The sequence below is a fragment of the Pseudomonas sp. RGM2987 genome (genome assembly GCF_022952855.1).
GTDB lineage: Bacteria > Pseudomonadota > Gammaproteobacteria > Pseudomonadales > Pseudomonadaceae > Aquipseudomonas.
Genome location: NZ_JALJDX010000184.1, coordinates 1 through 46,132 on the forward strand (window position 1 = coordinate 1; position 46,132 = coordinate 46,132).

Annotated in this window: 43 protein-coding genes, 1 other RNA gene and 1 pseudogene; 25 read left to right on the forward strand and 20 right to left on the reverse strand. The window is 61.6% G+C overall.

All coding sequences use genetic code 11. The features are described 5' to 3' along the window. Nucleotides 1–66: 66 nt before the first annotated feature. On the reverse strand, nt 67–735 hold the full coding sequence (gene elbB, locus RGM2987_RS11560; RefSeq protein WP_245141001.1) for an isoprenoid biosynthesis glyoxalase ElbB: 669 nt from the start codon (nt 733–735) through the stop codon (nt 67–69). Between the two features lie 113 nt (nt 736–848). On the opposite strand from elbB, the pseudogene RGM2987_RS11565 reads away from it, so the two are divergent. Continuing rightward, nucleotides 849–2,083 (forward strand): annotated as a pseudogene (locus RGM2987_RS11565) (sterol desaturase family protein). On the opposite strand, the gene RGM2987_RS11570 reads toward RGM2987_RS11565, so the two are convergent. After that, complete coding sequence (locus RGM2987_RS11570) at nt 2,064–2,687, reverse strand: DedA family protein (protein ID WP_245141003.1); 624 nt, start codon at nt 2,685–2,687, stop codon at nt 2,064–2,066. The pseudogene RGM2987_RS11565 and the gene RGM2987_RS11570 sit on opposite strands and share 20 nt — an antisense overlap. 206 nt (nt 2,688–2,893) lie before the next feature. Here RGM2987_RS11570 and hemB point away from each other — a divergent pair, with 206 nt between their 5' ends. Beyond that, complete coding sequence (gene hemB, locus RGM2987_RS11575; protein ID WP_245141008.1) at nt 2,894–3,907, forward strand: porphobilinogen synthase; 1,014 nt, start codon at nt 2,894–2,896, stop codon at nt 3,905–3,907. Nucleotides 3,908–3,924: 17 nt separating this feature from the next. After that, on the forward strand, nt 3,925–6,141 hold the full coding sequence (gene ppk1, locus RGM2987_RS11580) for a polyphosphate kinase 1 (RefSeq protein WP_245141011.1): 2,217 nt from the start codon (nt 3,925–3,927) through the stop codon (nt 6,139–6,141). A gap of 137 nt (nt 6,142–6,278) precedes the next feature. Here ppk1 and ppx read toward each other — a convergent pair whose 3' ends face one another. The 5 genes from ppx to RGM2987_RS11605 all read right to left on the reverse strand — a co-directional run bounded on the left by ppx (nt 6,279) and on the right by RGM2987_RS11605 (nt 10,858). Next, nucleotides 6,279–7,781 carry an exopolyphosphatase gene (gene ppx, locus RGM2987_RS11585; protein ID WP_245141014.1) on the reverse strand — a complete coding sequence of 501 codons (1,503 nt, stop codon included), beginning with the start codon at nt 7,779–7,781 and terminating at the stop codon, nt 6,279–6,281. Nucleotides 7,782–8,011: 230 nt separating this feature from the next. Beyond that, nucleotides 8,012–8,749 (reverse strand): amino acid ABC transporter ATP-binding protein, encoded by a 738-nt coding sequence (locus RGM2987_RS11590; RefSeq protein ID WP_245141016.1) that lies wholly within the window; start codon nt 8,747–8,749, stop codon nt 8,012–8,014. After that, nucleotides 8,736–9,386 carry an amino acid ABC transporter permease gene (locus RGM2987_RS11595; RefSeq protein WP_245141018.1) on the reverse strand — a complete coding sequence of 217 codons (651 nt, stop codon included), beginning with the start codon at nt 9,384–9,386 and terminating at the stop codon, nt 8,736–8,738. Before RGM2987_RS11595 ends, RGM2987_RS11590 begins: the two co-directional genes overlap by 14 nt. Further along, nucleotides 9,383–10,051, reverse strand: a complete 669-nt coding sequence (locus RGM2987_RS11600) for an amino acid ABC transporter permease (protein WP_245141020.1) — start codon at nt 10,049–10,051, stop codon at nt 9,383–9,385. The genes RGM2987_RS11595 and RGM2987_RS11600 overlap by 4 nt, the downstream gene beginning before the upstream one ends. A gap of 21 nt (nt 10,052–10,072) precedes the next feature. Further along, nucleotides 10,073–10,858, reverse strand: a complete 786-nt coding sequence (locus RGM2987_RS11605; protein WP_245141022.1) for a transporter substrate-binding domain-containing protein — start codon at nt 10,856–10,858, stop codon at nt 10,073–10,075. 254 nt (nt 10,859–11,112) lie between these two features. On the opposite strand from RGM2987_RS11605, the gene RGM2987_RS11610 reads away from it, so the two are divergent. The 7 genes from RGM2987_RS11610 to RGM2987_RS11640 all read left to right on the forward strand — a co-directional run bounded on the left by RGM2987_RS11610 (nt 11,113) and on the right by RGM2987_RS11640 (nt 19,328). After that, complete coding sequence (locus RGM2987_RS11610) at nt 11,113–11,820, forward strand: FadR/GntR family transcriptional regulator (RefSeq protein ID WP_245141024.1); 708 nt, start codon at nt 11,113–11,115, stop codon at nt 11,818–11,820. Nucleotides 11,821–11,941: 121 nt separating this feature from the next. Next, entirely contained in the window at nt 11,942–12,271 is a 330-nt protein-coding gene (gene trxA, locus RGM2987_RS11615; protein WP_003206727.1) for a thioredoxin TrxA, read from the forward strand. A 241-nt stretch (nt 12,272–12,512) separates the two neighbouring features. Then, entirely contained in the window at nt 12,513–13,772 is a 1,260-nt protein-coding gene (gene rho / locus RGM2987_RS11620) for a transcription termination factor Rho (RefSeq protein WP_245141026.1), read from the forward strand. 137 nt (nt 13,773–13,909) lie between these two features. Next, nucleotides 13,910–15,865: an acyltransferase family protein gene (locus RGM2987_RS11625; RefSeq protein ID WP_245141028.1), complete on the forward strand. Its 1,956-nt coding sequence runs from the start codon at nt 13,910–13,912 to the stop codon at nt 15,863–15,865. A gap of 79 nt (nt 15,866–15,944) precedes the next feature. Then, complete coding sequence (gene ubiD, locus RGM2987_RS11630; RefSeq protein WP_245141030.1) at nt 15,945–17,411, forward strand: 4-hydroxy-3-polyprenylbenzoate decarboxylase; 1,467 nt, start codon at nt 15,945–15,947, stop codon at nt 17,409–17,411. Further along, nucleotides 17,411–18,379, forward strand: coding sequence for a CDP-6-deoxy-delta-3,4-glucoseen reductase (locus RGM2987_RS11635; RefSeq protein WP_245141032.1), 969 nt, complete (start codon nt 17,411–17,413; stop codon nt 18,377–18,379). The genes ubiD and RGM2987_RS11635 overlap by 1 nt, the downstream gene beginning before the upstream one ends. Before the next feature lie 280 nt (nt 18,380–18,659). Further along, nucleotides 18,660–19,328 carry a gamma-glutamylcyclotransferase gene (locus RGM2987_RS11640; RefSeq protein ID WP_245141036.1) on the forward strand — a complete coding sequence of 223 codons (669 nt, stop codon included), beginning with the start codon at nt 18,660–18,662 and terminating at the stop codon, nt 19,326–19,328. Here the strand turns inward: RGM2987_RS11640 and glpT are convergent. Then, nucleotides 19,304–20,653: a glycerol-3-phosphate transporter gene (glpT, locus tag RGM2987_RS11645; RefSeq protein ID WP_245141038.1), complete on the reverse strand. Its 1,350-nt coding sequence runs from the start codon at nt 20,651–20,653 to the stop codon at nt 19,304–19,306. The two genes, RGM2987_RS11640 and glpT, sit on opposite strands and share 25 nt — an antisense overlap. A gap of 277 nt (nt 20,654–20,930) precedes the next feature. After that, the gene (locus RGM2987_RS11650) at nt 20,931–21,908 is read right to left on the reverse strand and encodes an NADPH:quinone oxidoreductase family protein (protein WP_245141040.1); all 978 of its coding nucleotides are present in this window, start codon (nt 21,906–21,908) and stop codon (nt 20,931–20,933) included. Nucleotides 21,909–22,058: 150 nt separating this feature from the next. On the opposite strand from RGM2987_RS11650, the gene RGM2987_RS11655 reads away from it, so the two are divergent. Continuing rightward, nucleotides 22,059–22,475, forward strand: coding sequence for a flagellar basal body-associated protein FliL (locus tag RGM2987_RS11655; protein ID WP_245141042.1), 417 nt, complete (start codon nt 22,059–22,061; stop codon nt 22,473–22,475). A 126-nt stretch (nt 22,476–22,601) separates the two neighbouring features. Here the strand turns inward: RGM2987_RS11655 and RGM2987_RS11660 are convergent, their stop codons facing one another. Beyond that, nucleotides 22,602–23,054, reverse strand: coding sequence for an EVE domain-containing protein (locus RGM2987_RS11660; RefSeq protein ID WP_245141044.1), 453 nt, complete (start codon nt 23,052–23,054; stop codon nt 22,602–22,604). A gap of 195 nt (nt 23,055–23,249) precedes the next feature. On the opposite strand from RGM2987_RS11660, the gene RGM2987_RS11665 reads away from it, so the two are divergent. Further along, nucleotides 23,250–23,396 carry a hypothetical protein gene (locus RGM2987_RS11665; RefSeq protein WP_245141047.1) on the forward strand — a complete coding sequence of 49 codons (147 nt, stop codon included), beginning with the start codon at nt 23,250–23,252 and terminating at the stop codon, nt 23,394–23,396. Between the two features lie 35 nt (nt 23,397–23,431). Here RGM2987_RS11665 and RGM2987_RS11670 read toward each other — a convergent pair whose 3' ends face one another. From RGM2987_RS11670 to RGM2987_RS11685, 4 genes are all read right to left on the reverse strand, one after another. Then, on the reverse strand, nt 23,432–24,037 hold the full coding sequence (locus RGM2987_RS11670; RefSeq protein WP_245141050.1) for a 5-formyltetrahydrofolate cyclo-ligase: 606 nt from the start codon (nt 24,035–24,037) through the stop codon (nt 23,432–23,434). A gap of 115 nt (nt 24,038–24,152) precedes the next feature. Further along, nucleotides 24,153–24,332, reverse strand: a non-coding RNA gene (gene ssrS / locus RGM2987_RS11675) — 6S RNA. 30 nt (nt 24,333–24,362) lie between these two features. Further along, the gene (locus tag RGM2987_RS11680; protein WP_030138126.1) at nt 24,363–24,680 is read right to left on the reverse strand and encodes a cell division protein ZapA; all 318 of its coding nucleotides are present in this window, start codon (nt 24,678–24,680) and stop codon (nt 24,363–24,365) included. After that, a complete protein-coding gene (locus tag RGM2987_RS11685; protein ID WP_025216048.1) occupies nt 24,677–24,886 on the reverse strand; it encodes a TIGR02449 family protein in 210 nt (69 codons plus the stop codon). Before RGM2987_RS11685 ends, RGM2987_RS11680 begins: the two co-directional genes overlap by 4 nt. A 129-nt stretch (nt 24,887–25,015) precedes the next feature. Here RGM2987_RS11685 and RGM2987_RS11690 point away from each other — a divergent pair, with 129 nt between their 5' ends. From RGM2987_RS11690 to gcvH, 8 genes are all read left to right on the forward strand, one after another. Further along, on the forward strand, nt 25,016–25,570 hold the full coding sequence (locus tag RGM2987_RS11690; RefSeq protein WP_245141052.1) for a YecA family protein: 555 nt from the start codon (nt 25,016–25,018) through the stop codon (nt 25,568–25,570). A 27-nt stretch (nt 25,571–25,597) separates the two neighbouring features. Further along, nucleotides 25,598–26,932 (forward strand): Xaa-Pro aminopeptidase, encoded by a 1,335-nt coding sequence (gene pepP, locus RGM2987_RS11695; RefSeq protein WP_245141054.1) that lies wholly within the window; start codon nt 25,598–25,600, stop codon nt 26,930–26,932. After that, nucleotides 26,929–28,116: a 2-octaprenyl-6-methoxyphenyl hydroxylase gene (gene ubiH, locus RGM2987_RS11700; RefSeq protein ID WP_245141057.1), complete on the forward strand. Its 1,188-nt coding sequence runs from the start codon at nt 26,929–26,931 to the stop codon at nt 28,114–28,116. The genes pepP and ubiH overlap by 4 nt, the downstream gene beginning before the upstream one ends. Nucleotides 28,117–28,183: 67 nt before the next feature. Continuing rightward, nucleotides 28,184–29,401 (forward strand): 2-octaprenyl-3-methyl-6-methoxy-1,4-benzoquinol hydroxylase, encoded by a 1,218-nt coding sequence (locus RGM2987_RS11705; protein ID WP_245141094.1) that lies wholly within the window; start codon nt 28,184–28,186, stop codon nt 29,399–29,401. A gap of 247 nt (nt 29,402–29,648) precedes the next feature. Beyond that, nucleotides 29,649–30,653 carry an extracellular solute-binding protein gene (locus tag RGM2987_RS11710; RefSeq protein ID WP_245141059.1) on the forward strand — a complete coding sequence of 335 codons (1,005 nt, stop codon included), beginning with the start codon at nt 29,649–29,651 and terminating at the stop codon, nt 30,651–30,653. A 217-nt stretch (nt 30,654–30,870) separates the two neighbouring features. Continuing rightward, nucleotides 30,871–32,487, forward strand: coding sequence for an iron ABC transporter permease (locus RGM2987_RS11715; RefSeq protein ID WP_245141062.1), 1,617 nt, complete (start codon nt 30,871–30,873; stop codon nt 32,485–32,487). A gap of 96 nt (nt 32,488–32,583) precedes the next feature. Beyond that, the gene (gene gcvT / locus RGM2987_RS11720) at nt 32,584–33,666 is read left to right on the forward strand and encodes a glycine cleavage system aminomethyltransferase GcvT (protein WP_245141064.1); all 1,083 of its coding nucleotides are present in this window, start codon (nt 32,584–32,586) and stop codon (nt 33,664–33,666) included. A gap of 54 nt (nt 33,667–33,720) precedes the next feature. Continuing rightward, complete coding sequence (gene gcvH / locus RGM2987_RS11725; protein ID WP_245141066.1) at nt 33,721–34,104, forward strand: glycine cleavage system protein GcvH; 384 nt, start codon at nt 33,721–33,723, stop codon at nt 34,102–34,104. 174 nt (nt 34,105–34,278) lie between these two features. Here the strand turns inward: gcvH and RGM2987_RS11730 are convergent, their stop codons facing one another. The 5 genes from RGM2987_RS11730 to RGM2987_RS11750 form a co-directional block, all read right to left on the reverse strand. Then, nucleotides 34,279–34,599 carry a DUF2388 domain-containing protein gene (locus tag RGM2987_RS11730; RefSeq protein WP_170846005.1) on the reverse strand — a complete coding sequence of 107 codons (321 nt, stop codon included), beginning with the start codon at nt 34,597–34,599 and terminating at the stop codon, nt 34,279–34,281. Between the two features lie 65 nt (nt 34,600–34,664). Then, nucleotides 34,665–35,114, reverse strand: a complete 450-nt coding sequence (locus RGM2987_RS11735) for an NfeD family protein (protein WP_245141068.1) — start codon at nt 35,112–35,114, stop codon at nt 34,665–34,667. A 9-nt stretch (nt 35,115–35,123) separates the two neighbouring features. Then, entirely contained in the window at nt 35,124–36,044 is a 921-nt protein-coding gene (locus RGM2987_RS11740) for an SPFH domain-containing protein (protein ID WP_245141071.1), read from the reverse strand. 123 nt (nt 36,045–36,167) lie between these two features. Further along, the gene (locus RGM2987_RS11745) at nt 36,168–37,955 is read right to left on the reverse strand and encodes a type II/IV secretion system protein (protein WP_245141074.1); all 1,788 of its coding nucleotides are present in this window, start codon (nt 37,953–37,955) and stop codon (nt 36,168–36,170) included. Between the two features lie 144 nt (nt 37,956–38,099). Beyond that, the gene (locus RGM2987_RS11750; RefSeq protein WP_245141076.1) at nt 38,100–38,432 is read right to left on the reverse strand and encodes a hypothetical protein; all 333 of its coding nucleotides are present in this window, start codon (nt 38,430–38,432) and stop codon (nt 38,100–38,102) included. A gap of 125 nt (nt 38,433–38,557) precedes the next feature. Here RGM2987_RS11750 and RGM2987_RS11755 point away from each other — a divergent pair, with 125 nt between their 5' ends. Then, a complete protein-coding gene (locus RGM2987_RS11755) occupies nt 38,558–39,028 on the forward strand; it encodes an Lrp/AsnC family transcriptional regulator (RefSeq protein WP_245141078.1) in 471 nt (156 codons plus the stop codon). A gap of 154 nt (nt 39,029–39,182) precedes the next feature. Here RGM2987_RS11755 and RGM2987_RS11760 read toward each other — a convergent pair whose 3' ends face one another. Then, nucleotides 39,183–40,550 (reverse strand): CYTH domain-containing protein, encoded by a 1,368-nt coding sequence (locus tag RGM2987_RS11760; RefSeq protein WP_245141081.1) that lies wholly within the window; start codon nt 40,548–40,550, stop codon nt 39,183–39,185. A gap of 158 nt (nt 40,551–40,708) precedes the next feature. Here RGM2987_RS11760 and argE point away from each other — a divergent pair, with 158 nt between their 5' ends. From argE to RGM2987_RS11780, 4 genes are all read left to right on the forward strand, one after another. Beyond that, entirely contained in the window at nt 40,709–41,866 is a 1,158-nt protein-coding gene (gene argE, locus RGM2987_RS11765; protein WP_245141084.1) for an acetylornithine deacetylase, read from the forward strand. Nucleotides 41,867–41,998: 132 nt separating this feature from the next. Then, a complete protein-coding gene (gene argA, locus RGM2987_RS11770) occupies nt 41,999–43,297 on the forward strand; it encodes an amino-acid N-acetyltransferase (protein ID WP_245141086.1) in 1,299 nt (432 codons plus the stop codon). 473 nt (nt 43,298–43,770) lie between these two features. Further along, the gene (locus RGM2987_RS11775; protein WP_245141089.1) at nt 43,771–45,117 is read left to right on the forward strand and encodes an OprD family porin; all 1,347 of its coding nucleotides are present in this window, start codon (nt 43,771–43,773) and stop codon (nt 45,115–45,117) included. A gap of 289 nt (nt 45,118–45,406) precedes the next feature. Further along, complete coding sequence (locus RGM2987_RS11780; RefSeq protein ID WP_245141092.1) at nt 45,407–46,045, forward strand: peroxiredoxin; 639 nt, start codon at nt 45,407–45,409, stop codon at nt 46,043–46,045. Nucleotides 46,046–46,132: the final 87 nt, after the last annotated feature.

Genomic DNA, 46,132 nt, shown 5'->3' on the forward strand with positions numbered 1-46,132 from the left:
GCATATCTGTTAGCTGACAGACCGCATTCGCGAGCAAGCCCGCTCCCACATTGAGAGTGGCGGTGCTCAGGCATCGTTCTCGTGCGTCAATTCCAGCACCCGATCCACCAGCTTGTTGATCCCCGAAGCCGCTTCGCTGATGTTCTTGGCCAGCATGTAGGCCGGGGTCGTGACCAGTTTGCGTGCGGTGTCTTCGACGATGTCGGTGACGGCGCAGTCTTCGTGAGTGCCGCCCATTTTGGTCACTGCGGCTGCCGTGTCAGCATCCGTGCCGACGGTGCAGACCACCCCAGGGCCATAGATTTTCGCCGCCAGGGCCGGGGAGATGCAGATCAGGCCCACCGGTTTGCCGGCCTCGGCGAAGGCTTCGGCCAATGCCAGGACCTCTGGCTGGACCGTGCAGCCGGCGCCTTCAACGGCAAAGTTGGAAAGGTTTTTCGCCGAACCGAAACCGCCCGGCACGATCAGCGCGTCGAAGTCCTCGGCCCGGGCGTCGCGCAGGTCCTTGACGTCACCCCGGGCGATGCGCGCCGATTCCACCAGCACGTTGCGGCTTTCAGGCATTTCTTCGCCGGTCAGATGATTGATCACATGCAATTGGGTGATATTCGGGGCGAAGCACTGGACTTGCGCCCCACGTTGGTCGAGGCGCAGCAAGGTGATCACGCTTTCGTGGATCTCGGCGCCGTCGTACACGCCACAGCCGGAAAGGATCACTGCAATTTTTTTGCTCATGGGTTGTTCTCCAGATTCATGGCGTTAAATGTCCACTAATTTGTCACTCGTTGCCATAGGGATATCCAGCGGCTACACCTAATCTGCGGGTTCCTCCATGCTCGGGTCGCGTCATGAATTTCATTCTGTATGCCGTGCCGTTCTTCTTCGTGCTGATTGCCGTCGAGTTGCTGGCCGATCGCTGGCGTGGGGTGAGCCACTACCGCCTGGCGGACGCGGTCAACAGCCTGAGCACCGGGGTGCTGTCGACCACCACCGGCCTGCTGACCAAGGGCGTGGGGCTGGTGACCTACGCCTTTGCATTGAAGCATCTGGCGGTGCTCCAGCTGCCGGCCGACAAGGCCTGGACCTGGGTGTTTGCCTTTGTGCTCTACGATTTCTGCTACTACTGGCTGCACCGCATGGGCCACGAGCGCAACATTCTCTGGGCGGCCCATTCGGTGCATCACCAGAGCGAGGACTACAACCTGTCCACCGCGCTGCGCCAGACCAGCACCGGGTTTCTGTTGAGCTGGATTTTCTACGTCCCGCTCGCCGTAGCGGGCGTGCCGCTGATGGTGTTCGTCAGCGTCGCGGCATTGAACCTGTTGTATCAATTCTGGGTGCACACCCAGCACATTCCCAAGCTTGGCTGGCTGGAATGGTGCTTCGTCACGCCGTCCAATCATCGTGCCCACCATGCACAGAACCCTCTCTACATGGATCGCAACTACGGCGGGGTGTTCATTATTTGGGACCGTCTGTTCGGCAGCTTCCAGGAGGAAGACGACAACGAGCCGGTGATTTTCGGCGTAACCACACCGCTGGCGAGCTGGAATCCGCTGTGGGCCAACCTGCAGTTCTACGCCCAGCTCTGGGCCGATGCGCGGCGGGCCGGGCGCTGGTGGGACAAGCTGCGGATCTGGTTCATGCCCACCGGCTGGCGGCCGGCGGATGTGGCTGCGAGGTACCCGTTGGACAAACCGGACCTGAGCCGCTTTCGCAAATTCGAAGTCCCGCTGGACGGGCGCCAGCAGTGGTACGTGGCGCTGCAATTCTGCATCTACATCGCCTTGGGCAGCTACCTGATGAACCTGGAGCACAGCCTGCCGGTGGCCGCCCTGATACTGGGTTGGGGCGCGGTGGCGTTCGGCTTGTTCGTGTTGGGCATGGCCCTGGAGAATCGCCCGTGGGCGCCTAGGCTGGAGCTGTTGCGGCTGGCCTCGGGGCTGCTACTGGTGTGGCTGGCGCCGCTGGCCGGGTTGTGGCCGGCCAGCCCATCGCCTGGGTCGGGTTGCTCAGTTACAGCCTGCTCAGTGGCATCGGGCTGTATTGCTGCCGCAACCGGGTTACTCGGTTGGCGTCGTAGGTTCGCCGTTGCGGGCCTGTTCCAGGCGCTCGGCTTCGAGCACCTTCCTGGCCAGCCGCGCATTCTTGATGCGTCGGCGCAGCCACAATCCGAAACCCAGCACCAGCAGGCTGCCGAGCACCCACAGTTCATACTTCTTGATGCTGGGCAGGATGGTTTCGAGCGCGGCGCCAAAGTGGTACGCCGCAGCGGCCAACGCCGTGGCCCAGACTGCCGCGCCGATGCCGTTGAGCAATAGGTAGCGGCCGGGCGGATAGCCGGACAGGCCGATCGCCACCGGCATCACCGTACGCAAGCCGTAGACGAAGCGGAAGCTCAGGACCCAGATGTCCGGGTGCCGGCGAATATGTTCCAGCGCGCGATCGCCCATCAATTGCCAGCGTGGCTTGCGCGCCAGCAGCTTGCGCCCGTGCCGCCGACCGAGGAAATACCATAGCTGGTCGCCTGCGTAGCTGCCGCAGAACGCCACGACCACCACCAGGTTGATGTCCATATAGCCACGGAACGCCAGGAAGCCTGCGAGCACGAGGATGGTTTCGCCTTCGAAGAACGTCCCGATAAAGAGGGCCAAGTAGCCGAAGTCATGTAGAAATTGCTGGAGCATTGTCTGGGTGCTGGCGAAATGAACGCGCAGCCTAACCCTTCGGGCACATTCAGGAAAGTATCGAAATGTGTCTCGACGTGAACATTTCCTACAACCACAATAACTGCGACAGCCCGTCACAGGCGCAACACTTCTGTAATGTGTTCGTCATAATGAGCGCTTATAACTGTCACGCTCGCCCGCCAGCGCGGGCTCAGGAGTCTGCCGTGAGCTTTACCCCCGCCAATCGTCTGTTCCCTGCCACCCGCCTGCGTCGCAATCGTCGTGACGAGTTTTCGCGTCGGCTGGTGCGTGAAAACGTACTGACCACCGATGACCTGATTCTGCCGGTGTTCGTGCTGGAGGGTGAGAACCGTCGCGAAGCGGTGGCGTCGATGCCTGGGGTAGAGCGCCTTACCATCGACCTGCTGCTCGAAGAAGCCGCGAACTGGGTCGAGCTGGGCATCCCGGCCCTGGCGCTGTTCCCGGTGACGCCACCGGCGCTCAAATCCCTGGACGCTGCGCAAGCCTGGAACCCTGAGGGCATTGCCCAGCGCGCGACCCGTGCCCTGCGCGCGCGTTTCCCGGAGCTGGGGGTGATCACCGACGTAGCGCTGGACCCGTTCACCACCCACGGCCAGGACGGCATCATTGATGAAGATGGCTACGTGCAGAACGACATCACCGTCGATGCACTGGTCCGGCAGGCGCTGTCCCACGCCGAGGCCGGTGCCCAAGTGGTGGCGCCGTCGGACATGATGGACGGGCGCATCCAGGCGATCCGCGAAGCCCTCGAAGTGGCCGGTCACGTCAATGTGCGGATCATGGCCTATTCGGCCAAGTACGCCAGCGCCTACTACGGCCCGTTCCGTGACGCGGTCGGCTCGGCCCTGAACCTGGGCAAGGCCAACAAGGCCTCTTATCAGATGGACCCGTCCAACAGCGACGAGGCCTTGCACGAAGTGGCGGCCGACTTGTCAGAAGGCGCAGACATGGTCATGGTCAAGCCGGGCATGCCTTACCTCGACATTCTTTGCCGGGTCAAAGACGAATTCAAAGTGCCGACCCTCGTTTATCAGGTCAGCGGCGAGTACGCCATGCACATGGCGGCCATCCAGAACGGCTGGTTGAGCGAAGGGGTGATCCTCGAATCCTTGACCGCATTTAAACGCGCAGGGGCGGACGGCATCCTGACCTACTTCGCCGTGCGCGCCGCCCAATTGTTACGAGAGCAGAAATAGCCTCCCAGGAACTTGCGATGAATACCGAAGGACTCTCTGAAGTTGCCGTAAAAGACGCTCAACCCGTGGTCGAGCAGATCGCCGAAACGCCGCCGGAAATGGAGCCCGCTCCCCCGGCGGTCACCGAGCCCGCCCCGGCCCCGGCGATTGCGATTCCCAACCTGGATGACAGCAGCCTGTACATCCACCGCGAGCTGTCGCAACTGCAGTTCAACATCCGCGTGCTGGAGCAGGCGCTGGATGAGTCCTATCCGTTGCTGGAGCGGCTGAAGTTCCTGCTGATCTTTTCCAGCAACCTGGATGAGTTCTTCGAAATCCGCGTCGCCGGCCTGAAAAAGCAGATCACGTTCGCCCGTGAGCAGGCCGGTGCCGACGGCTTGCAGCCACACCAGGCCCTGGCGCGCATCAGCGAGCTGGTCCACGGCCATGTGGATCGCCAATACGCGATCCTCAACGATATCCTGTTGCCGGAGCTGGAAAAACATCAGGTCCGCTTCATCCGTCGTCGTAACTGGAACACCAAGATCAAGACCTGGGTGCGCCGTTACTTCCGCGATGAAATCGCACCGATCATCACCCCGATCGGCCTCGACCCGACGCACCCGTTCCCGCTGCTGGTGAACAAGAGCCTGAACTTCATCGTCGAACTGGAAGGCATCGACGCCTTCGGTCGCGATTCCGGCCTGGCGATCATTCCCGCGCCGCGCCTGCTGCCACGCATCATCCGGGTGCCGGAAGACGTCGGCGGCCCTGGCGACAATTATGTGTTCCTGTCGTCGATGATCCACGCCCACGCCGATGACCTGTTCCAGGGCATGAAGGTAAAGGGGTGCTACCAGTTCCGCCTGACCCGTAACGCCGACCTGTCGGTGGACACCGAGGACGTCGAAGACCTGGCCCGCGCCCTGCGCGGCGAGTTGTTCTCCCGCCGCTACGGCGACGCGGTGCGCCTGGAAGTGGCGGACACCTGCCCCAAACACCTGTCCGATTACCTGCTCAAGCAGTTCAACCTGCATGAGACCGAGCTGTATCAAGTCAACGGCCCGGTCAACCTGACGCGACTGTTCAGCATCACCGGCCTGGACAGCCATCCGGAGCTGCAATACGCGCCGTTCACGCCACAGATCCCGAAGCTGCTGCAAAACAGCGAGAACATTTTCAGCGTGATCAGCAAGCAGGATATCTTGCTGCTGCACCCGTTCGAGTCGTTCACGCCGGTGGTCGATTTGTTGCGCCAGGCCGCCAAGGACCCGCACGTCCTGGCGGTGCGCCAGACTCTGTACCGCAGTGGCGCCAACTCGGAAATCGTCGACGCCCTGGTGGACGCGGCGCGCAACGGCAAGGAAGTCACGGCGGTGATCGAATTGCGTGCGCGCTTCGACGAAGAGTCCAACCTGCAACTGGCCAGCCGCCTGCAAGCGGCCGGTGCGGTGGTGATCTACGGCGTGGTCGGCTTCAAGACTCACGCCAAGATGATGCTCATCCTGCGGCGCGAGGCCGGCGAGATCGTCCGTTACGCGCACTTGGGCACTGGTAACTACCACGCGGCCAACGCTCGTTTATACACCGACTACAGCCTGCTGACCTCCGACGATGCCTTGTGCGAAGACGTCGGTAAGTTGTTCAGCCAGTTGATCGGCATGGGCAAGACCCTGCGCATGAAAAAACTGCTGCATGCGCCGTTCACCCTGAAGAAGGGCATGCTCGACATGATCACCCGGGAGACGCAGTTCGCCCTGGATGGCAAGCCGGCCCACATCATCGCCAAGTTCAACTCGCTGACCGATCCGAAGATCATCCGTGCGTTGTACAAGGCCAGCCAGTCGGGCGTGCGCATCGACCTGGTGGTGCGCGGCATGTGCTGCTTGCGACCGGGCATCCCGGGGGTCTCCCATAACATCCACGTGCGCTCGATCATCGGCCGCTTCCTGGAACACACGCGGGTGTTCTACTTCCTCAACGGCGGCGAGGAGCAGATGTTCCTCTCCAGTGCCGACTGGATGGAGCGCAACCTCGACAAGCGCGTCGAGACCTGCTTCCCGGTGGAAGGCAAGAAGCTGATCCTGCGGGTCAAGAAGGAGCTGGAAAGCTACCTCACCGACAACACCCACAGCTGGAGCCTGCAATCGGACGGTCGCTACATCCGCAACACGCCGACCGGCAACCAGAACCCGCGCAGCGCCCAGGCGACCTTGCTGGAGCGCCTGAGCAGCCCGGTGTTGCCGGTTCGCTAAACGGTAGTAGGCAGGTTGGCTTTTGTGGCGAGGGAGCTTGCTCCCGTTGGAGGGCGAAGCCCTCCCAAGATCTGGGGCTGCTTCGCAGCCCAGCGGGAGCAAGCTCCCTCGCCACAATGGGGCTCTGAGCTGCGGGATCAGTGAATGTTCAGCACAATCCCGACCCGGGTCAGCCAGTCCGCTTCCTGGGCGAAGTCGGCCTGGGTCAGTTGGTTCTCTTCCAGCCAGTTCGCGGGGAACACCACGTCCAGTTGATCGCCATCGGCGCGCAGGGCTACCTGGGGCATTTCCTGGGTGCCGCGGATGTGGTGGAACAGGATCGCGAAGCGCAGCAGCACGCACAGGCGAATCAGCTTGATGCCGTCCTCGCCGAACTCGGCAAATTTATCCTTGGGAATATTGCGTCGGTGCCCACGCACCAGCAGCGCGAGCATTTGCTGGTCTTCCCGGGAGAAGCCTGCCAGGTCCGAGTGCTCGATCAGGTAGGCGCCGTGCTTGTGGTAGTGATAGTGGGCGATGTCTAGGCCCACCTCATGCACCTTGGCGGCCCAGCCGAGCAGTTCGCGCCAGACGCCGTCGTTCAGCTCCCAATCGTCGGCCACCTGGTCGAAGGCGTGCAGCGCCTTGCGCTCGACCCGGGCGGCCTGTTCCTGATCGACGTGATAACGCTCCATGAGCGAGCCCAGGGTGCGTTCACGGACGTCTTCGTGATGATGGCGACCCAGCAGGTCATAGAGCACGCCTTCACGCAGGGCGCCCTCACAGTGGTCCATGCGTTGCAACTCAAGGGCGTCGAAAATCGCTTCGAGGATCGCCAGGCCGGCCGGAAAAATCGCCCGGCGATCAGGCTTGATGCCTTCGAAATCGATCTTGTCCGATTCGCCCAACTTGAAGACCTTGCGCTTGAGCCAGGCCAGGCCCTCGGCGTTGACTTCGCCGGAACCATGGCCGCCGGCCTTCAACGCCAGGCCGATGGCGCGAATGGTCCCCGAGGAGCCGATGGCTTCGTCCCAGGTCAGGCGGTGCAGGGCGTGTTCGATGCTCATGATTTCCAGGCGCGCCGCCGTGTAGGCTTGGGCGTAGCGGGCTGGGGTGATCTTGCCATCGCGGAAATAACGCTGGGTGTAGCTGACGCAGCCCATCTGCAGGCTTTCGCGCAGCAGCGGTTCGAAGCGTTGGCCGATGATGAACTCGGTACTGCCACCGCCGATGTCCGCCACCAGGCGCTTGCCGGGCGTGTCGGCCAGGGTGTGGGAAACACCGAGGTAGATCAGGCGTGCTTCCTCACGGCCGGAGATGACTTCCACCGGATGGCCGAGAATCTCTTCGGCGCGGCGGATGAACTCGCCACGGTTGCGCGCCTCGCGCAGGGCGTTGGTGCCGACGATCCGCACCGCGCCCAGGGGCATGCCGTTGATCAGTTGGGCAAACCGCTTGAGGCAATCGAGGCCGCGCTGGATCGATTCTTCGCTCAGCTTGCGTTCTTCGTCGATGCCGGCGGCCAGCTGGACCTTCTCGCCGAGCCGCTCAAGAATGCGGATTTCCCCGTTCTGGGCCTTGGCGACGACCATGTGGAAGCTGTTGGAGCCCAGGTCTATGGCAGCGATCAGGGACAGATTCTTGGCTTGGGATGGCGGCATGGTCAAAAAGTCTCGGTCGATAACCTCGCCATCCTGCCACGATCGACCGCTTACGCCAACGCACCTGAGACAAACCCTTGAGCCAGAGCAGTCCCAGTGGCGAGGGAGCTTGCTCCCGCTCGGCTGCGAAGCAGTCGTGAAACCGGCCAACCGGGTTTTCCTGATGGGCCGGGTCGAATGGTCATGGGGCTGCTTCGCAGCCCAGCGGGAGCAAGCTCCCTCGCCACAAGTCAGGCAGCAGGCTCGACCATCCCGATAAAGTTCGCCAGCTCTGCCGTTTGCGGAGCAGCGAACAACACCTTGGGATCGCCCACCTCATGCACCTTGCCCTGGTGCATGAACACCAGTTTGTCGCCGACCTCCCGGGCGAAGCGCATTTCGTGGGTGACCATGATCAGCGTCATGCCTTCCTTCGCCAGTTGCCGCACCACGCTGAGCACTTCATTGACCAGTTCCGGGTCCAGGGCCGAGGTGATCTCATCGCACAGCAGTACCTTCGGCGACATTGCCAGGGCGCGGGCAATCGCCACCCGTTGCTGTTGGCCGCCGGACAAACGGTCCGGGAAGGCATCGAATTTTTCACCGAGCCCGACCCGTTCCAGCATCTGCCGCGCCAGCTCGACGGCCTTGGCCTTGGATACTTTCTGTACGACCTGCGGCGCGAGCATCACGTTTTCGCCGACGGTCAGGTGCGGGAACAGGTTGAACTGTTGGAACACCATCCCGACTTTCTGTCGCAGGCTGCGCAGATCGGCACGGGCCGCGTCGAGGTATTCGCCATCGACTTCAATCACGCCGTCGTTGATCGACTCCAGGCCATTGAGGGTGCGCAGCAAGGTGGATTTTCCCGAGCCGCTGCGGCCGATGATCGCCACCACCTGGCCTTCCTCGATGCTCAGGTCGATGCCTTTGAGCACGTGGTGGTCGCCATAGTATTTATGCAGGGCGGAAATTCTAAGCAGAGGCATGCAGTCTCCTTTCCAGGTAGCGCGCACTGAGGGACAAGGGGTAGCAGAGCAGGAAATAACCGAGGGCCACCAGGCCATAGACCATGAACGGCTCGAACGTGGCGTTGGCGAGCATGCCGCCGGTCTTGGTCAGTTCGGTAAAGCCGATGATCGAAGTGACCGCCGTGCCCTTGACCACTTGCACGGAAAAGCCCACGGTCGGCGCCACGGCGATGCGCAGGGCCTGAGGCAGGATCACATAGCGCAATTGCTCCAGCGGATTGAGGGCCAGGCTTGAGGAGGCTTCCCACTGACCGTTGGGAATCGCCTCGACGCAACCGCGCCAGATCTCTGCCAGATAGGCGCTGGTAAAGAGCGTCAAGGCAATCGCTGCGGCCATCCACGGTGAAATTTCCACCCCGGCCAGGGCCACGCCGAAGAATACCAGGAACAGCTGCATTAACAGCGGCGTGCCCTGGAACAGCTCGATGTAGGTGCGGGCGAGATTGCGCGACACAGCGTTTTTTGAGATGCGCAGTACCATCACCAGCAAGCCGATCACGCCGCCGCCGACAAACGCCACCAACGACAGCGCCAGGGTCCATTGCAGGCCGGTGAGCAGATTGCGTATCACGTCCCACAGCGTGAATTCGCTCATTGGCCGCTCCTGGAAATGTAGCGCTGTCCCAGCCAGTTCAGGAACTGGCGGATCAACAGCGCCATGCAGAGGTAGATCAGCGTGGTCAGTGCATAGGTTTCAAAGGCGCGGAAGTTGCGCGACTGAATGAAGTTGGCGGCGAAGCTCAGCTCTTCGGTGGCAATCTGCGAGCAGACCGCCGAGCCCAGCATCACGATGATGATCTGGCTGCTCAGGGCCGGCCAGACCTTGCCCAGCGCCGGCAGCAGCACCACGTGGCGAAAGGCCTCGAAGCGGCTCATCGCCAGGGCCGCGGCGGCCTCCAGTTGCCCGCGTGGGATGGCCTGGATGCCGGCACGGATGATCTCGGTGGAGTAGGCGCCGAGATTGATCACCATCGCCAGCACTGCCGCCTGCCATTCCGAAATCTGCAAGCCCAGGGACGGCAAGCCGAAGAAGATGAAGAACAACTGCACCAGGAACGGCGTATTGCGGATCAGCTCCACGTACACACCGAATATCGCCGCGAACGGACGAATGTTCCACGCTCGCACCACGGCCCCGACGATGCCCAGGCTGACGCCGAGCAACGCACCGATGGCCGTCAGCTCCAGGGTGAACAACGCGCCGCGCAACAACAGCTCGGTGTTCTGCACCACCGGTAGAAAGTCGAACTGATAAGCCATGCTCAATCTCTCAGGCGTCGGTCAGAGGTCGGCCGGCAGGGGTTGTTTGAGCCAGGTCAGGGCATTTTTTTCCAGGCTGCCGTCGGTCTTGGCGGTGGCGAGGATCTGGTTGACCTTGTCCAGCAACGCCGGCTCGTTCTTGTTCACGCCGACGTAGACCGGCGAATCCTTGAGCTTGATCTTCAAGGCCGGGACGCGCTTGGGGCTGCGCTCGCTGATGGCGACCATCACCACGTTGCCGCTGGCGATCAGGTCCACCTGGCCGGCCAGGTAGGCGGCGATGGTCGAGTTGTTGTCTTCGAAGCGCTTGATGGTGGCGCCTTCGGGGGCGACCTTGGTCAGTTCGATGTCTTCGATGGCGCCCCGGGTGACGCTGATGGTCTTGCCCTTGAGGTCATCCAGGCCGTTGATCGCGGCGTCGGGCGGACCGAACACGGCCAGGTAGAACGGCGCATAGGCACTGGAAAAATCGATGACTTTCTCACGCTCCGGGTTCTTGCCCAGGCTGGAGATCACCAGGTCGACCTTCCCGGTGGTCAGGAACGGAATGCGGTTGGTGCTGTTGACCGGTGTCAGTTCAAGCTTGACCTTGAGCTGGTCGGCCAGCAATTTCGCGGTGTCGATGTCCAGGCCGCGAGGCTTCATGTCCGGGCCCACCGATCCGAATGGAGGGAAGTCCTGGGGGACCGCGACCTTGAGGGTGCCGCGCTTGACTACGTCGTCCAGGCCATCGGCGTGGGCGGGCAGCTGACAAAGCATCAGGCTGGCGAACAGAGCAGTGAGCAGGGCGCTGCAACGCTGAATCATGGCGGGTCTCCGCAATCGGTGAGGTGATTTCTGCATTCGGACAGAGCACAGGCCATGCCAAAGCGCTTTTTCATCCGTCAAAGCCACGGCTTTGCTGGTGCCATGAGGTCTTACTGGTCTGAACAGTTGTGCGGCGTTTCGCACCTTTATCGGGCGCCGGTAATGGTCGTCGAACCCCGCTGGGGCACGACTTGCCCGGCGCGGCGAATAGCTTTAAAACTGGTCGCTCATTGCCTTGGTCTGTCTCGAAAATCATGTACTCCATCGCTCGCGCCGTTCCTGAAGTGGCCCTGCAAGCCATCCGCAAACTGATCGCCGATGAAGGCTTCGGCCCGGGAGATGCGTTGCCTTCGCAACGGGACCTGGCGCTGCGATTGGGCGTAAGCCGGGCGTCGCTGCGCGAGGCGTTGTCCTCGTTGAGTGCGCTGGGACTGATCAGCGTGCAGCCGGGCAAGGGAGTGTTCGTGCAGTCGCCGGCAGAGCTGGTGCGCAGCGAGTCGACGCCGGGCTGGCCGTTCGCGGCCCAGGCCTCGCCGGTGGACATCTTCCAGTTGCGCTACGCCCTGGAGGGGTTCGCGGCGGGGCTGGCGGCACTGACCCTGAGCACCGATGAACTGGACGCTCTGGAAGATAACGTCGAAGCCATGCGCCGGGAATTGAAGGTCGGGGATTTCGACGCAGCGGCGCGCCTGGATTTCGACTTTCATCGGCGAATTCTGGTTGCTGGCGGGAACCAGGCGATGCTGAGCATCCTCACCGCCACTGCCGACCTCTTCCTGGAGAGCCAGAAGCTACCGTTCATCAGGGCGGAACGAGCCATGGAAACCTGGCAGGAACACCGCAAGATCCTTCGCGCCCTGGCCCGTCGCGCTTCGGGCGCCGCGCAGAAAGCCATGCAGGAACATGTGCGTAATGCTGCCTTGCGTACCGGAATTTCCTTCGTTGCGCCTTCTGCCTCGTGAACTGAGCTATACCCAAATGCAACGTGCGCCATAGCGAGACTCAATCAACTGCGGCTTCCTGAACCCGGGAAGGGCGGCTATGATGGGCCACGTTTTTTTGCTGACAACCCCGGAGATTTCCATGAGCAGCGATCTGATCAAACACGTTAGCGACGCTAGCTTCGAGGCTGACGTACTCAAGGCCGAAGGCGCTGTACTGGTGGACTATTGGGCTGAGTGGTGCGGTCCGTGCAAAATGATCGCCCCGGTCCTGGACGAGATTGCCGAGACCTATAAAGGCAAGCTGACCGTTGCCAAGCTGAACATCGACGAAAACCAGGAGACTCCGGCCAAGCACGGCGTGCGTGGTATTCCGACCCTGATGCTGTTCAAGAACGGCAACGTCGAGGCCACCAAGGTCGGTGCGCTGTCGAAGTCGCAGCTGGCGGCTTTCCTCGACGCCAACATCTAAGCGCCGAATGCCAATGGAAAGGCCCCGCGAATCGCGGGGCTTTTTCGTTATCCGGGGCTAGACGCTCGCAAACCCAGGTGTTACATTCGGCCCCGCACCGGTTTCTCCAGTGCCCCCTGCAAGCCGTCGCCGACGCACTCCTTTCGAACAAGTACGCGATCCTGTCGCCTTCGCCGCGGCGCGGCCTCATTAAGCCAAAAGCTTAATTTCCCCCCTCCATAAATGATTACGTCATTCCTATATGAATCTGACTGAACTCAAGCAAAAGCCGATTACCGAACTGCTCGAATTGGCCGAACAGATGGGCATAGAAAATATGGCCCGTTCGCGCAAGCAGGACGTGATTTTCTCCCTGCTCAAGAAGCACGCGAAAAGCGGCGAGGAAATCTCCGGTGATGGCGTGCTGGAGATTCTCCAGGACGGCTTCGGCTTCCTCCGCTCCGCAGACGCTTCCTATCTCGCCGGCCCAGACGATATCTACGTCTCGCCGAGCCAGATCCGTCGTTTCAACTTGCGCACCGGTGACACCATCGTTGGCAAGATCCGCCCTCCCAAGGAAGGCGAGCGTTATTTCGCGCTGCTCAAGGTCGACACGATCAACTTCGACCGTCCGGAAAACGCGAAGAACAAGATTCTCTTCGAGAACCTGACCCCGCTGTTCCCGACCGTGCGCATGAAGATGGAAGCCGGCAACGGTTCCACCGAAGACCTCACCGGTCGTGTGATCGACCTGTGCGCACCCATCGGCAAAGGCCAGCGCGGCCTGATCGTGGCGCCGCCGAAAGCGGGCAAGACGATCATGTTGCAGAACATCGCGGCCAACATCGCCCGTAACAATCCTGAAGTTCATCTGATCGTGCTGCTGATCGACGAGCGTCCGGAAGAAGTGACCGAGATGCAGCGCACCGTGCGCGGCGAAGTGGTCGCCTCGACGTTCGACGAGCCGCCGACCCGCCACGTGCAGGTTGCCGAGATGGTGATCGAGAAGGCCAAGCGCCTGGTCGAGCACAAGAGAGACGTAGTGATCCTGCTGGACTCCATCACCCGTCTGGCCCGGGCCTACAACACCGTGATCCCGAGCTCCGGCAAGGTGCTGACCGGTGGTGTCGACGCCCACGCGCTGGAAAAGCCCAAGCGTTTCTTCGGCGCCGCGCGCAACATCGAAGAAGGCGGCTCGCTGACCATCATCGCCACCGCGCTGGTTGAAACCGGCTCGAAGATGGACGAAGTGATCTACGAGGAATTCAAGGGCACCGGCAACATGGAACTGCCTCTGGATCGTCGCATCGCCGAGAAGCGTGTATTCCCGGCGATCAACATCAACCGTTCCGGCACGCGCCGCGAAGAGTTGCTGACCGCCGACGACGAGTTGCAGCGCATGTGGATCCTGCGCAAGCTGCTGCATCCGATGGATGAAGTCGCTGCCATCGAGTTCCTGGTCGACAAGCTGAAAACGACCAAGACCAACGATGAGTTCTTCCTGTCGATGAAGCGCAAGTAATACGAAGTCCGCTTCAACAAAGAGCGCCCTGAACAGGGGCGCTCTTTTTTTTCGCAGCATTTGTATCAAAGTGACAACTTTCGCAGGCTGCAGGTGTCCGTGCTCAATCATGGGTATCTAAATTGACAAGGAGCGTTATGCACACGTTCGGCAATCGCCGTGATATCGACGGCTTGAGAGCGCTGGCCGTTATTCCGGTGGTGTTGTTTCACTTTGGCTTCAGCTCGTTCAGCGGCGGCTTCGTCGGGGTCGATGTCTTCTTTGTCATCTCCGGATTCCTGATCACCAGCATCCTGTTTCGCGAGATCGGCGCGCAACGCTTCAGCTTCGTTGATTTCTGGGCGCGCCGGGCGCGACGCATCATTCCGGCCCTGAGCGTGATGATGTTGGCGACGTTGATCCTCGGCTGGTTGTTGCTGACGGCCAAGGACTTCTCGGAGCTGGGCAGGACCGTTCGCTATCAGTCGCTGTTTATCTCCAACATCCTGTTCATGCGCGAGGATGGCTATTTCGAGCCTGCGTCGGACCTCAAGCCGTTGCTTCACACCTGGTCCCTGGCTGTGGAAGAGCAGTACTACATTTTCTTCCCGCTGCTGATGGCGTTATTGATGCGCCATCTTCGCCATTGGCGCTGGATGCTGTTGGCCGTGCTGCTGGTTTCCTTCGGGTTGAACATTGTTTTTATCGAGCGCAAGCCCGACGTCGCCTTCTTCTCCTTGCCAACCCGTGCCTGGGAACTGTTGTGCGGGGCGATGCTTGCGGTCTTGCCAGCGCCAAGGCAAGCAGTGAAGCCGTGGCTCTATCAGGGTGTCGGCGTAGCGGGGTTGGCCGGTGTCCTGATCGCGATTTTCAGCTTCGACAAGACCACGACGTTCCCTGGGTGGGCCGCTTTGCTGCCCGTGCTCGGGGCCACCGCGCTCATCTGGTCGGGTGCCCAGGGCCCGACCTGGGTCGCCCGGGCGCTGAGTACCAGGGCGATGGTCTGGGTCGGTTTGCTTTCCTATTCCCTGTACTTGTGGCACTGGCCGGTATTCGTCTATGCCAACGCCATTTCCATCGACGGTATCCAGCACGCAGAAGCCGCGGGCTGGATACTGTTGGCGCTGGGCCTGGCCTGGTTGAGCTGGCGCTTCGTCGAACTGCCGTTTCGGGACAAGCGCCTGCTGGCCGGGCGCAAGCCGGTGTTGCTGGGTGGCTTGCTGGCCATGGCGGTCCTGGCGGTGACGGGGTCGGTGGTGCGGTCGAGCGATGGTTTTCCCCAGCGTCTGAGCGGGAAGGCGCTGGAGTATGCCCAGGCGCGGGATTGGCGGGCCGGGCAGATGAAATGCATGCTGGTGACCTCCGACAAGGTCCAGGACAGAGCGTGCCTACTTGGCGCACACAAAGACGCTGCGGCGACCCAGTTGTTCTGGGGCGACAGTCACGCGGCGGCCCTGCTGCCGGCGATCGAAGACAACGCGACACGAGAAGGCCGGCCGGTATGGCTTTACAGCATGAGCGCCTGCCCGCCGATCCTCAGCGATGACCCGCGCCAGCGCTGCCGGGACTTTAATGAACACACCATGGAGCAGGTTCGCCGCTTGCAGATCAAGGATGTGGTGCTGGCGTCGAACTGGAGCCTGTACGTCTACGGTCGTGAGGACGGCGATCGGAAGGTGTTGCTCAATGCCCATGACAGCACCGCCGAGGCCGAAGCGCGGATGGCCGCGGCACTCCAGGCACGGGTCAAGGCGATAAGGGAGGCGGGCGCGCAAGTCTGGTTGTTCAAGGAAGTGCCACTGCAACGCAAAGGTGTGATCAGCAGGCTGACAAGCCTGGCGCGGGTCGGGCGCTCGGCCGAAGGCTTGGGGCGTCCGCTCCAGGAGCACCTGGCACGCCAGCACTTTCTCAGCACTTTGTTCGACGCTATGAGCGCTGCCGACCCCGGCGTGCACGTCATCGATCCAACACCCCTGATGTGTGCCAGTGGGGTTTGCAGTGTGGAGCTTAATGGCCATACGCAATACAAGGACGAGGATCATCTCTCTGACGCAGGCAGTGCACGGCTGAGTCCGCTGTTCGCTCCGGTACTGTTGGGTACAACCGACAATTGATGACGGCCGTGCACGCACGGGCTGCTGTTCGGACGCCGGAGCAGGTAGGATGTACGCCTATTTTCGGGGTGGCATCTCAATGAAATTCAAGGATCTTCGGGATTTCGTGCAGCAGCTTGAGCAGCGCGGCGAGTTGAAACGCATCCAGGTTCCTGTCTCTCCAGTGCTGGAAATGACGGAAGTCTGCGACCGCACGCTTCGGGCCAAAGGCCCGGCGCTGTTGTTCGAAAACCCTACGGGCTACGACATTCCGGTGCTGGGCAACCTGTTCGGTACGCCGCAGCGCGTGGCCCTGGGCATGGGCGCCGATTCGGTCAGCGAGCTGCGCGAGATCGGCAAGCTGCTGGCGTTCCTCAAGGAGCCCGAGCCGCCCAAAGGCCTGAAGGACGCCTGGTCCAAGCTGCCGATTTTCCGCAAGATCATTTCCATGGCGCCGAAAGTCGTCAAGGATGCGATCTGCCAGGAAGTGGTGATCGAGGGCGACGATGTCGACCTGGCGATGCTCCCGGTGCAGACCTGCTGGCCGGGCGACGTCGGGCCGTTGATCACCTGGGGCCTGACTGTCACTAAAGGCCCGAACAAGGATCGCCAGAACCTGGGGATCTATCGCCAGCAAGTGATTGGCCGCAACAAGGTCATCATGCGCTGGCTGAGCCATCGGGGCGGCGCGCTGGATTATCGCGAATGGTGCGAAAAGCACCCCGGCCAGCCATTCCCGGTCTCGGTGGCCTTGGGCGCGGACCCGGCGACCATCCTCGGCGCTGTCACGCCGGTGCCCGACAGCCTCTCCGAATACGCCTTTGCCGGGCTGTTGCGCGGCAACCGCACCGAGCTGGTGAAGTGCCGCGGCAACGACCTGCAGGTGCCGGCCACCGCCGAAATCATCCTCGAAGGTGTGATTCATCCCGGTGAAATGGCCGATGAAGGTCCGTATGGCGACCACACCGGTTATTACAACGAGGTCGACAGCTTCCCTGTGTTCACCGTGGAGCGCATCACCCATCGGATCAAGCCGATCTACCACAGCACCTACACCGGCCGTCCACCGGACGAGCCGGCCATCCTCGGCGTGGCTTTGAACGAAGTGTTCGTGCCGATCCTGCAAAAGCAGTTTCCGGAAATCACCGACTTTTACCTGCCGCCCGAAGGTTGTTCGTACCGGATGGCCGTGGTGACCATGAAGAAGTCGTATCCGGGGCACGCCAAGCGGGTGATGCTGGGGGTCTGGTCGTTTTTGCGACAGTTCATGTACACCAAGTTCGTTATTGTCACTGACGACGATATCAACGCACGGGACTGGAACGACGTGATCTGGGCCATTACCACGCGCATGGACCCCAAGCGCGACACGGTGATGATCGAGAACACGCCGATCGACTACCTCGACTTCGCCTCGCCGGTGTCTGGCCTCGGCTCGAAGATGGGCCTCGATGCCACGCACAAATGGCCCGGTGAAACCACCCGTGAATGGGGCCGGGTTATCGTTAAGGATGAAGCCGTTACCCAACGGATCGATGCCATCTGGAATCAGTTAGGAATAGATTGATGCGTGTAACCTTGCAGCCTTCCGGGGCGGTGCTGGAGATACAGCCCGCCGAGCGGATTCTCGATGGCGCCCGGCGCCTGGGCTATGAGTGCCCGCAAAGCTGCCGCAACGGCAACTGCCACGTGTGTGGGGCGTTGCTGGTGGAAGGGCGTGTGGAGCAGGCTGGCGAGGTGCGCGATCACGGTGAGATTTTCACCTGCATCGCCGAACCCCTGGAGGACTGCGTGGTGCTGTGGGATGGTGTGCTGGCGCCAGGCGAGTTGCCGGTACGCAAGCTGGCGTGCCAGGTGATCGAGTGCGCCGACATGGGCGGCGATGTCTGGCGGGTGCGCCTGCGTGCGCCGGCGGGCAAGCCGCCGCGCTATCACGCGGGGCAGTACCTGATGATCGAGCGGGAGAACGGCGAGAAATCGGCATTCTCCCTGGCCTCGGCGCCGCATTCCGGGCGCGACCTCGAGTTGCACGTCCTGGCGCGCGAAAGCAGTGCACAAACGCTGCTGGAGCAGCTGCGGCGCAACCCCACTGTGCGTGTCGAAATGCCATTTGGCGACACGCACTTGTCCGAGCTGCCCGAGGAGCCGCTGGTGCTGATCGCTGCCGGAACCGGGATGGCGCAGATGCACAGCCTGATCGAGCATTGTCGGGCCCAGGGCTTCAAGCACCCGGTGCACCTGTACTGGGGGGTGCGGCGGCCGGAAGATTTCTATGAACTCGAGCATTGGGACGAATGGCGCAAGCTGCCGAACCTGTACCTGCATAAAGTCGTCAGCGATTTGTGCGGTTGGGAAGGTCGCTGCGGAATGCTCCACGAAGCGGTATGCGAGGACATCAGCGACCTTTCGAGCGTGCATGTCTACGCCAGCGGTTCGCCTGCGATGATCTACGGCACCCTCGATGCGCTGGTAGAAGCCGGGATGGACGCCCATCAGATGCGCGCCGACGTGTTTGCCTACGCTCCGCGGGCATGACCAACGAAGCCCAGGGCCACGCCGTTTGTGGCGAGGGAGCTTGCTCCCGCTCGGTTGCGAAGCAACCGTCGTCATTAGAGCTGCTGCGCAGCCCGGCGGGAGCAAGCTCCCTCGCCACGGTTGTTTATAACCCTCTATATTTCGTATCGGTATTTAGGCTCTCGGATGAATACCGATAACGTATATAGGCGCGCCATGGCATCTAACTTGCCTTGTTCCTGCCAAACGTCAGCAGCCTGACGCGCCAAGCCACTGAACCGCGAGCCAAACGCTACCGGCCATGACCGCTATCGAATCCGCCATTACCTGTCCCCTCTATCCTCCACGCCTAGACATGGGGCCACGGCTGACCCGTGAGCAATTGCTCGCCTCGATGCAATCGACCATGAGCCTGCACCAGGGCGGGCCGGTCTGGCTGTTCGCGTATGGTTCATTGATCTGGCGGCCCGAATGCACGGCGGTGGAACGGGTGCGCGGTCGGGTCCATGGGTATCATCGCGGTTTGTACCTGTGGTCCCATGAACATCGCGGCACTCCGGAAATGCCGGGGCTGGTGTTCGGGCTGGATCGCGGCGGTTCGTGCAGTGGGTTTGCCTACCGCTTGCCGGAGGAAAACCTCGAGGATTCGCTGTTTGCCTTGTGGCAGCGCGAGATGCCGGTCCCGTCCTATCGTCCTCACTGGCTCAGTTGCCGTCTCGAGGATGGCAGCCGGGTGCAGGCCTTGGGATTTGTACTGGAACGACACCTGCCCAGCTATGCCGGCAACCTGCCGGACCATGTGCTGAGCCAGGTGTTCGAAAGCGCTTGCGGGCGGTTCGGCACCACTCGCGATTATGTCGAGCAGACCATCCACGCCCTGCGCAGCCACGCCATGCCAGACCGGAATCTGGAGGCGCGGCTCAAGCGCTGCAAGTCAGCGCTGGATCAGGCCACCGCTTCGCGGCTCTGACTGGCAACTTGCTTGTGCCACAGGGTTGGCGCGAGGAAGGCCATTGCCAGCAGGCAAGCACCGACCAGCAGGACAAAGCCACCGTCCCAGCCAAAGTGGTCGACGGTGTAGCCCATGGCGGCACTGGCCGCGACCGAGCCACCCAGGTAACCAAACAGACCGGTGAAGCCTGCGGCGGTGCCGGCGGCTTTCTTCGGTGCCAGTTCCAGGGCTTGCAGACCAATCAGCATGACCGGGCCGTAGATCAGGAACCCGATGGAGACCAGGGCGATCATGTCCACGGTGGGGTTGCCGGCCGGGTTCAGCCAGTACACCAGCGTCGCCACGGTCACCAGGGCCATGAACACCATGCCGGTCAGGCCACGGTTGCCGCGGAAGATCTTGTCCGACATCCAGCCGCACAACAGCGTGCCGGGAATGCCTGCCCACTCGTAGAAAAAATAAGCCCAGGAGCTCTTGTCCACGGTGAAGCCCTTGGCTTCCTTGAGGTAGGTGGGCGCCCAGTCCAACACGCCGTAGCGCAGCAGGTAGACGAACACGTTCGCCATGGCGATGTACCAGAGCATTTTGTTGCGCAGCACGTACTTGACGAAGATTTCCTTGGCGCTGAATTCGTTCTCGTGGCTGGCGTCGTAACCTTCAGGGTAGTCGTTCTTGTACTTCTCGATCGGCGGCAGGCCTACCGATTGCGGCGTGTCGCGCATGGTCACGAAGGCAAACACTGCAACAGCGAGCGCTACGGCAGCGGGTACATAAAATGCCGCGTGCCAGTCATTAAACCAACCCATTCCCAGCAGGAACAGCGGGCCGATCAGGCCGCCACCGACGTTATGCGCCACGTTCCATACCGACACCACGCCGCCGCGTTCCTTCTGCGACCACCAGTGCACCATGGTCCGGCCACTGGGCGGCCAACCCATGCCCTGGGCCCAGCCGTTGATGAACAGCAGGATGAACATCATCGTGACGCTGGACGTCGCCCAGGGCGCGAATCCGAAAATGAACATGACGCCTGCCGACACCAGCAGGCCGAATGGCAGGAAGTAGCGCGGGTTGGAGCGGTCGGACACCAGCCCCATCAAGAACTTCGACAGCCCGTAGGCGATGGCGATGGCTGACATCGCCAAGCCCAACTCGCCACGGCTGTAACCCTCGTCGATCAGGTACGGCATCGCCAGTGAAAAGTTCTTGCGCAGCAGGTAATACCCGGCATAGCCGATGAAAATCCCGGCAAAGATCTGCCAGCGCAGGCGGCGGTATGTGCTGTCTATTTTTTCTTCAGGCAGTGACGCCTGATGTGCGGCAGGGCGAAAGAAGGCAAACATTCAAGGAGCTCCAGATTCTTGTTATGACTGCGGATGCGAATGTTACAGTTTCGTTACCGAAAATAGCATTGCTTCTCATCGCTTAAACAGCGGAATTTTTACTGTGGATGTTCTTAAGCGAACATTTCGTTCAGACGCAGGAGGTGGCGTTGTAGGAAAACGTCGGCCAGGTTTTTGCGAAGGCGCGTAGTGAGGCGAAGGGCTGGAGGGGGTGGCGAGTGGTTGCGGATGCGTGCGATAGCGGTCCGGCGCAGGATGCCCGGACCGCCATGATGTTTCAGCGCACCTGCACGACCACTTTCCCCACGGCCTTGCGCTGACCCAGGTCGTTGATTGCCTGGCCTGCGTTTTCCAATGGGTAAACCTGCGAGACCAGCGGCTTGAGCTTGCCTTCGCTGAACCAGCCGAACAACTGCTGGAAATTCGCGGCATTGTCCTGGGGTTGGCGCTGGGCGAAGGAACCCCAAAACACGCCCATCACCGCGGCGCCCTTGAGCAGGGCGAGGTTGACCGGCAGCTCAGGAATGCGCCCGCTGGCAAAGCCGACCACCAGCAGCCGGCCGTTCCAGGCAATGGCACGGATGGCCTGGTCGAACAGGTCGCCGCCCACTGGATCGTAGATCACATCGGCACCCTGACCATCGGTGAGGCGTTTGATTTCGTCCTTGAGGTTGTTTTCGCTGTAGTTGATCAGCTCATCGGCCCCGGCCGCCTTGGCAACCGCGAGTTTTTCGGCGCTGCTGGCGGCGGCGATCACCCGTGCGCCCATGGCCTTGCCGATTTCCACCGCCGCCAGCCCGACCCCACCGGAGGCGCCCAGCACCAGCAGCGTTTCGCCAGATTGCAGATTGGCCCGTTGCTTGAGCGCGTGCATCGAGGTGCCATAGGTCATGCTGAATGCCGCGGCGGTGTTGAAGTCCATGGACGGTGGGATCGGCAGCACGTTATAGCCGGGCACCGCCACCTGTTCGGCAAAACTGCCCCAGCCGGTCAGCGCCATGACCCGGTCGCCGACTTTCAGATGGCTGATCTTTTCACCGACGTCGCTGACCACCCCCGCCGCCTCGCCGCCCGGGGAGAACGGGAAGGGTGGCTTGAACTGATATTTGCCCTCGATGATCAGCGTGTCAGGGAAATTCACCCCGGCGGCATGCACGTCCAGCAGTACTTCGTTCTTCTTCGCGATGGGGCTGGCGACCTCTTCCAGCACCAGCGATTCGGCGGGGCCGAATTCTTTGCACAGCACGGCTTTCATCAGGGCTATTCCTTTGGGAGTGATGGCCGATAAGTGTAGGTGTGAGAGTCAACGGGTCAACGAGCATGCCCCGCCCTGATAGCCGGCCATAAGCTTGTGCTTGAACGGCGGGGCGGTATGCTGGGCCGCAAACCGGATGAGGAGTCAAATGTGAAAGCGTGGATCGTGTTGATGCTGGCCCTGTCGGTGCCGGCAGCAGTAATGGCCGAAGAGGCCAAGGAAGCCAAAGAGGGCGAGGCACCGAAAGTCAGCTACATCACGCTCAGCCCGCCATTTGTAGGCAACTACGGCCTGGACGGCACGGCGAAGCTGAAGGTCTACAAGGCCGATGTGGCCTTGCGTGTGACCGGCGACGCCGCGGTTGCGGCAGTGAAGGCCAACGAGCCGCTGATTCGCAACCAGTTGGTGGCGTTGTTCTCGCAGCAGACCAGCGAGACGATGAATAGCCTGGAGGCCAAGGAAAAGCTGCGTCAGGAAGCGTTGAAGCAGACCCAGCAGGTGATGAACGACGAGACCGGCAAGCCGATGGTGGATGATCTGTTGTTCAACAACTTGATCATTCAGTAGGTTTTTTGCTGTCTGGTCGGGCCTATTCGCGAGCAAGCCCGCTCCCACACTGAATCTCCGTTCACTGCAGATCCCCCTGTGGGAGCGGGCTTGCTCGCGAAGGCAATCTGAAGGGCGCCGATGAATCTAGGGCTTTAGCGCAACCACTGCCGCCCACTGCTGCGCCGTCACCGGCATCACCGACAGTCGAGAGCCTTTCTGCACCAGCGGCATTTCGGCCAGAGCGGTTTGCTGTTTGAGGAAATCGAGCTTCAGCACACGGGTGAAGGTTTCGACATGGGCTACATCGATGGCGGTCCAGGGATTTTTTTCCGCGGTGGCCTTGGGGTCGAAGTAGTGACTGTCGGGCTCCAGCGCCGTGGGATCAGGGTAGGCCGCACGAACGATCTGCCCGATGCCAGCGATGCCCGGCTCGGGGCAACTGGAGTGGTAGAAGAAAAACGAGTCGCCTACCGCCATGCCCCGCAGGAAATTGCGTGCCTGGTAATTGCGAACCCCGTCCCAGCGTGCCTGGCCGAGCTTTTCCAGGCCTTGGATGGACAGTTCGTCGGGCTCGGATTTCATTAGCCAGTAGGCCATGACTTCTACTCCTTGGCGGTGTAGTTAAAAATAGTTCAGCGATTTTATGACAAACCGACAGTCGGTTGACGCCAGAGTTTGCGTGTCGTCGCAGGTTGCCGCAAAATGCCGGCCTTCCAAGCTTGACGCTGCTGCACGGCCAATAAGAAAACCGCTGCTGTCATCGTGTGTGATATGCCTTGAGGGGGGCAATCGATGAAACGCAAACCGGATTTGTTGTGGATTCTGGTCATTCTGTTCGGCCTGGGTGTCGTGACCACGGGTTACGCCCAAAGCCTTTGGGCCAGCAAGACTGACGCACCCATGGAAATCACCCAGCCTGCGCCGTCGCTTAAACGCTGAGCCCGTGTTCCTGGCGCCGCTGATAAGTGCGGCGTCTATCCTGCGATATACCAGCGCCTGTCGCTGACCGTTCCCTGTAGCGGCACGTCCCAGCTTGCCTGCGCCAACCGTTCGACTTTCTGGCATTCATGGGCCAGCCCCAGCAGCGTCGGCTTGCGCCATTGCCTGCGCCGTGCCAGATACGCCAGGCTGCGGTCGTAGAATCCGCCGCCCATGCCCAACCGGCCTCCCGCGTCGTCAAACCCCACCAGCGGCAACAACACCAGATCCAGTGCCCAGACCTTGCGTTGCCGGGCGATGTTTATTTGTGGTTCGAGGATGCGAAAGCGATTAGGGCGCAGCTTTTCGCCGGGGCGGATGCGTTGGAAAACCATTTTGGTCTGCGGCCAAGGGCTGAGCACCGGCAGATAAGTGGCCTTGCCCCGGCGCTGGGCGGCGCGCAGCAGCAGGCGCGGATCGATTTCGCCGTCGTTGGGCAGGTACAGGGCGATATGCCGCGCACGACGAAACAACGGATGCTGGGCCAGTTGCCGATAGAGACCGTAGGCGGCCTGTTTCTGCTGGGCGGGCGTCAGCGCGCGACGGGCCTGGCGCAGCAGGCGGCGAAGTTGCGGGCGGGACAGTGGCGCAGGTTCGGTCATATCGAGGCTTCACGCAGTGGCGATGCCCACAGCGTAACCGTAAACCGGCGCGCTCAGGAACGTCTGCGCCAGAAACGACAATGCCAGTCCGTATGGACTGGCATTGTCTGGTATCAGGCTCCCCGGATGAACCGCTGTCGGCTTAGCCCTTGAACCCGAAAGTTCAAGGTGGAAGTTGCAGGGGGCGTTAAGGCTTTCCGTCAAGCGGACATGCACACCGGCCCCAACGTGCAACCCCCGTGGTTGTGCGTATCGGCTCAGGGACATCACCAACTGGCAAGCACCCCAGGGAGTGACGCAAGTATACCCCAGGCAATCTCTCGAATCAGCCCTTGCTGACGTCCGGATCAGTGGCGAGCACCAGATCCACTCGTTCGAGCAGGTCGCGCACCTGTTCGCGGGTCGAGCCGCTGACCTGCAAGTCCGGCGTATCCTGGCGATGCAGCAGGTCGTGGGTGATGTTCAGGGCGGCCATCACGGCGATGCGGTCGGCGCCGATGACTTTGCCGCTGCTGCGGATCTCGCGCATCTTGCCGTCCAGGTAACGGGCGGCGCTCACCAGGTTGCTGCGCTCCTCCTGGGGGCAGATGATCGAATACTCTTTGTCGAGGATCTGCACGGTAACGCTATTGCTTGAACTCATGAGTCTTGCTCCAGGGCCTTGAGGCGCGAAATCATCGATTCGACCTTACGCCGGGCGATTTCGTTTTTTTCAATGAGGTGCGCGCGTTCCTCGCGCCAGGTTTTTTCCTGAGCTAATAAGAGTCCGTTCTGGCTTTTAAGTTGCTCGACCCGGTCAATTAACAATTCGAGTCTGGCCATCAGCGCTTGCAGGTCGTTGTCTTCCATTGTGTCCACTGAAGATTGTGTCTGATGGGGGATGAGGGTCGCACAGCCTCTGATAGTCTTGGCGAGTCTGTCGATGTAGGATACAAGGCCTCCATTCTAGACATAGCGCCGTCTGGCGCCTAGCTGCCCATGCCCATTCAGAATTCCCCGTACCAAGCATTCGCCACCCTGCTGAGCACCAGCGGTCATCCTGTCTCGCCTGCCGAACTGCACGGCCTGTTGCTGGGTCGCAGTTGCGCCGGCGCCGGTTTTGATGCCGAAGGCTGGCTGGCCGACGCCGCCGAGCTGCTGGAAGGCGAGCCGGCGGACAACGTTCGTAACGCGCTGATCGGCCTGCAGGAAATGGTCAAGGGCGAGTTGACCAGCGACGACATGACCGTCGTCCTGCTGCTGCCCACCGACGATGCGCCGCTGGCCGAACGTGCCGCTGCGCTGGGCCAGTGGTGCCAGGGCTTCCTCGCCGGCTTCGGCCTGACCCGTCGCGAATATGCGCTGAGCGACGAGGCCAAGGAAGTGTTGCAGGATCTGGCCGCGATCTCCCAGGTCCAGGACGCCCTGGAAGAGTCCGATGATGGCGAGAGCGACTACATGGAAGTGATGGAATACCTGCGGGTCGCGCCGTTGCTGCTGTTCACCGAGACCAAGAAAACCGCTGAACCGGCCGCCAAGCCGTCCTTGCACTGATCGCTTGAAAGGGAACACCGTCTGCCCATGATCCATATCCCGAAATCGGAATACAGCCGTCGCCGCAAGGCCCTGATGGCGCAGATGGAGCCCAACAGCATCGCAATCCTGCCCGCCGCCGCCGTTGCGATCCGCAACCGCGACGTCGAGCACGTCTATCGCCAGGACAGCGATTTCCAATACCTCAGTGGTTTTCCCGAGCCGCAGGCGGTCATCGTGCTGATGCCCGGTCGGGCCCATGGCGAGTACATCCTGTTCTGCCGCGAGCGCAACGCCGAGCGCGAACTGTGGGATGGCCTGCGCGCCGGTCAGGAAGGCGCGATCCGTGACTACGACGCCGACGACGCATTCCCCATCACCGATATCGACGACATCCTGCCAGGCTTGATCGAAGGTCGCGACCGGGTGTATTCGGCCATGGGCAGTAACCCGGAATTCGACCGGCACCTGATGGAATGGATCAACGTGATCCGCTCCAAGGCCAACCTTGGCGCCCAGCCGCCGAACGAATTCGTTGCCCTGGATCACCTGCTCCACGACATGCGCTTGTATAAGTCGGCGGCAGAGGTGAAGGTGATGCGTGAAGCCGCGCGGATTTCCGCCCAGGCGCATATCCGGGCGATGCAGGCAGCACGGCCGGGGCTGTATGAATTCAGCCTGGAAGCGGAGCTCGATTATGAGTTTCGCAAGGGTGGGGCAAAAATGCCGGCCTATGGTTCGATCGTCGCGGCGGGGCGCAACAGCTGCATCCTGCACTACCAGCAGAATGACGCGCCGCTCAAGGATGGCGACCTGGTCTTGATCGACGCCGGTTGCGAGATCGATTGCTACGCCAGTGACATCACCCGTACCTGGCCGGTCAACGGCAGGTTTTCGCCGGAGCAGAAGGCGATCTATGAAGTGGTGCTGGCGGCCCAGGAAGCGGCATTCGCCGAGATCGCGCCCAACAAGCACTGGAACCAGGCCCATGAGGCAACGGTCCGGGTCATCACCGAAGGGTTGGTGCGCCTGGGTCTGCTCGAAGGCGAGGTGGACGAATTGATCGCCAGCGAAGCCTACCGTGCGTTCTACATGCACCGCGCCGGGCACTGGCTGGGCATGGACGTACATGACGTCGGCGAATACCGGGTCGGTGGCGAGTGGCGGGTATTGGAAGTGGGCATGACGTTGACGGTTGAGCCGGGCATCTATGTCAGCCCGAACAACCGCAGCGTCGCGAAGAAATGGCGCGGCATTGGCGTGCGCATCGAGGATGACGTGGTAGTGACCCGAACCGGTTGTGAAATCCTGACCCGAGGCGTGCCGAAGACGGTCGCCGAAATCGAGGCCCTGATGGCCGCTGCGCGGACAGACGCGGCATGAGCCGGGTCAACCTGGCAATCATCGGCGGTGGCCTGGTTGGCGCGAGCCTGGCTTTGGCCCTGCAAGCCGGCGCCAAGGCGCGGGGCTGGAAGATCATGCTGATCGAGCCTTTCGCCCCCGGCGATGCCTGGCAGCCGAGCTACGATGCCCGGTCCTCGGCGCTGTCCTATGGCGCGCGGCAGATCTACCAGCGCTTGGGTGCCTGGCAGGAAATCTCCCGGCGCGCCGAACCGATCAAGCAGATTCACGTGTCCGATCGCGGGCGGTTTTCCACGGCGCGCCTGTCGGCCATGGAAGAAGGCGTTCCGGCACTGGGCTACGTCGTGGAAAACGCCTGGCTCGGCCAGTGCCTGTGGCAAGGCCTGGACAAAGAGGTGGTCAGTTGGCGCTGTCCGGCCCAGGTCACTCGCATGGAGCCTCTGGTCGGCGGTTATCGCTTGACCCTCGACGATGAAACCATCCTCGATTGCGATCTTGCCGTGCTGGCGGACGGCGGCCGCTCCGGCCTGCGGGAACAGTTGGGCGTCGGCGTGCGCAACCGGCCGTATGACCAGAGTGCGTTGATCGCCAACGTCACGCCCAGCGAGGCGCACAACGGCATGGCCTTCGAGCGCTTCACCGATGACGGGCCGATGGCCTTGCTGCCGCTGCCGGAAAACCGCTGCGCCCTGGTCTGGACTCGCCAGGGCATGGACGCGCAGCGGTTGGCGGCCCTCGATGAGCGGAGTTTTCTCAGCGAACTGCAGGGCGTCTTCGGTTATCGCCTGGGTACGCTGAAGCAGGTCGGCGTGCGGCACCTGTATCCGCTGGCGCTGGTAGAGGCTGAAGAACAGGTTCGTCCCCATCTGGCAATCCTCGGCAATGCCGCCCACAGCCTGCATCCGATTGCCGGGCAGGGCTTCAATCTGTCCCTGCGCGACGCACAGGCCCTGGCCGATGCCTTGCTCGAGAGTGACAGCGAGCCGGGGGATTTCGCCGTACTCCAGGTGTATCGCGAGCGCCAGCGGCTGGACCAGACCCTGACCGTAGGCTTCTCCGACCAGGTTACGAGGCTGTTCAGCAGCAATCTGCCGCTGGTGTCCCTGGGCCGCAATCTCGGCCTGCTGGGCCTCGACCTGTTGCCGCCGGCCAAGCGCTGGTTCGCCCGCCAGGCCATGGGGCTGGGGACGCGCCCGGATGCTTGAACGCGGCGCTGGATTTTCTTTTCATGGGCGGCAAACACCGCCCGCAAAACAGGCTTAAAGCATGGAATTGCGTGCAGATCTGCTGATTGTCGGCGCCGGTATGGTCGGCAGCGCCCTGGCGCTGGCCCTACAGGGCAGTGGCTTGCAAGTACTGCTGCTCGACGGCAGCCCGATGAGCGTCAAACCGTTCGATGTCCAGGCTGCGTTCGAGCCGCGGGTCAGTGCCCTGTCTGCCGCCAGCCAGCGAATTCTCGAACGCCTGGGCGTGTGGGAGGGGATTACCGCCCGACGCGCCAGTCCCTACACCGACATGCACGTCTGGGACGGCAGCGGCACCGGGCAGATCCACTTTTCGGCCGCCAGCCTGCATGCCGAGGTGCTCGGACACATCGTCGAGAATCGCGTGGTGCAGGATGCTTTGCTGGACCGTCTGCATGACTGCGACCTCGGCCTGTTGGCCAATGCACGGCTGGAACAGATGCGCCGCTCCGGTGACGACTGGCTGCTGACCCTGGCCGATGGTCGTACTTTACGGGCACCGCTGGTGATCGCCGCCGACGGCGCGAACTCCGCCGTGCGCCGGCTGACGGGCGTCGCCACCCGCGAATGGGATTACCTGCACCACGCCATCGTCACCAGCGTGCGCAGCACCCAACCCCATCGAATGACTGCCTGGCAGCGTTTCACCGACAACGGTCCGCTGGCGTTCCTGCCGTTGGAGCGCGATGGCCAGAAGGATTGGTGCTCGATCGTCTGGTCCACCACGCCCGGCGAGGCACAGCGCTTGATGGCGCTTGAGGACGGTGAATTTTGCAGCGAGCTGGAGCGGGCTTTTGAAGGTCGGCTCGGTAGCGTCCTGGCCGCCGACCCGCGCCTGTGCGTGCCACTGCGCCAGCGCCACGCCAAGCGCTACGTGGCCGAAGGGCTGGCGCTGGTCGGCGATGCGGCCCACACCATTCACCCGTTGGCCGGGCAGGGGGTGAACCTGGGTTTCCTCGACGCCGCCGTGCTGGCCGAAGTGCTGTTGCAGGCAGCAGAGCGGGGTGAGCGGCTGGCGGAGGTGAAGGTGTTGAGCCGCTACGAGCGCCGCCGCATGCCGCATAACCTGGCGCTGATGGCGGCGATGGAAGGTTTCGAGCGCTTGTTCCAGGCCGATCCGTTGCCGGTGCGCTGGTTGCGCAACACCGGGTTGAAGCTGGTGGATCGCATGCCTGAAGCCAAGGCGCTGTTTGTGCGTGAGGCGCTGGGGTTGATCGGGGATCTGCCGGAGCTGGCCAAGGCCTGAGACCTGGGGTGAGGCTTATGGCCTCATCGCGAGCAAGCTCGCTCCCACAATGGATCTTCAGCGAACACATAATCTGTGCCCGACAGAGAACCCTGTGGGAGCGGGCCTGATCGCGATAGGATCACCCGGTTACCACGCCATCCCCTTATTGCAACATTTGGAAATGTGTCCGCCCACTGTTCGATTGAGAAGCCAAATGTGAGTCCTTATCATTTGCGCACTTTCACCGTCCGAGAGACCGCTCCCCATGTTGGCACCCAAGCGCCTGCTGTCCGCCCTCGCCTTGACCCTGATCGGCTCCACGCTCGCCCAGGCCGCCGACGAGGTGGTGGTCTACTCCTCGCGTATCGATGAGTTGATCAAACCGGTCTTCGATGCCTACACCAGGAAAACCGGCGTAGCGGTGAAGTTCATCACCGACAAGGAAGCCCCGTTGATGCAGCGGATCAAGGCCGAAGGCGAAAATGCCACCGCCGACCTGCTGCTCACCGTCGACGCTGGTAACCTCTGGCAGGCTGAGCAGATGGGGATTCTCCAGCCGTTCAGCTCGCCGGTGATCGACGCCAACATCCCGCCCCAATACCGCGCCTCGTCCCACGCCTGGACCGGCTTGAGCCTGCGGGCGCGGACCATTGCCTACTCGACCGACCGGGTCAAGCCGGGCGAGCTGAGTACCTACGAAGCCCTGGCAGGTGACGCATGGGAAGGCCGCCTGTGCCTGCGCACCTCGAAGAAGGTCTATAACCAGTCCCTGACCGCGACCCTGATCGAAACCCACGGCGCCCAAAAAGCCGAGGAGATCCTTCAGGGTTGGGTCAGGAACCTGTCCACCGACGTGTTCTCCGACGACACCGCGCTGCTTGAGGCGATCAACGCCGGGCAATGCGACGTCGGTATCGTCAACACCTATTATTACGGCCGCCTGCACCAGCAGAAGCCGGACCTGAAGGTCAAGCTGTTCTGGCCGAACCAGGCGGATCGCGGCGTGCACATCAACCTGTCGGGCATCGGCCTGACCCAACATGCACCGCATCCGCAAGCTGCAAAAAAGCTGGTGGAATGGATGACCACGCCTGAGGCACAAAGTATCTTCGCCGACGTGAACCAGGAATTCCCGGCCAACCCGAACGTCGCGCCGTCCAAGGAAGTGGCTGCCTGGGGGACGTTCAAGGCTGACACCTTGCCGGTGGAAGTGGCCGGCAAGCGCCAGGCCGAGGCCATTCGCATGATGGATCGGGCCGGCTGGCGTTGAGTCTTTCCCACAAACGCAGGCAACACAAACATAGGGATTTGAAATGATCCTGTGGCGAGGGAGCTTGCTCCCGCTGGGCTGCGTAGCAGCCCCTGTCCTGCGAGCATTCCGCACTGGAGCGCCTGTCCGGTCAAGCGCAAGCGAGCTGCTTCGCCACAGGTGATTCCATGCAGCTCCACGCCTAACATGGGCACATTGACCTGAACGAGCGTCCCCCTTGACCCACACCGTCCAACGCCGCTGGTATCCGCTGGCCTTCGTCATCGCCGCGTTGGTGCTGCTGCCCCTGAGTGTCCTGCTGCTGTCCTGGCAAAGCGTCGATCAACAGATCTGGTCCCACCTGTGGGACACGCAAATGCCACGGCTGCTGGGCAACACGCTCACGTTGATCATGGGTGTGGGCGTTGGCGTGACATTGCTGGGGGTCAGCCTCGCCTGGCTTACCAGCCTGTGTGAGTTCCCGGGCCGGCGTTGGCTCGACTGGGCGTTGATGCTGCCGTTTGCGATCCCGGCCTACGTGCTGGCGTTTGTCTTCGTCGGCCTGCTGGATTTCGCCGGCCCGGTGCAAACCCTGCTGCGTGAAGGGTTCGGCAACGACCTGCGCCTGCCTCGGGTGCGGTCCACGGGCGGGGTGATCCTGGTACTGGTCCTGGTCTTTTACCCTTATGTTTATCTGCTGGCGCGCACGGCATTCCTGGCCCAGGGCAAAGGGCTGATGGAAGCGGCCCGGGTGCTCGGGCAATCACCCTGGCAGGCGTTCTGGCGCGTGGCCCTGCCGATGGCCCGGCCAGCCATTGGCGCCGGCGTGGCGTTGGCGCTGATGGAGACCCTGGCGGATTTCGGCGCGGTATCGGTGTTCAACTTCGATACCTTCACCACCGCCATCTACAAGACCTGGTACGGCTTCTTCAGTCTTTCCAGTGCTGCGCAGCTGGCCAGCCTGCTGCTGCTCGCGGTGATGCTGGTGCTGTATGGCGAGCGTCGGGCCCGTGGTGCCCAGCGCGCCAGCAACGAACGTCCACGGGCCCAGGCCTTGTACGTATTGCGCGGGCTCAAGGCGCTGGCGGCCAGCGCTTGGTGCTTGCTGGTATTCGCCTGCGCATTTGTCATCCCCATGGTGCAACTGGTGGTGTGGTTCTGGCAGCGCGGTCGCTTCGATCTGGACGAGCGTTATGCCGGGCTGATTGCCCACACGCTTTACCTGGGAGGGCTGGCGGCGCTGATCACCGTCTGCGTCGCCTTGCTGCTGGCGTTCGCAAGGCGCCTGGCGCCGACCCGTCCGATTCGCGCCGCAGTGAGCCTGGCGAACCTGGGGTATGCCTTGCCCGGTTCGGTGTTGGCGGTGTCGATCATGCTTGCGTTCAGCTATCTGGACCGTGAGCTGGTGATCCCGCTGTCGACCCTGTTCGGTGGTGCGGGCAAACCATTGTTGCTAGGGAGCCTGTCGGCGTTGCTGCTGACCTATCTGGTGCGCTTTATGGCCGTGGCCTACGGCCCGCTGGAAAGCAGCCTGGCGCGCATTCGCCCATCACTGCCTGAAGCTGCGCGGAGTCTAGGGGTCAGTGGGCCGCGATTGTTTTTCAAGGTGTATCTTCCGTTGCTGTTACCCGGCACGTTGAGCGCGGCATTGCTGGTGTTTGTCGATGTGCTCAAGGAAATGCCCGCGACCTTGCTGATGCGTCCATTCGGCTGGGACACGCTGGCGGTGCGGATCTTCGAAATGACCAGCGAAGGGGAGTGGGCCCGGGCCGCGCTCCCGGCGTTGACGCTGGTACTGGTGGGACTGGTGCCGGTCATCGGATTGATACGACGTTCAGCCCATCAAAACAGTTAGGTGCCAGTCCTACATCGTGCGGCTACAATGCGCGGCATTCGGTGCGGTCCGTCTGTCGGACGTGCGCACCTTCGCCAAGCCCGGAAGGAGAAACCCATGGGACAGCGTACGCCTCTGTATGACCTTCATCTCGCCCTTGGCGCGAAGATGGTCGATTTTGGCGGTTGGGATATGCCTCTACATTACGGCTCGCAAGTCGAGGAGCACCATCAGGTGCGACGCGACTGCGGTGTGTTCGATGTTTCCCACATGACCGTAATCGACGTGACGGGCCCCCAGGCCAAGGTCTGGCTACAGCGCCTGCTGGCCAACGACGTAGACCGCTTGCAGGACACAGGACGTGCCTTGTACAGCACCATGCTCACTGAGCGCGGCGGCATCGTCGACGACATGATCATCTATCGTGTCGACGACGGCTATCGGCTGGTCTTCAATGCCTCGACCCGCGATCAGGACCTGGCCTGGATGCAGGCACAGCTCGGCGAGTACGCCGTGCAATTGCACGAGCGCCCCGAGCTGGCGATGCTGGCGATCCAGGGCCCTCAGGCCCGGCATAAAATCGCCGAACTGGTCAGCCAGTCCCGCAGCCAGTTGATCCAGCAACTCAAGCCTTTCGAAGGGCGCGCCGATGGCGACTGGTTCATCGCCCGTACCGGCTACACCGGCGAAGATGGCCTGGAAATTGTCCTGCCGGCCCACGAAGCCCCGAGTTTCTTCAACGACCTGGTGGGAGCCGGCATCTCTCCCATCGGCCTCGGCGCCCGTGACACGCTGCGTCTGGAGGCTGGCATGAATCTGTATGGCCAGGACATCCACCAGGACGTTTCGCCGCTGGCTTCGAACATGGCCTGGAGCATCGCCTGGGAGCCGGCAAGTCGTCAGTTCATCGGCCGCACTGCGCTGGAAGCCGAGCTGGCGGCCGGTGTGCAATACAAACTGGTCGGCCTGGTGCTGGAAGAGCGCGGCGTCCTGCGTGCCCATCAGGTGGTCCGTATCGCCAATGTTGGCGAAGGGGAGATCACCAGTGGTAGTTTTTCTCCTACGCTTAGCAAGTCAATCGCCCTGGCACGGGTGCCGATGGCGACCGCTGACCGTGCCGAGGTAGAAATTCGTGGCAAGTGGTACCCGGTGCGAGTGGTCAAGCCGACCTTCGTGCGTCATGGCAAAACCCTGATCTAACCTTTTCTTGCGGCAGGTGGCTTGCCGCTGACACTTCTCTTGAGGACACAGAATATGAGCGATATCCCTGCCGAACTGCGTTTCGCCGAAAGCCACGAGTGGGCACGCCTGGAGGCTGACGGCACCGTCACCGTAGGCATCAGCGACCACGCGCAGGAAGCCTTGGGTGATGTGGTGTTTGTCGAGCTGACCGAGGTCGGCAAGGTCTTTGCCGCGGGTGATCAGGCCGGAGTCGTGGAGTCGGTCAAGGCTGCTTCCGATATCTATTCCCCGATTGCGGGTGAAGTGATCGCGATCAACGAAGAACTGGGCGGCGCGCCGGAGTTGCTCAACTCTGATCCGTACGGCGCCTGGATCTTCAAGCTCAAGCCAAGCGACAAGGCCGAGCTGGACAAGTTGCTGGATGCGGCGGGTTACCAGGCTGCCATCGGCGAGTGACTCAAAACCTGTGGGAGCGGGCTTGCTCGCGAAAGCGGTGTGTCAGTTAACGGATTTGTTGTTGATCCACCGCGTTCGCGAGCAAGCCCGCTCCCACAAGATGGTGGATACAGTCTTTAATTGCAGGCAAAAAAATGCCGCTCAATCGAGCGGCATTTTTCTATCGGCTGGAAATCAATCCTGGGCGACGGCGTTTTTCGCCAGGATCGCGTTGGCCAGTTCCATGTCGGTGGCTTGCAGGCCTGGGTTGTCGGCACGGACTTTCTGCATTGCCGCTTCCAGGTATGGTCCACGAATGCCGCCGTCACTGGCGACGAAGCTGCCGGCGTCGTCCTGGGCGGCGACGATCAGCTTGTGATCCTTGAAGGTCAGGTAGGTCGAGCCGGTGGTCGCACCGGACGAAATGACGTTACGCCAAAACGTGTCGGCCATTGCCGAGCCAACGGGAAGCGACAGCAAGGCCAGGGTAGCGACAGCAAGTTTGAGACGCATGATAGGTGACTCCACTGGGTTAACTACTCATTTTGAGCGTCGGCCACCCGGTTCAGTTCCATGACCTGTCAGTCATGGCGTTCCACCCTCAATACCGCGCCTTCCTGTGCAACCACCCTGACCCGAGTGCCCACCGGGGCTTCAGGGCCCTTTACCAGCCACACACCATCGGCCACCTTGATCTTGCCACGCCCGTCGACGATGGCTTCGTGTACCTGGAACGTCTTGCCTATCAGCTCCTGCCCACGCAGGTTCAGAAGCGGCTGGTCACTCTCGCGTATGGCGCTGCGCTGGCGGCGCCACCAGTAGAGCGCCGTCGCCATGGCGAACAGGCCAAACAGCAGGAACTGGAGCTCCCATGACAGCTGCGGGGCAAGGAACGTCAGCACGCCGACGGCTGCCGCGGCCATGCCGATCCACAGCAGGTACCCACCGGCACCGAATACTTCCAGGATCAGCAGGATGACGCCCAGCGCCAGCCAATCCCAATACGACAAGTGTTGCAGGAAAGACCACATGGGCGAGCCTCAGGCTTTCTTGCTGTCGAAGGTGGCCTTGACGATCTCGCCGATGCCACCAACCGCACCGATCACCTGACTGGCCTCCAGCGGCATCAGGATCACCTTGCTGTTGTTGGCCGAGGCCAGGCGGCCCAGGGCGTCGATATATTTCTGTGCGACGAAGTAGTTCACTGCCTGGACGTTGCCCTGGGCAATCGCCTCGGACACCACCTTGGTGGCGAGCGCTTCGGCTGCGGCTTGGCGTTCACGGGCCTCGGATTCGAGGAACGCGGCCTGGCGGCTGCCTTCGGCTTCGAGAATCTGCGCCTGCTTCTTGCCTTCGGCGGTGAGAATCGCCGAGGCCCGCAGGCCTTCGGCTTCCAGGATCTGGGCGCGCTTGATCCGTTCGGCTTTCATCTGCCCCGACATCGCGGCCATCAGGTCGGCCGGTGGGCTGATGTCCTTGATTTCGATCCGGGTGATCTTGATGCCCCACGGTGCGGTGGCTTCGTCGATGGTACGCAGCAGCTTTTCGTTGATGGCATCGCGCTGGCTCAGCATCGCATCCAGTTCCATCGAGCCGAGCACAGTGCGGATATTGGTTTGCAGCAGGTTGCGGATGGCATGTTCGAGGTTGTTGACCTCGTAGGCAGCCTGGGCCGTGTTGACCACTTGGAAGAAGCACACGGCATCGATTTGCACCGTGGCGTTGTCGGACGTGATGACTTCTTGCGGCGGGATGTCCAGCACGCTTTCCATCACGTTCATCTTGCGACCGATGCGGTCCATCACCGGAATGATGATGTTCAGGCCGGGCTTGAGCGTGTTGGTGTAGCGCCCGAAGCGCTCGACGGTCCATTGATAGCCCTGGGGTACGACCTTGAAGCCCATGAGCAGGATGGCGACCACCAGGGCGACGAATAATAAAAGTACGCTGCCGATTTGCATGACTGTTCCTTGTTCGGTTGATGACTTGATCCTGAGTGTAGGGCAATCGGCCATTCTCTTCGCTTGGGTTCCCTTCGGTTTGTTTGCAGAATCCTTCCATTCGCTGGCGGATGCGAGCAGGCCCTATCTCTGCTCGCTCTGGGGCGTCACCCGCAGCACCTCTTCAACCGTCGTCAGTCCGGCGGAGACTTTCTGCGCGCCAGACAGCCGCAGGCTGCGCATGCCTTCCTTGAACGCCTGGCGCCGCACTGCCAGCAGGTCGGTATCCGGATGGATCAGCGCCTTGACGCTGTCGGTCAGTTGCAGGATTTCATAGACCCCGGCCCGGCCGCGATAACCGGTGTCGCGACACTCCAGGCAACCGACCGCCTGTTGGGCATTGCTTGGCAAAGGCGCTTGCCACGGGCGGGTCAGGGTCTGCCAGTCGTCTTCCTCCAACGTCAGCGGGGCCTTGCAGTGGGGACACAGCGTGCGCACCAGGCGCTGGGCCATGACGCCCAGCACCGTGGCCTTGATCAGGTAGTGGGGCACGCCAAGCTCCAAGAGGCGGCTGATGGCGCTCGGCGCATCGTTGGTGTGCAGGGTCGAAAGCACCAGGTGCCCGGTCAGTGCCGCCTGGATCGCCATTTCAGCGGTCTCCAGGTCGCGGATCTCGCCGATCATGATGATGTCCGGGTCTTGCCGCATCAGCGCCCGCACCCCGGCGGCGAAGTTCAAGTCGATGTTGTGCTGGACCTGCATCTGGTTGAAGGACGCCTCGACCATTTCGATCGGGTCCTCGATGGTGCAGAGGTTGACCTCCGGCGTCGCCAGTTTCTTCAGGGTGGTGTAGAGGGTGGTGGTCTTGCCGGAACCGGTGGGCCCGGTCACCAGGACGATGCCGTTGGGCTGGCGCGTCATATCCTGCCAGCGACGCAGGTCGTCGGCAGAGAAGCCGAGCTGGTCGAAATCCTTGAGCAGGACTTCCGGGTCAAAGATCCGCATGACCATTTTCTCGCCGAACGCCGTGGGCAAGGTCGACAGGCGCAGTTCCACTTCACCGCCCTCCGGGGTCTTGGTCTTGACCCGGCCATCCTGGGGCTTGCGCTTCTCCGCGACGTTCATCCGCCCGAGGTTTTTCAGGCGGCTGATGATCGCCATCGTCACTTGCGGCGGGAATTGATAGACCGTGTGCAGCACGCCGTCAATGCGAAACCGCACGGTGCCCTGCTCGCGGCGCGGTTCGATGTGGATATCGCTGGCCCGCTGCTGGAAGGCGTACTGGAACAGCCAGTCGACGATATTGACGATGTGCGCGTCGTTGGCGTCGGGCTCCTGGTCGCTGGCGCCCAGGTTGAGCAACTGTTCGAAATTGCTCAGGTTGCTCGGCTGCTGGTCAACCGTGGTAGCGCCGCTGACCGATTTGGCCAGGCGATAGAACTCCACGCTCAGACGCTGGATGTCCACCGGGTTGGCGAGCACCCGCTTGACGGGCAGCTTGAGCACGTGGGTCAGGTCGGCTTCCCAACTGCTGACATACGGCTGGGCACTGGCGACGGTGACCGAATCACGATCGACCGCCACCGCCAGGATCTTGTGGCGCTGGGCAAAGGCATAGGACATCAGCGGGGTAACGGCCGCTACGTTGATCTTCAGCGGGTCGATACGCATGTAAGGTTGGCCGGCCTGCTGGGACAGCCACAACGTCAGGCTTTCGAGGTCCAGGCGCTTGCCGGGTCGGCTCAGATCATCCAGATGCTGGTTGGCGATGAACTCCAGTGGATGCAATTGGCTGCTGGCGCTGTGGCGTCGGCGGGCGTTGAGCGCGGTTTCGGCCGCGTCCTGGTTGATAATGCCTTGGGCAACCAGTTGGCGTAGCAGATCATTGAGGTCCAGCCAGCGATCCTGAGTGGCGGCGTGTTTGGTGGACATGCGGTTTCCTATTGGACAGTTGCAGCAAAGCCGCGATACAGACGCTTCTGCGTCTTCGCTCGGTCTGCAAAAGAATAGTCCCGACACCGCGGACCGTTGGGCCACTACCCGACCAATGCGTTACGAATTCTTGCCTTTGGCTGCTCAACCTGCCGCCAGAACCGGCGCAACCCGCGCAATATCAGCCGCTTGCAGCTCCACGGAGCACACGCTGATCAGGTTACGCAATTTTTCAGCGATCACCTGGGCACGGTGCCAGCTCACTCCGTCCACCCCGATGTCCATGGACAGCAGATCGTCGTGACGCTCGACGTGAACCTGCCGCGGGATAAGGCCTTGTAAGGCAAACAGATTCAACGCCCGACACAACAGATCGGGCTCGGTTTCGGCCAGCAGGCGGTACTGCACGTGGCAATGGGGATTGGCGGGATGCCATGCATCGGCGCGAGCAGGGGCAAGGGTGTCGAGTGAAGGCATGTGGTTTCTCCTGGAGGCGGGAGAAATGTTTACATGGGCGAGCCGGTATTTCCTGTCTAAAATTCCTTATTTTAGTGATGTGCGGGTTTAATTAATTCGTCGGCACCACGGCTATAGGTTTAATTATGCAAAATGAGTTGGACGGTTACGACCGCAAGATATTGGCGCTGCTGCAGGAGGATGCTTCGCTGTCCAGCGCGCAGATTGCCGAGCAGGTGGGTTTGTCCCAGTCGCCGTGTTGGCGCCGGATCCAGCGGATGAAGGACGAGGGGATCATTCGCAGCCAGGTGACCCTGTTGGATCGGAAGAAAATCGGCCTTAACACGCAGATCTTCGCCGAGATCAAACTCAATGCCCACGGTCGGTCGAATTTCACCGAATTCACCGAGGCGATCCGCGGCTTTCCCGAAGTGCTGGAATGCTACGTGTTGATGGGCGCAGTGGATTTCCTGCTGCGTATCGTCACGGCGGACATCGAGGCGTATGAGCGTTTCTTCTTTGAAAAGCTATCGATGGTGCCGGGGATTCAGGAAGTGAATTCGATCGTGGCGCTTTCGGAGATCAAGTCCACGACGAGTCTGCCGGTGGTGCGCTGATCCGATTTCAAAGGAGTCAGTACCGGCCCTTTCGCGAGCAAGCCCGCTCCCACATGTTAGTCCTCAGTGAACACAGGCAATGTGTACGACAAAGACCTTATGTGGGAGCGGGCTTGCTCGCGAAGGCGATATTTCAGACACCGCAAAATTTTGATTACAGGCGCAACAAAGTCTTCCACGCCCGATTCTGATACACCGCAATCGCCTGGTGCTTGCGCGCATCCAGGGTTTCGTCGGTAATCGGTTCGTTGGCCAGTTGCGCCAGTTTGTTCAGCTCGCCATAGAGACGATCCATTTCTGGCACTTCCAGCACCTGACGGGCGTGGTGCAGCCAGGACTGGATGCGTTCGATGCGCGGCAGTTGCTCGGCGAGGTCTTCCGGTTGCTGCTGGTAGCGTTGCAATTGCAGGGAGGTGGCTTCCTCGCCCAGCAGGCGAGGCAGCCAGCTGCCCAGTTGCGCGGCGCCCTGGCGGTTGCCACGGGTGTTGCGCTCGGCGGCCCAGCTACGGGCCAGCAGCCAGCGCGCGGTATTGAGGGAGAACAGGCCCCAGCGTGGGTCCTGCAGCTCCTCGAGGAACTGCTCCGGCGCCGCCTTGCGCACGTCTTCATCCTCCACACCGGCCTGCACCAGCGGGCGCCAGTCTTCCAGCAATGCATCCAGGGCGACACGCAGGTCATGGGTCGATTGGCGCGGCGCGGCCTGGCCGAGGCTGCTGAGCAGGGCGCGCAATTCGGCGAGGTTCTCTACCCAATCCTGCAAAAGGCGCCAATGGCCATTGAAGCGGTATTGCTCGGCCAGACGCTGGCTGCTGCCCAGTAGGTGCCAGCTCAGCGCGGCAAAGGCGTCGTCCAGCGGCATTTCGGCGCTCAGTTGCGGCGCCGGCAGGCTCAGGGCATAGCTGGCCGCGTCATGCAGGCGATAGCCGCGTTCGGCCTTGCTGATGTCGCAAGGCATCAGGGGCAGGGTCTCAGCCAGCTCGGCGGCCAGTTCCAGCAGGGCGGCGGGTTCGCCTTCGCGCAGTTCCAGCTCCAGCTCGCAGATCTCTTCCTTCTGCTTGCCGACCACCACATGGCCCAGGTCGAGGGCGGCTTCGATGACCACCTTGCCCTTGCCACGACCCCAGGCGATTTCCGCACGTTCGCGAACGAAATCGGTGGTGAAGATGGCCTTGAGGGTTTTCTTGTCCAGGTCCGCGAGGGCCTCGGGCCAGCATTCACCGTCGAGTTTCTTCAGGTCGAGCTTGGCCTTGGGCAGGTGCCAGTCGTATTCGTTGCGCTCGGACAGGCCGGCAATGCTCTGGCCGCGGGTCTTGAGGGTCTGGATCACCTCTTCACCGTCGCGACGCAGGCGCAGGGCGACCTTGGCCCGGGCCAGGTCACGCTCCGGCGTGTCGAAGTACTGATTCATCAATTCGTGGCGTTCCCAGCCACTCTTGTTACGTTTTTTCAGCAGCGGATGCTCGCGCAGGGCTGCCAGGGTCTCGCGGCTGACGCGGAGTTTGATTTCGGTTTCTTTCTGCATGGCCGGAAAATCCAGGGATCGGGTGCGCAGCCGGGAAAGGGTGTGGCTGCCAAGGTCGTGCAGTGTACAGGAGTCATCCGTCCTACGTGCCGCGACGGTTTCTTCCATGCGCCGGATGGTTCTATGATGGACGCCAAATCGTAAGCCCGGAGTCAGCGATGCCTTTGCCATCCATGAAAGATCAGTTCGCTGCCCTGATCGCCACGCCTTCGGTCAGCTGTACCCAGCCGACGCTGGATCAGTCCAACAGTGCCGTGATCGAGCTGCTGGCGGCCTGGCTCGGAGACCTCGGGTTCCTCTGCGATATCCAGCAGGTCAGCCCCGGCAAGTTCAACCTGCTGGCAACGTACGGCAGTGGTCCTGGTGGCCTTGTGCTGGCCGGTCACAGCGATACGGTGCCGTTCGACGGTGGGCTGTGGCAGACCGATCCGCTGAAGCTCACCGAAGTCGATAATCGCTGGATCGGGCTGGGCAGCTGTGACATGAAGGGTTTTTTTGCCCTGGCAATCGAAGCGCTCAAGCCGCTGCTGGACCAACCGTTCAAGCAACCCTTGTTGATCCTCGCCACCTGCGACGAAGAAAGCTCCATGGCTGGTGCCCGGGCCCTGGCCGATGCGGGGCGGCCACTGGGACGGGCGGCGATCATTGGCGAGCCGACCGGCCTGCGGCCGATTCGCCTGCACAAAGGCGTGATGATGGAGCGCATCGACATTCTCGGGCGCAGCGGGCATTCCTCCGATCCGAGCCTGGGCCACAGCGCCCTTGAAGCCATGCACGACGCCATGGGCGAACTGCGCGGCCTGCGCTTGCAATGGCAGCGCGAATTTCGCAATCCGCAGTTCACGGTGCCCCAGCCGACCCTGAACTTCGGCTGCATCCATGGCGGCGACAACCCCAACCGGATCTGCGGCCAATGCTCCATGGAATTCGACCTGCGCCCCTTGCCCGGCATGGACCCGCAGGTGCTCCGTGCGGCCATCCAGCAGAAGCTCAACCCCATCGCCGAGCGCCATAAGGTCAAGATCGACTACGCGCCGCTGTTCCCCGAAGTGCCGCCGTTCGAGCAGTCCGAAGACTGCGAACTGGTGCGCGTGGCCGAGCGACTCACCGGCTACGTTGCCGAAGCAGTGGCGTTCGGCACCGAAGCGCCTTATCTTCAGCGCCTTGGCTGCGAGACCCTGGTGCTCGGCCCTGGCGATATTGCCTGTGCCCATCAACCGGGCGAGTACCTCGAAATGTCACGTATACAACCTACCGTGCAGTTGTTGCGGCAACTGATCGGACATTACTGCCTGACGCCGGCCTCCGCTGGCTAAATTGCCCGCTCGCGGGCCCGTATTCATAAGGAGAGCGCGCGTGCCGCCAAGCCTGTTCCGACGATAACCACCAGCCCGCTGTGCGTCCTGCTTCGTCTTTTTTCGGCTGTTATTTATTACAGGCCCAGGTTCATGCCCGAATACGTCAATTGGCTTCGTCACGCTTCGCCCTACATCAATGCCCACCGCGATTGCACCTTCATCGTCATGCTCCCCGGCGATGGGGTGGAACACCCTAATTTCGGCAACATCGTCCATGACCTGGTGCTGTTGCACAGCCTCGGCGTGCGCCTGGTACTGGTCCATGGTTCGCGCCCGCAGATCGAAACCCGCCTCGCTGCGCGAGGCCTGACCCCTCATTACCATCACGGCATGCGCATCACCGATGCGGCGACACTTGAGTGTGTGATAGACGCGGTTGGCCAACTGCGCATCGCCATCGAGGCGCGCCTGTCGATGGACATGGCGTCCTCGCCCATGCAGGGCTCGCGGTTGCGGGTGGCCAGCGGCAACCTGGTCACCGCGCGGCCCATCGGCGTGCTGGAGGGCGTGGATTACCACCACACCGGCGAAGTGCGCCGGGTCGATCGCAAGGGCATCAACCGCTTGCTGGACGAGCGTTCCATCGTACTGTTGTCGCCGCTGGGCTATTCGCCCACCGGGGAAATCTTCAACCTCGCCTGCGAAGACGTCGCCACCCGGGCGGCCATCGACCTGGCCGCCGACAAGCTGCTGCTGTTCGGCGCCGAGCAGGGGCTGATCGGCGAAGATGGCCGGTTGGTGCGCGAACTGCGCCCGCAGCAGGTTCCAGCCCACATCCAGCGCCTGGGCAGCGACTATCAGGCCGAGCTGCTGGATGCGGCGGCCCAGGCTTGCCGTGGCGGCGTAGCACGCAGCCATATCGTCAGCTACGCCGAGGACGGTGCGCTGCTGGCAGAATTGTTCACGCGCGATGGCAGCGGCACGCTGGTGGCCCAGGAACAGTTCGAAGTGGTACGCGAGGCGGCCATCGAAGATGTCGGCGGCTTGCTGGACCTGATCAGCCCGCTGGAAGAGCAGGGGATCCTGGTGCGTCGTTCCCGGGAAGTGCTGGAACGCGAGATCGAACAATTCAGCGTGGTAGAGCGCGAAGGCATGATCATCGCCTGCGCGGCGTTGTACCAGATCGCCGATTCGGATGCCGGCGAGCTGGCCTGCCTGGCGGTGAACCCGGAATACCGCCACGGTGGCCGGGGCGATGAATTGCTCGAGCGGATCGAGACCCGTGCCCGTGCCCAAGGGCTCAAGACCCTGTTCGTGCTCACCACCCGTACCGCCCACTGGTTCCGTGAGCGCGGTTTCGAGCCCAGCAGCGTGGACCGGTTACCGGCAGCGCGTGCGTCGCTTTACAACTATCAGCGCAACTCGAAGATCTTCGAGAAAGCCCTGTAGGTATAACGCCCCGTTACTGTGCGTCAGGCTGCACTCTTTTTGACTTCGGACAAGGAATTGTCCGCAGAAAAAAACCGAAGATTGCAGCCTGTCGCAGGTTTGCCCATGAAGCGTAAGCCACCGCATCTTCTTTCCGGCCTTGAGATTGAAGGATCTGTGCCCTGTAAAGGTGCAGACGAACAGTCCATTCAGTAATCCGCATACTGGCCGATACCCCTATCGCGATTTGACGAAGCTTTGATGGCAGCTATATTTCAAAATAATCTGAAAAGTGCTGAAACAATTCTTTTTGGAAGTATCGAGAATCCATTATTCTGCGGGCCGGAATCGCGGGGTTAGACAATGGTCGTAATCACAAAGGGTTACGATTGACTTGCCAGTCACACTCTGGCGCTAATCGCGCATCCGCGGATTCAGGGCATTCGACCCGGAACCAAAGAAACACAAGAATTAGAAAACGAGAGGAGCGAAGCATGAACAAGTCCACCTTGGCCCTGGCCGTGGCCGTTGGGGTTTTGGCGCAGCAGGCAGGCGCCGCCGGTTTTATCGAAGACAGCAAGGCTACCTTGGGTCTGCGTAACTTCTACATCAACAACGACAACCGTGATTCGGCTGCCACCACCAACAAAGCTGAAGAATGGGGCCAGGGTTTTGACCTGCGCTTCACCTCTGGCTACACCCAGGGCACCGTTGGCTTCGGTATCGATGCCATTGGCCTGTTGGGTATCAAGCTGGATTCGGGCGGTGGCACCAATGGCGCCTCCAACAACAGCTACGGCGGTACGGTCTTCCCAAGCAAGTCTAACGGCGAAGCGGTGGATAACTACTCCAGCCTGGGCCTGACTGCGAAAGCCAAGATTTCCCAGACCGAGCTGAAGCTGGGCACCCTGCAGCCAAAACTGCCAGTGATCGTGACCAACGATGGTCGTCTGCTGCCGCAAACCTTCCAGGGCGGCCAGATCACCTCGAACGAAATCAAGGACCTGACCCTGGTGGGTGGTCAGATCGAGCACGCCAAAGGTCGTAACTCCAGCAACAACGAGGAGTTGTCCATTGCCGGTGCGAACGGTCGTACCGCAAGCGGTCGCGATAGCAACAAGTTCATCTACGGTGGCGGTGACTACAAAATCACCAAGGACCTGACTGCCCAGTACTACTACGGCAACCTGGACGACTTCTACAAGCAGCACTTCCTGGGTCTGGTTCACAACTGGGCCATCGGTCCGGGCGTACTGAAATCCGACCTGCGCTATTTCAACAGCCGCAGCGACGGTGCCAACGGTAACGATTCCACTTACTACAGCAGCGGTAACTACACCGGTTCTACCTCCGGCCGGGGTAAAGTCGACAACAACCTGTACAGCGGCTTGTTCCTGTACACCGTTGCCGGTCACACCTTCGGTGGCGGCTACCAGGTCAGCAACGGTAGCAGTGATTTCCCTTGGCTGAACCAGGGTGACGGTTCGTCGGCTTACCTGACCACCGACATGCAGATCGCCAAGTTCGCCCGTGCCGGCGAACGTACCTGGCAGGGCCGCTACTCCTACGACTTCGCCAAGCTGGGCGTGCCTGGCTTGACCGCTGGTGTGATCTACCTGCGCGGCGACAACATCGACACCGTCGGTTCCAATGGTCGTGAGAACGGCTCCGGCCGCTCCGAGTGGGAACGCGACATCACTGTCGGCTACGTCGTACCGGAAGGTCCGCTGAAGAACGTTGGCGTAATGTGGAAAAACGCTACCTGGCGCAACGACGTCCCAGGTCAGCGCGACCAGGACGAAAACCGCCTGATCGTCAGCTACTCGCTGCCGCTGCTGTAAGCAACACGCACGCGTAACGAAAAAAAGCCCCGCCCGGCATCACGCCGAGCGGGGCTTTTACGTTTTCGAGTCAGGCCCACCCCTGTAGCCTTTCTCGAAACAACTCCTCTTTCAGCAACTCGAGGCCTTCTCGAACCTCGCAGGGGATCTTCTGCCCATAGACAGGCCTGCGCCAGTGAACAGTTTTTTATATTCACAATAGTTCTAATAAGATCAATATTTATTCTTTTTAAAAGCGCCGGAACCGAGGCACAGTCAGGCTCCACAACACCTCACAAGGAGCCGCATCATGAGCCTCAGACTCGGCGACATCGCCCCCGATTTCGAACAGGATTCCAGCGTCGGCAAGATCCGTTTCCACGAATGGCTCGGCGACAGCTGGGGCGTGCTGTTCTCTCACCCGGCGGACTTCACGCCAGTGTGCACCACCGAACTGGGGTTCACCGCCAAGCTCAAGGATGAGTTCGCCCAGCGCGGCGTCAAGGCGATTGCTCTCTCGGTAGACCCGGTGGATTCCCATCACAAGTGGATCGAGGACATCAACGAGACCCAGAACACTGTGGTCAATTTCCCGATCCTGGCCGATGCCGATCGCAAGGTGTCGGACCTGTACGACCTGATCCACCCCAACGCCAGCGACACCTTGACCGTGCGCTCGCTGTTCGTGATTGACCCGAACAAGAAGGTTCGCCTGACGATCACTTATCCGGCGAGTACCGGACGCAATTTCAACGAGATCCTGCGGGTGATCGATTCCTTGCAATTGACCGACAACCACAAAGTCGCCACCCCGGCCAACTGGCAGGACGGTGATGAAGTGGTGATCGTGCCGTCGCTCAAGGATGAGGAAGAGATCAAGCGGCGCTTCCCGAAAGGCTATAGGGCGGTGAAGCCCTATCTGCGCCTGACACCGCAACCGAATCGTTGAATAGAGTAGGAAGACACCACTCTCTCTGTGGGAGCGGGCTTGCTCGCGAAGACGGTGGGTCAGGTTAAGCAATGTCGCCTGATACAC

Coding starts and splice junctions, on each gene's coding strand:
- elbB (WP_245141001.1), bottom strand. CDS start 735: ATGAGCAAAAAAATTGCAGTGATCCTTTCCGGCTGTGGCGTGTACGAC.
- RGM2987_RS11570 (WP_245141003.1), bottom strand. CDS start 2,687: ATGCTCCAGCAATTTCTACATGACTTCGGCTACTTGGCCCTCTTTATC.
- ppk1 (WP_245141011.1), top strand. CDS start 3,925: ATGAATACCGAAGGACTCTCTGAAGTTGCCGTAAAAGACGCTCAACCC.
- ppx (WP_245141014.1), bottom strand. CDS start 7,781: ATGCCGCCATCCCAAGCCAAGAATCTGTCCCTGATCGCTGCCATAGAC.
- RGM2987_RS11590 (WP_245141016.1), bottom strand. CDS start 8,749: ATGCCTCTGCTTAGAATTTCCGCCCTGCATAAATACTATGGCGACCAC.
- RGM2987_RS11595 (WP_245141018.1), bottom strand. CDS start 9,386: ATGAGCGAATTCACGCTGTGGGACGTGATACGCAATCTGCTCACCGGC.
- RGM2987_RS11600 (WP_245141020.1), bottom strand. CDS start 10,051: ATGGCTTATCAGTTCGACTTTCTACCGGTGGTGCAGAACACCGAGCTG.
- RGM2987_RS11605 (WP_245141022.1), bottom strand. CDS start 10,858: ATGATTCAGCGTTGCAGCGCCCTGCTCACTGCTCTGTTCGCCAGCCTG.
- RGM2987_RS11610 (WP_245141024.1), top strand. CDS start 11,113: ATGTACTCCATCGCTCGCGCCGTTCCTGAAGTGGCCCTGCAAGCCATC.
- trxA (WP_003206727.1), top strand. CDS start 11,942: ATGAGCAGCGATCTGATCAAACACGTTAGCGACGCTAGCTTCGAGGCT.
- rho (WP_245141026.1), top strand. CDS start 12,513: ATGAATCTGACTGAACTCAAGCAAAAGCCGATTACCGAACTGCTCGAA.
- RGM2987_RS11625 (WP_245141028.1), top strand. CDS start 13,910: ATGCACACGTTCGGCAATCGCCGTGATATCGACGGCTTGAGAGCGCTG.
- ubiD (WP_245141030.1), top strand. CDS start 15,945: ATGAAATTCAAGGATCTTCGGGATTTCGTGCAGCAGCTTGAGCAGCGC.
- RGM2987_RS11635 (WP_245141032.1), top strand. CDS start 17,411: ATGCGTGTAACCTTGCAGCCTTCCGGGGCGGTGCTGGAGATACAGCCC.
- RGM2987_RS11640 (WP_245141036.1), top strand. CDS start 18,660: ATGACCGCTATCGAATCCGCCATTACCTGTCCCCTCTATCCTCCACGC.
- glpT (WP_245141038.1), bottom strand. CDS start 20,653: ATGTTTGCCTTCTTTCGCCCTGCCGCACATCAGGCGTCACTGCCTGAA.
- RGM2987_RS11650 (WP_245141040.1), bottom strand. CDS start 21,908: ATGAAAGCCGTGCTGTGCAAAGAATTCGGCCCCGCCGAATCGCTGGTG.
- RGM2987_RS11660 (WP_245141044.1), bottom strand. CDS start 23,054: ATGGCCTACTGGCTAATGAAATCCGAGCCCGACGAACTGTCCATCCAA.
- RGM2987_RS11665 (WP_245141047.1), top strand. CDS start 23,250: ATGAAACGCAAACCGGATTTGTTGTGGATTCTGGTCATTCTGTTCGGC.
- RGM2987_RS11670 (WP_245141050.1), bottom strand. CDS start 24,037: ATGACCGAACCTGCGCCACTGTCCCGCCCGCAACTTCGCCGCCTGCTG.
- RGM2987_RS11680 (WP_030138126.1), bottom strand. CDS start 24,680: ATGAGTTCAAGCAATAGCGTTACCGTGCAGATCCTCGACAAAGAGTAT.
- RGM2987_RS11685 (WP_025216048.1), bottom strand. CDS start 24,886: ATGGAAGACAACGACCTGCAAGCGCTGATGGCCAGACTCGAATTGTTA.
- RGM2987_RS11690 (WP_245141052.1), top strand. CDS start 25,016: ATGCCCATTCAGAATTCCCCGTACCAAGCATTCGCCACCCTGCTGAGC.
- pepP (WP_245141054.1), top strand. CDS start 25,598: ATGATCCATATCCCGAAATCGGAATACAGCCGTCGCCGCAAGGCCCTG.
- ubiH (WP_245141057.1), top strand. CDS start 26,929: ATGAGCCGGGTCAACCTGGCAATCATCGGCGGTGGCCTGGTTGGCGCG.
- RGM2987_RS11710 (WP_245141059.1), top strand. CDS start 29,649: ATGTTGGCACCCAAGCGCCTGCTGTCCGCCCTCGCCTTGACCCTGATC.
- gcvT (WP_245141064.1), top strand. CDS start 32,584: ATGGGACAGCGTACGCCTCTGTATGACCTTCATCTCGCCCTTGGCGCG.
- gcvH (WP_245141066.1), top strand. CDS start 33,721: ATGAGCGATATCCCTGCCGAACTGCGTTTCGCCGAAAGCCACGAGTGG.
- RGM2987_RS11735 (WP_245141068.1), bottom strand. CDS start 35,114: ATGTGGTCTTTCCTGCAACACTTGTCGTATTGGGATTGGCTGGCGCTG.
- RGM2987_RS11740 (WP_245141071.1), bottom strand. CDS start 36,044: ATGCAAATCGGCAGCGTACTTTTATTATTCGTCGCCCTGGTGGTCGCC.
- RGM2987_RS11745 (WP_245141074.1), bottom strand. CDS start 37,955: ATGTCCACCAAACACGCCGCCACTCAGGATCGCTGGCTGGACCTCAAT.
- RGM2987_RS11750 (WP_245141076.1), bottom strand. CDS start 38,432: ATGCCTTCACTCGACACCCTTGCCCCTGCTCGCGCCGATGCATGGCAT.
- RGM2987_RS11755 (WP_245141078.1), top strand. CDS start 38,558: ATGCAAAATGAGTTGGACGGTTACGACCGCAAGATATTGGCGCTGCTG.
- RGM2987_RS11760 (WP_245141081.1), bottom strand. CDS start 40,550: ATGCAGAAAGAAACCGAAATCAAACTCCGCGTCAGCCGCGAGACCCTG.
- argE (WP_245141084.1), top strand. CDS start 40,709: ATGCCTTTGCCATCCATGAAAGATCAGTTCGCTGCCCTGATCGCCACG.
- argA (WP_245141086.1), top strand. CDS start 41,999: ATGCCCGAATACGTCAATTGGCTTCGTCACGCTTCGCCCTACATCAAT.
- RGM2987_RS11775 (WP_245141089.1), top strand. CDS start 43,771: ATGAACAAGTCCACCTTGGCCCTGGCCGTGGCCGTTGGGGTTTTGGCG.
- RGM2987_RS11780 (WP_245141092.1), top strand. CDS start 45,407: ATGAGCCTCAGACTCGGCGACATCGCCCCCGATTTCGAACAGGATTCC.